46 protein-coding genes and 1 tRNA gene (1 of these 47 running past the window's edge) are annotated in these 57,671 nt (G+C 57.2%); 27 read left to right on the top strand and 20 right to left on the bottom strand.

Annotated elements, in window-relative coordinates:
- The 6 genes from gyrB to GKG34_RS08315 form a co-directional block, all read left to right on the top strand.
- Positions 1-1,799, top strand: the 3' portion of a protein-coding gene (gyrB, locus tag GKG34_RS08340; RefSeq protein ID WP_097774101.1) for a DNA topoisomerase (ATP-hydrolyzing) subunit B. Its footprint begins 196 nt before the window's first position; the window shows 1,799 of its 1,995 coding nt (coding positions 197-1,995); the start codon falls outside the window, past its left edge; its stop codon occupies positions 1,797-1,799.
- A gap of 160 nt (positions 1,800-1,959) precedes the next feature.
- Positions 1,960-4,542 (top strand): DNA gyrase subunit A, encoded by a 2,583-nt coding sequence (gene gyrA, locus GKG34_RS08335; protein ID WP_154255979.1) that lies wholly within the window; start codon positions 1,960-1,962, stop codon positions 4,540-4,542.
- Between the two features lie 143 nt (positions 4,543-4,685).
- The gene (locus tag GKG34_RS08330) at positions 4,686-5,681 is read left to right on the top strand and encodes a glycosyltransferase family 2 protein (protein ID WP_120020806.1); all 996 of its coding nucleotides are present in this window, start codon (positions 4,686-4,688) and stop codon (positions 5,679-5,681) included.
- On the top strand, positions 5,678-6,685 hold the full coding sequence (locus tag GKG34_RS08325; protein WP_154255978.1) for a glycosyltransferase family 2 protein: 1,008 nt from the start codon (positions 5,678-5,680) through the stop codon (positions 6,683-6,685). Before GKG34_RS08330 ends, GKG34_RS08325 begins: the two co-directional genes overlap by 4 nt.
- A gap of 18 nt (positions 6,686-6,703) precedes the next feature.
- Positions 6,704-7,681, top strand: coding sequence for a glycosyltransferase family 2 protein (locus GKG34_RS08320; RefSeq protein WP_154255977.1), 978 nt, complete (start codon positions 6,704-6,706; stop codon positions 7,679-7,681).
- A gap of 296 nt (positions 7,682-7,977) precedes the next feature.
- Entirely contained in the window at positions 7,978-8,559 is a 582-nt protein-coding gene (locus GKG34_RS08315; RefSeq protein ID WP_154255976.1) for a manganese efflux pump, read from the top strand.
- Positions 8,560-8,899: 340 nt separating this feature from the next.
- Here GKG34_RS08315 and GKG34_RS08310 read toward each other — a convergent pair whose 3' ends face one another.
- From GKG34_RS08310 to GKG34_RS08300, 3 genes are read right to left on the bottom strand one after another with little or no spacing between them, the layout of a single operon-like run.
- Entirely contained in the window at positions 8,900-9,577 is a 678-nt protein-coding gene (locus GKG34_RS08310; protein WP_097781064.1) for a GntR family transcriptional regulator, read from the bottom strand.
- A gap of 23 nt (positions 9,578-9,600) precedes the next feature.
- Positions 9,601-10,290, bottom strand: a complete 690-nt coding sequence (locus GKG34_RS08305) for an RluA family pseudouridine synthase (protein WP_207698871.1) — start codon at positions 10,288-10,290, stop codon at positions 9,601-9,603.
- Positions 10,287-10,841, bottom strand: a complete 555-nt coding sequence (locus tag GKG34_RS08300) for an NUDIX hydrolase (protein ID WP_005940449.1) — start codon at positions 10,839-10,841, stop codon at positions 10,287-10,289. Before GKG34_RS08300 ends, GKG34_RS08305 begins: the two co-directional genes overlap by 4 nt.
- A 672-nt stretch (positions 10,842-11,513) precedes the next feature.
- Between GKG34_RS08300 and nifJ the strand changes: the two genes are divergently transcribed.
- From nifJ to GKG34_RS08280, 4 genes are all read left to right on the top strand, one after another.
- The gene (gene nifJ / locus GKG34_RS08295) at positions 11,514-15,059 is read left to right on the top strand and encodes a pyruvate:ferredoxin (flavodoxin) oxidoreductase (RefSeq protein WP_005939143.1); all 3,546 of its coding nucleotides are present in this window, start codon (positions 11,514-11,516) and stop codon (positions 15,057-15,059) included.
- A gap of 1,116 nt (positions 15,060-16,175) precedes the next feature.
- Entirely contained in the window at positions 16,176-17,753 is a 1,578-nt protein-coding gene (mgtE, locus tag GKG34_RS08290; protein WP_154255975.1) for a magnesium transporter, read from the top strand.
- A gap of 610 nt (positions 17,754-18,363) precedes the next feature.
- Entirely contained in the window at positions 18,364-19,008 is a 645-nt protein-coding gene (locus GKG34_RS08285) for a rhomboid family intramembrane serine protease (protein ID WP_154255974.1), read from the top strand.
- Between the two features lie 11 nt (positions 19,009-19,019).
- Positions 19,020-19,985, top strand: coding sequence for a hypothetical protein (locus GKG34_RS08280; protein WP_154255973.1), 966 nt, complete (start codon positions 19,020-19,022; stop codon positions 19,983-19,985).
- A 57-nt stretch (positions 19,986-20,042) separates the two neighbouring features.
- On the opposite strand, the gene GKG34_RS08275 is transcribed toward GKG34_RS08280, so the two are convergent.
- Both GKG34_RS08275 and GKG34_RS08270 read right to left on the bottom strand, forming a co-directional pair.
- Positions 20,043-20,636, bottom strand: a complete 594-nt coding sequence (locus tag GKG34_RS08275) for a twin-arginine translocation signal domain-containing protein (RefSeq protein WP_154255972.1) — start codon at positions 20,634-20,636, stop codon at positions 20,043-20,045.
- Positions 20,637-21,055: 419 nt separating this feature from the next.
- Positions 21,056-21,574, bottom strand: a complete 519-nt coding sequence (locus tag GKG34_RS08270; RefSeq protein ID WP_120081293.1) for a gamma carbonic anhydrase family protein — start codon at positions 21,572-21,574, stop codon at positions 21,056-21,058.
- Positions 21,575-21,727: 153 nt separating this feature from the next.
- Between GKG34_RS08270 and GKG34_RS08265 the strand changes: the two genes are divergently transcribed.
- Positions 21,728-23,011 carry a serine hydrolase gene (locus tag GKG34_RS08265; protein WP_154255971.1) on the top strand — a complete coding sequence of 428 codons (1,284 nt, stop codon included), beginning with the start codon at positions 21,728-21,730 and terminating at the stop codon, positions 23,009-23,011.
- A gap of 102 nt (positions 23,012-23,113) precedes the next feature.
- On the opposite strand, the gene GKG34_RS08260 is transcribed toward GKG34_RS08265, so the two are convergent.
- The 8 genes from GKG34_RS08260 to GKG34_RS08225 form a co-directional block, all read right to left on the bottom strand.
- Positions 23,114-23,467, bottom strand: a complete 354-nt coding sequence (locus GKG34_RS08260; RefSeq protein ID WP_154255970.1) for a PqqD family protein — start codon at positions 23,465-23,467, stop codon at positions 23,114-23,116.
- Positions 23,467-25,356, bottom strand: a complete 1,890-nt coding sequence (locus tag GKG34_RS08255) for an oligopeptide transporter, OPT family (RefSeq protein WP_154255969.1) — start codon at positions 25,354-25,356, stop codon at positions 23,467-23,469. The genes GKG34_RS08260 and GKG34_RS08255 overlap by 1 nt, the downstream gene beginning before the upstream one ends.
- Positions 25,357-25,641: 285 nt before the next feature.
- Positions 25,642-26,409 (bottom strand): biotin--[acetyl-CoA-carboxylase] ligase, encoded by a 768-nt coding sequence (locus tag GKG34_RS08250; RefSeq protein WP_097774116.1) that lies wholly within the window; start codon positions 26,407-26,409, stop codon positions 25,642-25,644.
- On the bottom strand, positions 26,406-26,897 hold the full coding sequence (locus GKG34_RS08245; protein ID WP_347563443.1) for a metallophosphoesterase: 492 nt from the start codon (positions 26,895-26,897) through the stop codon (positions 26,406-26,408). Before GKG34_RS08245 ends, GKG34_RS08250 begins: the two co-directional genes overlap by 4 nt.
- 40 nt (positions 26,898-26,937) lie before the next feature.
- Positions 26,938-27,795 carry a 16S rRNA (cytidine(1402)-2'-O)-methyltransferase gene (rsmI, locus tag GKG34_RS08240; RefSeq protein ID WP_120081296.1) on the bottom strand — a complete coding sequence of 286 codons (858 nt, stop codon included), beginning with the start codon at positions 27,793-27,795 and terminating at the stop codon, positions 26,938-26,940.
- A gap of 3 nt (positions 27,796-27,798) precedes the next feature.
- The gene (locus GKG34_RS08235) at positions 27,799-28,473 is read right to left on the bottom strand and encodes a methyltransferase domain-containing protein (RefSeq protein ID WP_223388446.1); all 675 of its coding nucleotides are present in this window, start codon (positions 28,471-28,473) and stop codon (positions 27,799-27,801) included.
- A 141-nt stretch (positions 28,474-28,614) separates the two neighbouring features.
- Positions 28,615-28,782 (bottom strand): 4Fe-4S binding protein, encoded by a 168-nt coding sequence (locus GKG34_RS08230; protein WP_005937576.1) that lies wholly within the window; start codon positions 28,780-28,782, stop codon positions 28,615-28,617.
- A gap of 286 nt (positions 28,783-29,068) precedes the next feature.
- Positions 29,069-30,022, bottom strand: a complete 954-nt coding sequence (locus GKG34_RS08225; RefSeq protein WP_154255968.1) for a stage 0 sporulation family protein — start codon at positions 30,020-30,022, stop codon at positions 29,069-29,071.
- Between the two features lie 413 nt (positions 30,023-30,435).
- Between GKG34_RS08225 and GKG34_RS08220 the strand changes: the two genes are divergently transcribed.
- The 6 genes from GKG34_RS08220 (at position 30,436) to GKG34_RS08195 (ending at position 41,599) form a co-directional block, all read left to right on the top strand.
- On the top strand, positions 30,436-34,380 hold the full coding sequence (locus tag GKG34_RS08220; RefSeq protein WP_154255967.1) for an efflux RND transporter permease subunit: 3,945 nt from the start codon (positions 30,436-30,438) through the stop codon (positions 34,378-34,380).
- Between the two features lie 612 nt (positions 34,381-34,992).
- Positions 34,993-36,066, top strand: coding sequence for an aldose epimerase family protein (locus GKG34_RS08215; RefSeq protein ID WP_005938695.1), 1,074 nt, complete (start codon positions 34,993-34,995; stop codon positions 36,064-36,066).
- A gap of 395 nt (positions 36,067-36,461) precedes the next feature.
- Positions 36,462-37,487 (top strand): UDP-glucose 4-epimerase GalE, encoded by a 1,026-nt coding sequence (gene galE / locus GKG34_RS08210; protein ID WP_005937424.1) that lies wholly within the window; start codon positions 36,462-36,464, stop codon positions 37,485-37,487.
- A gap of 420 nt (positions 37,488-37,907) precedes the next feature.
- Positions 37,908-40,253 carry a ferrous iron transport protein B gene (gene feoB, locus GKG34_RS08205; protein WP_154255966.1) on the top strand — a complete coding sequence of 782 codons (2,346 nt, stop codon included), beginning with the start codon at positions 37,908-37,910 and terminating at the stop codon, positions 40,251-40,253.
- A gap of 133 nt (positions 40,254-40,386) precedes the next feature.
- Positions 40,387-40,821 (top strand): MarR family transcriptional regulator, encoded by a 435-nt coding sequence (locus GKG34_RS08200; RefSeq protein ID WP_347563442.1) that lies wholly within the window; start codon positions 40,387-40,389, stop codon positions 40,819-40,821.
- A gap of 1 nt (position 40,822) precedes the next feature.
- Positions 40,823-41,599: a sulfite exporter TauE/SafE family protein gene (locus GKG34_RS08195; protein ID WP_154255965.1), complete on the top strand. Its 777-nt coding sequence runs from the start codon at positions 40,823-40,825 to the stop codon at positions 41,597-41,599.
- A 74-nt stretch (positions 41,600-41,673) separates the two neighbouring features.
- On the opposite strand, the gene tig is transcribed toward GKG34_RS08195, so the two are convergent.
- Positions 41,674-42,969 carry a trigger factor gene (gene tig, locus GKG34_RS08190; RefSeq protein WP_154255964.1) on the bottom strand — a complete coding sequence of 432 codons (1,296 nt, stop codon included), beginning with the start codon at positions 42,967-42,969 and terminating at the stop codon, positions 41,674-41,676.
- A gap of 265 nt (positions 42,970-43,234) precedes the next feature.
- Here tig and GKG34_RS08185 point away from each other — a divergent pair.
- A tRNA-Arg gene (locus GKG34_RS08185) sits at positions 43,235-43,311 on the top strand.
- A 150-nt stretch (positions 43,312-43,461) separates the two neighbouring features.
- Here GKG34_RS08185 and GKG34_RS08180 read toward each other — a convergent pair.
- The 3 genes from GKG34_RS08180 to mobV are packed head-to-tail and all read right to left on the bottom strand — an operon-like array spanning position 43,462 to position 46,158.
- The gene (locus GKG34_RS08180; protein ID WP_154252756.1) at positions 43,462-44,850 is read right to left on the bottom strand and encodes a site-specific integrase; all 1,389 of its coding nucleotides are present in this window, start codon (positions 44,848-44,850) and stop codon (positions 43,462-43,464) included.
- 15 nt (positions 44,851-44,865) lie between these two features.
- Entirely contained in the window at positions 44,866-45,159 is a 294-nt protein-coding gene (locus GKG34_RS08175) for a helix-turn-helix domain-containing protein (protein ID WP_097777000.1), read from the bottom strand.
- A 24-nt stretch (positions 45,160-45,183) separates the two neighbouring features.
- The gene (mobV, locus tag GKG34_RS08170) at positions 45,184-46,158 is read right to left on the bottom strand and encodes a MobV family relaxase (protein ID WP_154252757.1); all 975 of its coding nucleotides are present in this window, start codon (positions 46,156-46,158) and stop codon (positions 45,184-45,186) included.
- Between the two features lie 635 nt (positions 46,159-46,793).
- On the opposite strand from mobV, the gene GKG34_RS08165 reads away from it, so the two are divergent.
- From GKG34_RS08165 to GKG34_RS08125, 9 genes are all read left to right on the top strand, one after another.
- Entirely contained in the window at positions 46,794-47,609 is an 816-nt protein-coding gene (locus GKG34_RS08165; RefSeq protein WP_154255963.1) for a helix-turn-helix transcriptional regulator, read from the top strand.
- 438 nt (positions 47,610-48,047) lie between these two features.
- Positions 48,048-48,776: a GntR family transcriptional regulator gene (locus GKG34_RS08160; protein ID WP_154252858.1), complete on the top strand. Its 729-nt coding sequence runs from the start codon at positions 48,048-48,050 to the stop codon at positions 48,774-48,776.
- A gap of 260 nt (positions 48,777-49,036) precedes the next feature.
- Positions 49,037-49,465, top strand: coding sequence for a PTS fructose transporter subunit IIA (locus GKG34_RS08155; RefSeq protein WP_173015238.1), 429 nt, complete (start codon positions 49,037-49,039; stop codon positions 49,463-49,465).
- A complete protein-coding gene (locus tag GKG34_RS08150; protein ID WP_113991723.1) occupies positions 49,462-49,929 on the top strand; it encodes a PTS sugar transporter subunit IIB in 468 nt (155 codons plus the stop codon). The genes GKG34_RS08155 and GKG34_RS08150 overlap by 4 nt, the downstream gene beginning before the upstream one ends.
- A gap of 31 nt (positions 49,930-49,960) precedes the next feature.
- Complete coding sequence (locus tag GKG34_RS08145; RefSeq protein WP_154252860.1) at positions 49,961-50,767, top strand: PTS sugar transporter subunit IIC; 807 nt, start codon at positions 49,961-49,963, stop codon at positions 50,765-50,767.
- Positions 50,768-50,782: 15 nt separating this feature from the next.
- Positions 50,783-51,619, top strand: coding sequence for a PTS system mannose/fructose/sorbose family transporter subunit IID (locus GKG34_RS08140; RefSeq protein WP_055186627.1), 837 nt, complete (start codon positions 50,783-50,785; stop codon positions 51,617-51,619).
- An 87-nt stretch (positions 51,620-51,706) separates the two neighbouring features.
- The gene (locus GKG34_RS08135; RefSeq protein WP_055186628.1) at positions 51,707-52,690 is read left to right on the top strand and encodes an SIS domain-containing protein; all 984 of its coding nucleotides are present in this window, start codon (positions 51,707-51,709) and stop codon (positions 52,688-52,690) included.
- Positions 52,691-52,770: 80 nt separating this feature from the next.
- Positions 52,771-53,397 carry an HAD family phosphatase gene (locus tag GKG34_RS08130; protein ID WP_154252861.1) on the top strand — a complete coding sequence of 209 codons (627 nt, stop codon included), beginning with the start codon at positions 52,771-52,773 and terminating at the stop codon, positions 53,395-53,397.
- A gap of 1 nt (position 53,398) precedes the next feature.
- Positions 53,399-54,292, top strand: coding sequence for a YitT family protein (locus GKG34_RS08125; RefSeq protein WP_154252862.1), 894 nt, complete (start codon positions 53,399-53,401; stop codon positions 54,290-54,292).
- A 408-nt stretch (positions 54,293-54,700) separates the two neighbouring features.
- On the opposite strand, the gene GKG34_RS08120 is transcribed toward GKG34_RS08125, so the two are convergent.
- The 3 genes from GKG34_RS08120 to GKG34_RS08110 all read right to left on the bottom strand — a co-directional run bounded on the left by GKG34_RS08120 (position 54,701) and on the right by GKG34_RS08110 (position 57,128).
- Positions 54,701-54,949 carry a DUF6061 family protein gene (locus GKG34_RS08120; protein ID WP_015565010.1) on the bottom strand — a complete coding sequence of 83 codons (249 nt, stop codon included), beginning with the start codon at positions 54,947-54,949 and terminating at the stop codon, positions 54,701-54,703.
- Between the two features lie 458 nt (positions 54,950-55,407).
- Positions 55,408-56,808: a site-specific integrase gene (locus GKG34_RS08115; protein ID WP_154255962.1), complete on the bottom strand. Its 1,401-nt coding sequence runs from the start codon at positions 56,806-56,808 to the stop codon at positions 55,408-55,410.
- A gap of 14 nt (positions 56,809-56,822) precedes the next feature.
- Entirely contained in the window at positions 56,823-57,128 is a 306-nt protein-coding gene (locus GKG34_RS08110) for a helix-turn-helix domain-containing protein (protein WP_006735272.1), read from the bottom strand.
- Positions 57,129-57,671 lie beyond the last annotated feature (543 nt).

Raw genomic sequence — 57,671 nt, 5'->3', positions numbered from 1 at the left:
CCGGCTACTGCGACCACATCGAGGTCAAGATCCTGAAAGACAACATCATTCAGGTCACGGATAACGGCCGCGGCATCCCTGTGGACATTCAGGCCGACACCGGCCTGCCCGCCGTCACCGTCGTTTACACCATCCTGCACGCCGGCGGCAAGTTCGGCGGCGAGAACTCCGGCTACAAGGTGGCCGGCGGCCTGCACGGCGTGGGCGCTTCGGTGGTCAACGCCTGCTCCGAGTGGCTCACCGTCAACGTGCGCCGCGACGGCCACGAGTACGAGCAGACCTTCCGCCGCGGCGACCCGGACGGCCCGCTCAAGTGCATCGGCACCGTAGCCGACGGCGTTACCGGCACCCGGGTCACCTTCAAGCCGGACCCGGAGATGTTCCGGGATACCACCGTGTACGACTTCGACACGCTGGAAAAGCGCCTGCGGGAAGAAAGCTTCCTGAACGCCGGTGTCAAGATCACTCTGACCGACGAGCGTGAGATGTACACTCCCGTACTGGAGGACGGCAAGGAGGGTGAACCCTGCTACCGCACCGAGGTCATGTGCTACGAGGGCGGCATCAAGAGCTTTGTCACCTATCTGGGCGAGAAGCGCAAGCTGGACGTGCTGCACCCCAATGTGATCTACCTCAAGGGCCAGACCGACCGCGGCATGGCAGAAATCGCACTGCAGTACAATTCCAGCTACAACGAGCTGTTGCTGAGCTTTGCCAACAACGTCAACACCCCGGACGGCGGCACCCACGAGGAGGGCTTCAAGAACAGCCTGACCCGCGTGTTCAATGATTACGGCCGCAGCCACGGCCTGCTGAAGGATAAGGACGAGAACCTGTCCGGTGCAGACGTGCGCGAGGGCCTGATCTGCGTGATCTCGGTCAAGCTGCAGGAGGCGGAGTTTGAGGGCCAGACCAAGGCAAAGCTGGGCAATACCGAGATCCGCACCCTTGTTTCCAACATGGTCTATTCCAAGCTGATGGAATTCTTTGAGGAGAACCCCGGCGTGGCAAAGGCCATCTTTGAAAAGGCCACTCAGGCCGCCCGCGCCCGCGCCGCTGCCAAAAAGGCCCGCGAACTGGTGCGCCGCAAGAGCGCATTGGAGACCAGCCGGATGCCCGGCAAGCTGGCAGACTGCCGCGAAAAAGACCCCAGCCGCACCGAAATCTTCATCGTCGAGGGCGATTCTGCAGGCGGTTCCGCCAAGATGGGCCGTGATTCTGCCATTCAGGCCATCCTGCCGCTGTGGGGCAAGATGCTGAACGTGGAAAAGGCCCGCGCCGATAAAATTTACGGCAACGACAAGTTGATGCCCGTTGTGCTGGCACTGGGCTGCGGCATTGGTGACGAGTTCGATATCTCCAAGCTGCGCTACGATAAAGTGTTCATCATGGCCGATGCCGATGTGGATGGTTCCCATATCTGCACCCTGATGCTCACCTTCTTCTTCCGCTATATGCGCCCGCTCATTGAGCAGGGCCATGTGTATGTGGCCCAGCCGCCTCTGTTCAAGGTGCAGAAGGGCAACACCATCAAGTACGCCTACAACGATGCCGAAATGGCCGTGCTTTCGCAGGAAATGCCCGGCGCAAAGGTGAACCGCTATAAGGGCCTTGGTGAGATGAACCCCGAACAGCTGTGGGAGACCACCATGAACCCCGATAACCGCGTGATCGTACAGATCACCATTGACGATGCCGAGAAGGCCGATGAAGCCTTTACCATCCTGATGGGCGATCAGGTGGAGCCACGCCGCCGCTTTATCGAGACCAACGCCCAGTACGCAAAGCTGGACGTGTAAGAAAACCCTCTCAGGCGCTGACGCGCCAGCTTCCCCGAGGGGGGAGCTTTAGGCAAAAAGATAAACTTTTCCTTCTCACGCAAAAAAGCTCCCCCTTTTCGGGGGAGCTGGCAATGCCGACAGGCATTGACTGAGAGGGTATGATCCTACGGAGGAAACAATGGAAGAAGATTATGTGATGATACCGGGCAGCGGAACCAAAAAGATCATCCGCGATGTGAAAAAGGAGATCGAGACCGCATTTCTGGACTACTCCATGTCGGTCATCGTGTCCCGCGCCCTGCCCGATGTGCGCGACGGTTTGAAGCCTGTTCACCGCCGCATTCTGTACACCATGCACGAGCGCGGCAACGACCCCAGCCATCCCTACCGCAAATCCGCCGACACCGTTGGTGCGGTGCTGGGCTCCTACCATCCCCACGGCGACGCATCGGTCTACGATGCCATGGTCCGTCTGGCACAGGATTTCTCTCTGCGCTATCCGCTGGTGGATGGTCAGGGTAACTTTGGTTCTGTGGATGGCGACCCCCCGGCTGCCTACCGTTACACCGAGGCCCGCATGAGCCGCATGGCGGTGGAGATGCTGACCGATATCGAGAAGGACACCATCGACTGGGACCCCAACTTTGACGAGACCAAGAAGGAACCCAGCGTGCTGCCCTGCCGCTTCCCCAACCTGCTGGTCAACGGCAGTCAGGGCATTGCGGTCGGCATGGCCACCAACATCCCGCCCCACAACCTGAGCGAGGTCATTGACGGCTGCATCGCCTATATCGACAACCCGGACATCGACCTGCCCGGCCTGATGGAATACATCAAGGGCCCGGACTTCCCCACTGCCGGCATCATCATGGGCCGCAGCGGCATCCGCGCCGCCTACGCCACCGGCCGGGGCAAGATCACCCTGCGGGGCCGCGCCACCATCGAGGAGACCAAGAACGGCCGCACCCAGATCATCATTACCGAGATCCCGTATATGGTCAACAAGGCCCGCCTCATCGAGAACATGGCCGACCTTGTCAAGGAGAAGCGCATTGAGGGCATCACTGGCCTGAACGATGAGACCAACCGCAAGGGCATGCGCATCGTGGTGGACATCCGCAAGGATGCCAATGCACAGGTCATCCTGAACCAGCTGTACCAGTACACCCAGCTGCAGGATACCGTGGGCGTTATCATGCTGGCCATCGACCACAAGGTGCCGAAAGTGCTCACCCTGAAGCAGATGCTGCAGAAGTACGTGGAATTTCAGGACGAGGTGGTGCGCCGCCGCACCCAGTACGACCTGAAAAAGGCCAAGGAGCGCGCCCACATTCTGGAAGGCCTGAAGAAGGCCACCGACATCGTGGACGAGCTGATCGCCACCATCCGCGCCTGCAAGGGCGGCATGGCAGAGGCCAAGGCTGCCATCATGGAGCAGTTCGGCTTTGACGACCCGCAGGCAGATGCCATCGTCAAGCTGCAGCTGGGCCGTCTGGCAGGCCTTGAGATCCTGAAGATCGAGGAAGAGCTTGCCAGCCTGCAGGCCAAGATCGAGAACTGGGAGGCCATTCTGGCCGACGATGCCCGTGTGCTTGCCATCGTCAAGGACGAGCTGCTGGAAATGAAGAAGCGCTTCGGCGACGAGCGCCGCACCGAGATCCAGTCCGTGACCGGTGAGGTGGATATCGAGGATCTGATCGCCGAGGAGCAGTGCGTCTACACCCTGACCGAGGCCGGCTATATCAAGCGCCAGCTCAAGGCCACCTATCAGGCACAGCGCCGCGGCGGACGCGGCATCTCCGGCATGACCCGCAAGGAAGAGGACATCGTGCAGGAGATGTTCGTAGGCTCCACCCACGACTATGTGCTCTTTGTTACCGACCGGGGCCGTCTGTTCCGCATCAAGGGCTACACCATTGCCGAGGGCAGCCGCACCAGCAAGGGCAGCAACATCGTCAACCTGCTGCAGCTGGCCGAGGGCGAAAAGGTCACCAACATGATCTGCCAGTCGAAGGAAGCCGACACCGAGGGCGGCTTTGTGACCATGGTCACGAAGCAGGGCCTCATCAAGCGCACCCCGCTGGAACAGTATGCCAATATCCGTAAGTCCGGCCTGATCGGCATTGCCCTGAACGAGGGCGACGCTCTGGCATGGACCCGCCTGACCTCCGGCCACGATATGCTCATCGTTGCCACCCGCAACGGTCAGGCTATCCGCTTCAACGAAGAGGATGCACGTCCCATGGGCCGCAGCGGCCACGGCGTGCGCGCCATCCGTCTGGCCGAGGGCGATGAAGTTGTGGGCGTGTGCATCTGCCGCGAGGGCGGCACGGTGCTCACCGTCACCGAGAACGGCAAGGGCCGCCGGTCGGACATCGACACCTACCGCATCACCGCACGCGGCGGCAAGGGCATCCGCAACTACGATGCCGCCAAGGATAAGGTGGCCGCGGTCAAGATCGTGGACGACGTGGACGACGTGCTGCTGAGCAGTCAGGAGGGCATCATCATCCGCCTGCACGCCAACGAGATCCCGCTGCAGAGCCGCTACGGTTCCGGCGTGCGGGTGATGCGCTTGGGTGAGAACGATAAGGTGATGGTACTTGCCCGCACCGACCACGACGACGAGGCCCAGACCGAGCAGATCGACACCTCCGATGCTGATGCAGAGCCGACTGCCGAGCAGCTTGCCGCCATGGAAGCTGCAGATGCTGCCGCCGCTGCAGAAGCCCCGGAAGCAGACGATAAGGGCGAAGAGTAAACCTTGAAAACACAATAAGATTTGAAAGAAGCCGCCGCGCAAGGATTTCTGCACGGCGGCTTCTTTTCAAATCCATCCAAACCATGTATAATAGAAATAGCGTGTGAAGAATAAAAATAAACACAGAAAGTGGTTTAAGGAACATGACAAAGCAAAAAAAATCCCCGGAGATCAGCATCATCGTGCCGGTGTATAAGGTGGAAAAATACCTGAACGAATGCATTGATTCCATTCTGGCACAGACCTTTACGGATTTTGAGCTGATCCTGGTGGACGATGGCTCCCCGGACAACTGCCCTGCCCTGTGTGATGCAGCGGCGGAAAAAGACAGCCGCGTGCGGGTGATCCACCAGCAGAATAAGGGGCTGAGCGGGGCGAGAAATGCCGGAATCGATGTTGCACGGGGAAATTGGCTCTCCTTCATTGATTCGGACGACACCGTGGAAAAGACCTTCTGCGAGAAGCTCTACCGTGCGGCGACGGAGTCCGGCGCAGAGCTTGCGGCCTGCAACATGCTGTTTCTGGAAGTGGACGGCTCCCTGAGCGGCTATCAGGAGCACCCGCTGCGGGACGAAGTAATCTCGCAGGACGAAGCGTTCCACCGCATTCGTCTCGCGCCGCTCATTCAGGCGGCAACGCGGCTGCACCGCCGGGAACTGTTCGAGACGCTGCGCTTCCCGATGGGCAAAAACTACGAGGATGCCTTTACCACACCCACCGTCTACGAGCAGGTCACCAAGGTGGCCTGCGTGGGCGAAACGCTCTACCACTACCGGCTGAACCCGCAGGGCATCATGCGCGGAAAAAAAACTCTGAAAAGTCTGGAGGAGGTCGAGGCAAACTATAAACTTCTGCAATGCACCCTGAAGCACGGCAAAAAGGACGCCGCTTTTTTACAATATGCGCTGATGAAAAAATATTTCCGGGGCATTAAAAAGCGGCTCCCGCCGGAGCTGCGGCAGGATGCCAAGGTAAAGCAGACCGAAGCCTGCATTGCACAAGCAAAAGCGGAGATCCGGCAGGGCGGGGCCTATACCCTGCGCAACGTGCTGGAAACGGCGCTCAATTTTGTAGCGCCACAGCGCTACTATGACTATAAGTACCACCGCAAACCGGTCCGAAAGGAGAACGCGCTGTGAGTGGGCGGAATGCAAAGAATCCGCAGAAATATCCGGAGATCAGCATCATCGTGCCAGTGTATCAGGTGGAAAAATATCTGAATGAGTGCATTGATTCCATCCTCGCTCAGACCTTTACAGATTTTGAACTGATCCTTGTGGACGATGGCTCACCGGACAACTGCCCTGCCCTGTGCGATGCAGCAGCAAAAAGGGACAGCCGCGTGCGGGTGATCCATAAGCAAAACGGCGGTGTAAGTACAGCCCGCAATGCGGGTCTGGATGCAGCACAGGGAAATTGGATCGCGTTTGTGGATTCGGATGATACGGTGGAACCGGAGTATCTGGAAAAAATGCATAAGGCAGTGCTGGAAACGGGTGCAGATTTTGCAATCTGCAGCAGTCAGTGCATTGATGAAACGGGCAAAACGCTTGCAGGCGGAGAACATCGCCTTTTGAACGAGTTTTTGCCGCAGGAGGAAGTTCTGCGCCGGATGGTGGTGTCGGATTTTCAGGTTCCGTGGAATAAGCTTTATCGCCGAAAACTGCTGGAAAATCTGCGCTATCCAGAAAACAAGGCGTTTGAAGATACCTGTCTCATGCCGGTCATTTACGCAAGAGCGGTTTCTGCCTGCGGTATATGGGATTTTTTATACAATTACCGCATCGTTACCGGCAGTGCCATGCACCGCAAGACTACCTTGAAAACACTGGACTGGGTGGAAGCATGGTACCGCCTGTTTGATGTGCTGTACCAAAACGGCATCCGGGATGCTTTGTGTGCAGCCTATCGCCCGATTTTGACTGCCGTGTGGGACATCTGGCTGCATCTGACACCGGAAGAGCGCAAAAGCCCCCGGATGAAGGAAGCCTTTGCGTATGAGCGTACAGCCCGCCATCGGCTGATGCAAGCCCGCGGCGTAACACTAAAAAATTTGTGGGCGGCAGTGGTCTGCGCTGCATCGGCCTGCAGTTATCTGGATCTATGCCGCAAAAGGGCGGAAAGACGGCAGAAAACGACCTGAAGCAATGAGGAGTTTATTGTGCAGGAACAACATAAAAAACAGCCGGAGATCAGCATCATCGTGCCGGTATATAAGACAGAGCGTTTTCTGAGCGCCTGCATCTCTTCCATCCTTGCCCAGACCTTCACGGATTTTGAGCTGATCCTGGTGGACGATGGCTCTCCGGACAGATGCCCTGCTTTGTGCGATGCCGCAGCGGCAAAGGACAGCCGCATCCGGGTCATCCACCAGAAGAATCGTGGCCTGAGCGTGGCACGCAATGCCGGGCTGGACGCGGCAGAGGGCGAATGGATCGCCTTTGTGGATTCAGACGACACCATCACGCCGGACTTCTGCGCAAAGCTTTACCATGCGGCGCAGGAGGCCGGTGCACAGATGGCCGTGTGCAATTACCGGCAGGTGGACGAAGCCCTGACCCCCATCCGGGAGCAGTATCTGCATGTGCGGCGGGAGGTGCTGACCCCGGAGCAGGCGTTGGAGCACAGCACCCTTCTGCCCTACATGGTGGTGTGGAACAAGCTGTACCACCGCAGCATTTTTGCGCAGCTGCGCTTTGCAGAGGGCAAGCTGAACGAGGACACCCTGCTGATCGCCTACGCCTACGAAAAAGCGGACAGAATCGCGAATATCCCGGATGCGCTGTACCTTTACCGCAAGGTGGCGGGCAGCATCGTCAACAGCAAAGTCACCCTGCGCAATCTCGACCGTGTGGAAGCAAACTATACCGTGTTTGAGTGCGTCCGCCGCCATGGCATCACAGGTTCGCTGTGTGAGCTGTACTGGGCACTGCTGCACTCCCTGATCGATGTGGGAATGCACCTGACCGCCGAAGAGCGCCGGAGTGCCCGGATGCAGCAGGCGCGGGAGTACGAGCGCTGCGCCCGCCGGGCCTTGCGTCAGGAACATGCTGTTACCCTGAGGGCACTGGGCAACACCCTGTGTTTTATTATTTCACAGGACTGGTATTTTGCCCGCCGATGGAAAAATACCGTGTAACCGTGCAGGTTTGTCTGGACTTCCCTGCAAAGATATGCTACAATGGCAAAACAATCACAAATACCCGTGGGGGAGTAGCAGGCGCTTTTGCAGAGCGCAGCAAGTCAACATGATGACCGTTGGTTCCGGTCTGGCTTGCTTTCATTTGCGAGACTCATGTGTTTTTGGCGCATAGAACAGCGCCCGTGCACATGGAGTTGGTTTCAAAAAAATCACCCGGTCCCGGACGTACATGTGCGCCCGAGACCGGGTTTTGTATTGCCCGATATTCTGGTCAGATTCAGGAGGCAGACAATATGGAATGGAGCTTTGTATTTTTCCTCAACAGTGCCCTGCTGGGCGTGGGCCTTGCAATGGATGCGTTCTCGGTGTCCATGGCAAACGGCCTGCACGACCCCCGCATGAGCAGGGGAACCATGTGCAGGATCGCGGGCACCTTTGCCCTTTTTCAGGCCGTGATGCCCATGACAGGCTGGGTGTGCGTGCACACCATTGTGGAGCTGTTCTCTTCGTTTGAAAAGTTCATCCCGTGGATCGCGCTGGCTCTGCTGGGCTATATTGGCGGCAAAATGCTGGTGGATGGCATCAAGGGCGAAGAGGCCGAAGAAGCAGCAGAGCTGAGTGCGGGTGCACTGCTCATGCAGGGCATCGCCACCAGTATCGATGCGCTTTCGGTGGGCTTCACCATTTCGGAATACGGCTGGCTGATGGCACTTGCGGCATCGCTCATCATTGCGGTGGTCACCTTCTTTATCTGCATGGCGGGCCTGCGCATCGGCAAAAAGTTTGGCACCAAGCTCTCCGGCAAGGCATCCATTCTGGGCGGCATCATCCTCATTGGCATTGGTCTGGAAATTTTTATTTCCGGGGTACTGTGAGAAGATCATTTTAAGAGCAGCATCCTAGCCCTCTCAGTCAAGCCCTGTCGGGCTTGCCAACTCTCCCAAAGGGAGAGCCTTTGGCAGCCCCCGCAAACTTCATCTTTTTGCCAAGGCCTCTCCCTTTGGGAGAGCTGGATTTGCGAAGCAAAGACGGAGAGGGCGAGGTCGCTTGCCTGAGAACGAACCCTCTCAGGCTCACTGCGTTCGCCAGCTCCCCCGAAGGGGGAGCTTTATTTGTGTTGACCGGAAGATGCAAAAAAGCTCTCCCTTTGGGAGAGCTGGCTGCGACCATCGGGAGCAGACTGAGAGGGTTCAACCATTGTTCCACATAGAACAATTACTTTTCCGGCTCAAAATAATCGGCATATTCCTCGGTCAGCTTGGAGCCAAGCCGCCGGATGCCGCCGTACAGGTGCCGTTCCACCAGTGGCTCAAAGGCAGCAAGGTCGCACCGCTCGATGGCGTTCATCAGGTTGCGGTGGTCTGCGATCACCTCGGCAAGACCGCCGGTGGTCATGGTGTCCAGCATCCGGAAGCGGCTGTAGTCGGCGTGGGCATTCTGCAGGGTGCTCCACAGGTACATTTTATCCATGGCGGCAAACCATGTCCCGTGCAGGGCACGGTCGGCTTCGTACAGCTTGTTGTAATCCGGGCTCTCCATGGCTGCAAGGGCCTCGTAGGCTTCCACCCGCCTGCGGATCAACGCCCGCTGCTCCGGGGTGCACCGGGGCGAAAAATCCCGCAATACGCGGGCTTCCACGGCGGTGCGCTCGTAGATCAGCTCGTCCACGATGCGGCGGTTCAGCCGGGTAACGGTGGTGCCCTTGTAAGGCACGATCTTTACCAGCCCGTTTTCCTGCAGCTTCTGCAGCACCACCCGGATCAGGGTGCGCGGTGCGCCAAAGCGGGCACAGAGCGGATTTTCGCTCAGCGAAGAGCCGGGGCGGATGGTCAGGTCAATGATTTCCCGCTCCAGCACAGCATAGATCTCAGCATCAGTTTTGTATTGTTCCATACCTCTCACCTAATGGAAATGCATTATTCTTCAAACGGTTTCCAGAACGCACCCTCCGGCAGCGGCAGCGTGAATGCCATGGGCTTTCCGGTCTCCGGGTGCAAAAACTGCAGGCCACAGCTCTGCAGGGCAATGCTGCCTTTTACGCGGCTTCCGTATTTGCCGTCTCCGGCCAGCGGATGCTTCCGGGATGCAAACTGCACCCGGATCTGATGGGTGCGGCCGGTGTGCAGCGTGATCTCAGCAAGGCTCATCTCTCCTGCCGTTTTCACGATGCGGTATTCCAGCACGGCTTCCCGTACGCCCTTGCGGGGGCGGCTGACCGGGAACACCCGGCCCCGGCGGCTGTCCTTGAACAGCCAGTCCCGCAGGGTGCCTTCGGCGGACAGTGCTTCGTCCGGCCCGCCTGCAATGACGGCACGGTACTGCTTGATGAACTGCGGCACTTCCGGCTTCCCTTCGGCCCTGCCATCCTGCACAGCGTAGGCGTTCTGGCTCTGGGTGATCTGACGGCTGAGTGCGGCTGCAGCCCCGGGCGTTCTGGCAAACACCATCAGGCCGGACACACCCGTGTCCAACCGGTGCACCACCCCTACAAAGGCATCCGGCTGGCCCCACAGCTGCCGCAGGGCTGCGGGCACGCCCTCTTCGCTGGAAAGTCCGGCGGGCTTGTCCAGCACCACAAGGGCGGCATCTTCGTACAGGATGTTCACAGCCTGCCCTCGGCGATCAGGGCCTTGAGCTTCAGGATACCGGCAATGGTCTTGCCGTCCCGGATCTCGCCGCTCATGACCATCTCATAAGCTTTATCCAGCGGCACACGGTCAGGGGTCAGGAATTCATCGGCATCCAGATGCATCTGGGTCTTGTGCAGGCCGGTGGCGACCCATGTATAGATCACTTCGGTGTCATAGCCCACGGTGGGGAAAAACTGGCCCAGAGAGATATAATTGTCCGCGGTCAGGCCGCACTCCTCGCCCAGCTCCCGCTTGGCGGCTTCAAAGGGGTCCTCACCCTTTTCCAGCTTGCCGGCAGGCAGCTCCCACAGCTCCTGCTGCATGGCGTAGCGGAACTGGCGCACCATGCAGATGGTGCCGTCCTCAAAATAGGGCAGGATGCACGCACCGCCGTGGTGATGCACCACTTCGCGTTCGGCGGTCTTGCCGTTTTCCAGCAGAGCAGTGTCTTTTGTCAGGGTGATCACCCGGCCCTCGAAGAGCACCTCGCTGGTGAGTGTTTTTTCGTAATGCACGGTCTTCTCCATTTTATTACCCTCTTTGCCCGGCACAGCGCCGGTTTTCTATGGCTTCAGTTTACGGCAAAATGAGGTTTGTTGTCAATAAAGATGTGATAAATATAAGAGGATGGGACGATTTGAAATGCGCGCCGCATTTGCTTTGCGCATAATCAGCGGAAAGAATATTTATAATTTCGCAATTCTGGAAAATCTGCGGAGCTTGTCGGGGCAAAGCCCCTCCATCTGCTAACGCAGACCGCTCTGCCGCTTGAAAGCCCCACTGGGGCTTTCATTGCTACACAAACGCGGATTTTCCAGAATTGCCTTTTCACGGGAGGGGGCGTAACGGAAAGCAGCATTTGCAGCGCCGCTTTCTGAGAAAGCGCGGCGCTGCGCAAGCCGTGACTGAGAGGGTTCCCTCCCCTTTTTGCGAAAAAAATTACAGGATCTGGCAAAGCAGGCAGGCCAAAACCGGAAAATCCGCGCCATTGCTCACTTTAACGAACTAAAGACGTACAAAAGCGCTAAAAAAATTTCTTTATTTTTGGTGCGTTTGTTGAGCGGTTTGCGTTTACTTTATGGGCGGAATTTGCTATTATAGTATACAAGCAATAGTGCCTTTATGGGGTTCTCCGGTCCCATGTGGGGCATATTGCCCCGCGCAAAAGGTACCAAATTCTGAATAATGGAGGAAGAAAAATGCCTAGAGCAAAGCAAACTATGGATGGCAATACCGCTGCCGCCCATGTAGCGTATGCCTACACGGACGTGGCTGCCATCTACCCCATTACCCCGTCTTCTCCGATGGCTGACTCTGTGGACCAGTGGTCCGCAGCTGGCCAGAAGAACATCTTCGGCAATCAGGTCAAGGTCGTCGAGATGGAATCTGAGGCCGGCGCTGCTGGCGCTGTGCACGGCTCTCTGGGTGCAGGTGCTGTTACCACCACCTTCACCGCTTCTCAGGGCCTGCTGCTGATGATCCCCAACATGTACAAGATCGCTGCTGAGCAGCTGCCCTGCGTGTTCGATGTTTCTGCACGTACCGTTGCTACTCAGTCCCTGAACATCTTTGGTGATCACAGCGACGTTATGGCATGCCGTCAGACCGGCTTTGCAATGCTGGTCGAGAGCAGCGTGCAGGAAGTCATGGATCTGTCCCCTGTCGCACATCTGTGCGCCATCGAGGGCAAGGTTCCCTTCCTGAACTTCTTCGATGGCTTCCGTACTTCTCATGAGTACCAGAAGATCGAGAAGTGGGATTACGCCGATCTGAAGGAAATGTGCAACATGGAGGCTGTGGAGGAGTTCCGTAAGAAGGCTCTGAACCCCGAGCACCCCAAGATGCGCGGCTCCCACGAGAACGGCGACGTGTTCTTCCAGCATCGTGAGGCATGCAACAGCGTTTACAACGCTCTGCCTGCTGTTGTTGAGAAGTACATGGCCAAGATCAACGCAAAGCTGGGTACCAACTACGATCTGTTCAACTACTACGGCGCACCCGATGCTGACCGTGTGATCGTGGCTATGGGCTCCATCTGCGACGTTGCTGATGAGGTCATCGACTACCTGAACGCCAAGGGCGAGAAGGTCGGTATCGTCAAGGTCCGCCTGTACCGTCCCTGGGTCTCCGCTTCCCTGCTGAAGGTCCTGCCCAAGACCGCCAAGAAGGTGGCTGTGCTGGACCGCACCAAGGAGCCCGGCTCTCTGGGCGAGCCCCTGTACCTGGATGTTGCCGCTACCCTGCGTGAGGCTGGCCTGAACGATGTCGTTCTGACCGGCGGCCGTTACGGTCTGGGCAGCAAGGATACCCCGCCGTCCTCCATCTTTGCTCTGTTCAAGGAGCTGGAGAAGGATCAGCCCAAGGAGCGCTTCACTCTGGGTATCACCGATGATGTCACCTTCCTGTCTCTGCCGGAAGTCAAGCCCGCTCCCATCACCGCAGCTGCTGGCACCAAGGAGTGCAAGTTCTGGGGTCTGGGCGGCGACGGTACTGTCGGTGCTAACAAGAACTCCGTCAAGATCATCGGCGACCATACCGACAAGTATGTTCAGGCATACTTCCAGTATGACTCCAAGAAGACCGGCGGCGTGACCATCAGCCATCTGCGTTTCGGCGACAAGCCCATCCGCAGCCCCTACTACATCAACCAGGCTGACTTCGTGGCCTGCCACAACCCCGCTTACATCCACATGGGCATGAAGATGGTCCAGGATGTCAAGCCCGGCGGCGTGTTCATGATCAACTGCCAGTGGTCCGATGAGGAGCTGGGCCAGCACCTGAACGCCGAGGCAAAGAAGTATATCGCTGACAACAACATCCAGCTGTATACCATCAATGCAATCGATAAGGCTATCGAGATCGGCATGGGCAAGCGCACCAACACCATCCTGCAGTCTGCATTCTTCAAGCTGGCTGACGTCATGCCCATCGAGGATGCCGTCAACTTCATGAAGCAGGCAGCTCAGAAGAGCTACGGCAAGAAGGGCCAGGACGTCGTTGAGATGAACTGGAAGGCTATCGATGCAGGCGTTGATGCCATCCACAAGGTGGACGTGCCCGCATCCTGGTCCAACCCCGAGGCTGATCCCGCACCCAAGGCTCTCACCGGCCGTCCGGAGCTGGTCAAGCAGATCCGCGATGTCATGGAGCCCATTGCCCGTATGGACGGCGACAGCCTGCCTGTCTCTTCCTTCGTGGCAAATGCAAACGGCGAGTGGGAGCAGGGCGCTTCTGCATACGAGAAGCGCGGCACCGCTGTCAACGTCCCCGAGTGGGATGCTGCAAAGTGCGTTGGCTGTAACCAGTGTGCATTCGTCTGCTCTCATGCTACCATCCGTCCCTTCCAGCTGACCGCCGACGAGCTGGCAGCTGCTCCTGCACAGACCAAGAGCCGCGACAACAAGCCCGCAAACGAGTACAAGTTTGTTATGGCTGTGTCTCCTCTGGACTGCATGGGCTGCGGCGAGTGCGTCACCGTCTGCCCCACCAAGGCTATCACCATGGTGCCGCAGGACAGCCAGGCCGATCAGCAGGCAGTGTTCGACTACTGCGTGGCCAACATCTCCAAGAAGCCTTCCAAGTTTGCTGACGATACCGTCATCGGTTCTCAGTTCAACCAGCCGCTGCTGGAGTTCTCTGGCTCCTGCGCAGGCTGTGCCGAGACTTCTTACGCTCGCCTGATCACTCAGCTGTTCGGCGAGAAGATGTACATCTCCAACGCTACCGGCTGCTCCTCCATCTGGGGCGGCACCGCTTCCATCTCTCCGTACACCGTCAACAAGGACAGCGGCCATGGTCCTGCATGGTGCAACTCCCTGTTCGAGGATAACGCAGAGCATGGTCTGGGCCTGTACATCGGCCAGAAGACCGTCCGCGAGAACCTGATCAAGGAGATCGCAGAGGTTGCTGGTTCCGACAAGGCTTCTGCTGAGCTGAAGGCTGCCTTTGAGAAGTTCCTGGAGACCAAGAACAACACCAAGGCCAACGACGAGCCCGCAAAGGCCCTGATCGCTGAGCTGGAGAAGGCTGCTGCTGCCGGCTGCGAGAAGTCTGCAGAGATCCTGAAGAGCAAGCAGTTCATCGCCAAGAAGTCCGTCTGGATCTTCGGTGGTGACGGCTGGGCATACGACATCGGCTTCGGTGGTCTGGACCACGTTCTGGCTTCCGGCGAGGATGTCAACGTGATGGTCTTCGATACTGAGATGTACTCCAACACCGGTGGACAGGCATCCAAGGCTTCCAACATTGGTGAAGTCTGCCAGTTCGCTGCTGCTGGTAAGGAAATCAGCAAGAAGAGCCTGTCCGAGATCGCTATGACCTACGGTTACATCTATGTTGCTCAGATCGCACTGGGTGCTAACCCGGCTCAGGCTGTCAAGGCCATCGCTGAGGCTGAGGCTTACCCCGGCCCGTCTCTGATCATCGGCTACGCTCCCTGCGAGCTGCACGGTGTCAAGGGCGGCATGACCAACTGCCAGAACGAGATGAAGAAGGCAGTTGAGGCCGGTTACTGGAACCTGTTCACCTTCAACCCGGCAAACAAGGCTCAGGGCAAGAATCCGTTCACCCTGACCTCCAAGGCTGTGGATAACGAGAAGTATCAGGCACTGCTGGCTAACGAGACCCGTTACAGCCGCCTGACTCGTGCATTCCCCGACCGTGCTAAGGAGCTGTTCGCACGCAACCAGGAAGTTGCAAACGACCGCTACGAGCACCTGACCCGTCTGGTCGACCTGTACAAGTAAGCATTTTTCTGCGCTTTGGATGCAGATATTTGCGGCACCTTAGCCCCACAATGCAAGAGGGCGGCTGCCCCGTACCGGCGGTTACTGCGCAATGCAGCGGTACGAAGCGGAGAAACGCATCCATCCATGCAGGTGATGTGCTGAAGTACAGCATTCGCCATACGAGTTCTATCTGATTTCACTTCCCGGGCGGTGCTTTGTTCCGTGCGGAGCACCGCAGCGGGATATGAGATACCAAAGCGCCCGCGAGGGTCCTTGAAAGCACACCCCGCGTGTGTCAGGAGCATAAGGTCTGCTTGCAGATACCTTGCTCCGCCTGCTGCATAAGACCTGCTTTGCAGGGATCTTGCCGCAGTAAAAAACGAGCTTCGTTTTAGCGCCCCGTTCACCGCAAGGTGACCGGGGCGTATTTTTTGTGTAAAAGAGAAGCGGCTGCTGTGATCTGGCATCACAACAGCCGCTTTTACAGTTCCATTTTAGCATGTGAAAAAACGAAGGTCAATCAAAAAATGTTATCACAAAATCTTCCAAAAGATACCATTCCCTTTTTACAGTTTCTTCATAGCTTCTTAACGAATTCAATTGTGAAAGCTGTTATACTTTTGCCATGGGAAGCGGGGCCGCAACCGCTTACCCAAGTAACATGATTCCTCCTCACACCAAGGCAATATCCAAGCAAAACACCCTTTTTCGTGTGCCGCAACACGGAAGAGGGTGTTTTGTTTTGCAAAATTCTGGTAAATCGGTGGTTTAGGGTTGACCCCGTTTTTTTGCGGCGCTATAATAAAAATGAATATGAAAACTTGGAGGTGAACGCAGGAAAATGGACCCGGATCATAGTCGAAGTAGAACCACCGGCGCGGTGGATCAGAAAACAAAAACAACTGCGTTTTCCCCAACCGTTCGCCTCCTTCGCTGAGTCCTGCGGAAAAGCACCGCTTCAACGGTGCATCTTTCCGCAAAACAGAGCAGAGGAAGGCGCGGCTTTGTGTGCGCAGAATGCGGCGTTTGCGGCATTCCGGCAGGCAAGGCGGCGCGTTTTTTGTTTCCCGATCTGCTGCGTCCTCCGGATACAGGAGCTGCTCCTGTTCCGTAAAAACTGAGGAGGTACGCCCAATGGATATGGAAGAAAAGAAGCTGACGGCTGATGCTGCGGAACAGGCGCTGCCGGTGCAGGAGCTGCCTGCTGATATCCCCGCCGAGGTCCGCCAGAAGCTGGCTGAAGATCTGAACGAGGAAGCTACTGAAGACCTCAAGCAGGACATGCGCGAGGCCGAAAAAGAGGAAGCCAACGACGAAGAGGTCAAGGCCAACCCTGAGATGCTCACCAAGAGCCGCCTGCTCAAGCTGCTCATCAAGAAGCAGTACGTCAAGCTGCGCGAAGTCACCGAGGAAGAGCAGCCCGCCGACCTTGCCGAGCTGCTGGAAGAGCTGGACGAAAACAACCGCCTTGTGGTGTTCCGCCTGCTCAAAAAGGAAGTGGCCACCGAGGCCTTTGCCTATATGTCCGACGAAGCCCGCGACGATCTGGTGAACGCCTTCTCAGATGTGGAGCTGGTGGGCGCTATTGAAGAGATGAGTCTGGACGATGCCGCCGACCTGCTGGAGGATATGCCTGCAGGCGTGGTGAAGCGGGTGCTGGAAAAATCCTCCAAGCAGACCCGTGAGAGCCTGAACAAGCTGCTGAACTACCCCGAAAGCTCTGCCGGCAGCCTGATGACCCCCGAATATGTCCGTCTGCGCGAGGAGATGACCGTGGCGCAGGCCTTTGAAGCCATCCGCAAGCAGGGCGAAAACGCAGAGACCGTGTACACCTGCTACGTGGTGGAGCGCAACCGCCTGAAGGGCGTTGTTTCTGCCCGAAGCCTGCTGCTGTCAGAGCCGCATACTCCCATCACTGAGATCATGGATGATAACGTGGTCACTGTGAAAGTGACCGACGATCAGGAGTACGTGGCCCGTGAGATGCAGCGCTACGACTTTACCGCCATGCCTGTTCTGGACAACGAGGGCATGTTCGTGGGTATCATCACCATCGACGATGCAATCGACGTTCTGACCGACGAGAGCACCGAGGATATGCAGAAGATGGCTGCTATTCTGCCGGACGACGATGCCACCACCTACTTCGGCACCAGCGTCTGGACCCACGCGAAGCAGCGCATTCCATGGCTGCTGATCCTGATGCTGTCTGCCACCTTTACCGGCATGGTCACCACCCACTATGAAGAGGCCTTTGTCAGCCTGCCGCTGCTGGTCTCCTTCATGCCCATGCTGATGGATACCGCCGGCAACTGCGGCAACCAGATCAGCACCCTGATGGTGCGCGGTCTGGCTCTGGGCGAGGTAGAGCCCGCCGACTTTATGCGGGTGCTGGGCAAGGAGCTGCGGGTGTCTGCCATCGTGGGCGCGGTGCTGGGCATCGTGAACGGCCTGCGCATCTACCTGATGTACACCTTCCTGTTCCCCGGCCAGTACGCTAACGTGATGGGCTATGCCATCGTGGTCAGCGTTTCGCTGTTCTTCAGCGTCATTCTGGCAAAGCTGGTGGGCGGTATGCTGCCGCTGGCTGCCAAGAAGCTGGGTGCAGACCCGGCCATCATGGCTACCCCCTTCATCACCACCATCGTGGATGCCTGCAGCCTGATCCTGTATTTCCAGATCGCACAGCTGGTGTTCCACAATATGATGTAAATAATAGAGCAATGCCGGACGGTCTTGAAGTGACTGCCCGGCATTGCTTTTTCCGGTGTGGAAAACTGCATGTTTCCCCGCCTTTTCCACACGGAAAAACGGCAGCGGCCCGGTGTTGAAAACTTGTGACCGGTTCATTCCAGATTGGAGAAAAATAAATCACCGCTCGGGAACGGTTTGTAGAATGCAAAGAAAATCCTTCGACTTTCTTTTTTATAAAAGGCAGAATGCCCGCATTTTTGCCCAAAACTTACCAGAAAGCTGCGGCCTGAATTACGGTGTGTATAGGGCTGATGCCCTTTTGTTGTGGAAAACCCGGTGGAAAAAGTGGAAAACCTCATGGAAAACTTGCCCTTTTCTTCACAAAAACGGTGGAAAACCCGGTGGAAAAAGTGAAAAGTTCATTCCAGACAGGAAACTCCATACACTTTCCGGTTGTGTTTTTGTGCCGCAAGATCCGCTTGACAGCTGTATTTTTGGGCGGAAGATGCGGCAGTTTTCCACACTGTGGCATTGCCTTGAATGCCCCGGCCAATCATGGTACAATAACAGCAGAAAAATGCGGCAAAACTCACCGATATCGGAATACAATGCGTTGGAGGCACCCTATATGAACAATTGGCTCAACCAGCTGGAGCGCAAATACGGCCGCTTCGGCATCCCGAATCTGACCAACATTCTGGTGGGCGGGCAGATCCTTGTGCTGGCCATCGAGCTGTTTGTCAACCAGACCGTCAGTGTCTGGCTGGCACTCAGCCGCTATTTTCTGCTGCGCGGCCAGATCTGGCGCATCATCACCTTTGCGTTCATCCCCTCTTACGGCGGCAGCATCCTCAGCGCGGTGCTGGGCATCTATTTCACATGGTTCATCGGCACGGCGCTGGAACAGGAGTGGGGCGATTTCCGCTATACGGTGTATCTGCTCTCCGGGATGCTGGGCACTGTGCTGGCCTGCCTGCTCACCGGCGTGACCGGCAGCACCTACTGCCTGTCCCTTTCGCTGCTGCTGGCCTTTGCCATGCTGTACCCGGAGGTACAGGTGCTGCTGTTCTTTGTCATCCCCATCCGGGTGAAATACTTTGGTTTTTTTGCGGCAGCACTGTGGGTGCTCAGCTTTCTGGGCGCGCCGCTGCCGCAAAAGCTGAGCCTGCTGCTCAGCATGGCGAACGTCTGGCTGTTCTTTGGCTCGATGGCCTATCGTTCCGTCCGCGCGTGGGTACGCCGTGAGCAGTGGAAGCGGAGAAACAGAAGGTAAGGAGAAACACCATGATGCTGGACCGCATGGAGGGCAATGCAGAACTGAAAAGCAGCGTGCAGCTGATGCTGGCAGCCCGCCGCCTGACCCACAGCGTGCTGCTGGTGGGAGAAGAGGGCCTTGGAGCCGGTTTTGCGGCCCGCTGCATTGCGGCAGATTATCTTTACCCTGCAGGCGGAGCGCCCGCTGAGGCCCTTCTGCGGGGCGAATGCTGCCGTGCTGTGGGTAAGCCTGGCGACCGCGACAGCGGCCATGTGGAGACCGGCATCGTGCGTGAAGCGATCAGCGTTGCCGGTATGGGCGCAGGCGGCAAATATCTGGTCAGTCAGGTCAAGGCTATGCGCAGCGAGATCTTCAACACCAGCCTTTCGGCCGAGGGCCGTGCCGTGCTGCTCTACCATGTGGAAAAGATGAACGAGGAATCCGCCAATGCCCTGCTGAAGGTGATGGAAGAGCCGCCGGAGGGGGCGCTGTTCCTGCTTACGGCGGATTCGCTGGCAGGCGTGCTGCCCACCATCCGCAGCCGCTGCGTCAGCTTTGCAGTGGCTCCTGTCTCGCCGGAGCAGTGCGCCCGCTACTGCGCCGCACAGGGGGTGGACAAAAAGACGGCCGCGCTGTACAGCGAACTGTTCGACGGTCACATTGGCACGGTGCTTGCCGCCGCACAGGACGAAGCCCGCACCGCGCAGGTGGAAAAGGCCCTGCAGCTGGCAAAGGCCGCTGCCGACCGTGACAGCTATGCCGCAGCCTGCCTGCTGGCCGCCTACGAAAAGGACAAGGCCGGTGCCGCCGCCCTGCTGACGGACTTCCGCGCGGTGGCGGCAGCGGGCCTGCGGCAAAGCCCCCACGCACCGGTGCAGGGCATTGCCGCCCAGCGTGCCCTGCGTCTGGCCGAAGCCGCCATCCAGCGCCTTGGCGCGCAGGTGAACCCTAAAATCGTGCTCAGCGTGTTTGCGGCAAAGTTCCGCGCGCTGTAATGCAAAAAGAAAAACCGGAAGAGCATTGTGCCCTTCCGGTTTTTAGCATCATGATTTTTATTCAATAGTGGGGTCATCGTAGATGGGCTGATATTTAAAGGTGGCCGTTTTTCCGCCCAGTTTCAGCTCAACCGTAAAAACGCCTCTGACATTAAGGGTAGTCGTATTCACCGGGCCAAGGTCAATATAGATAGGAACAGTTTTACGCTCACCTTTGGCAACGGTTACGGAAGAAATATACTGGAAACCGGTTCCGGCGCTGTTCAGGCCAAAATTGCCCAGACTGCACACTTTCAGACCAGATTCGGTAGTACCATTATGTTTGCAGGTAAAATTACTGGTAGAAATCGTAACGGAAGAATCTGTGTTATAGGAGTTATCAATAGAAAGACCGGTGTAAAGATAATTATGCCGCCATCCGTCCGATTCGTAAGTAGTACGGGAGACCCAAGTGCCAGTCAGCGGCCCCATATCCACATAGGTGCTGCCCAATGTAGCAAAAGTACCGGTGTCAATGGTGGGCAGGGTCGGGTTGCCGGGGGTTGCACCATAACCTTCGCCGCAGCCAACCAGCATACTGCCGGCGGCAGCGACCAGTGCGGCGGCACCAGTGGCCTTTAAAAAGGTACGGCGGGTGATCAGTTCAGACATAAAAATCTCTCCTTTGATTGCAGGAAATCATAAAATACAAAAGCTGATGCAAACAGAAACTCCCTCCGGCGCTTGCGGTACACCGGAGGGAGTTTCTGTTTGGGGTATTGCTTTGGTGTGAGGAGGAATCATGTGCGGAAAGACGGTTGCGGCCCCGTCTCCCCGCAAGGTATAGTATACCCGATTTTAAGTGAAAAGTCATTACATTTCTGTGAAAAAACATCCCGCAATGAACTTTTTACAAAATTCCCCCAATGATAAAAACCAAACAGCGCGGTGTACAAAAATTCTGGTATTCCAGAATGACATAAACTGCCAATTTCACTATAGCAGACAAGACCGCAGGTGTCAATTAAAATGTCGGCTTTTTGGCGGAAAGACGAAAAAATATGGTAAAAAACTGTAAAATCGGCACAGGGTCAGCCCTTGGCAAGCTCGGCGGCGTGAAGCTTGCCGTGCTCTACGTAGTGGGCGGCGTTGTGCAGGTTGGCCTCGATCTGGGCCGCGCTTACCTGCTTGATGACCCTTGCGGGCACGCCCACAGCCACCGAGTTATCCGGGATCACCATGCCCTCCGGCACCAGCGCACCCGCGCCGATGATGCAGTTTTTGCCCACGACACAGTGGTTGAGCAGGGTGGCGTGCATTCCGATGAGGCTGCCGTCCCCTACTGTGCACCCGTGCACAAGGGCACCGTGGCCCACGGTGACGCTTTTGCCCAGCATTACAGCACCGCCCACATCACAGTGCAGCACGGCGTTATCCTGCACGTTGGAGTTTTCGCCAATGGTCAAAGTGCCGTCGTCGCCGCGCAGCACGGCCCCGTACCACACCGTGGAACCGGCTTTCAGGATCACATCTCCCTGCACGGTGGCGTTGGGCGCTACAAAAGCGGCCCCCTCGTCGCGGGGAACTTTTCCACAAAAGGACAGAAACATTGTTAAAAACCGCCTTTCTCTCTTTCTCTTTTGGCTGGTTTATGGTATTCTTTAAAGTAGTATAGCAAGCCAGAGCCTTTCCGGCAAGTAGGAGCTGTTTCAAAACAAAAATTTTTGCCGTGCGTCGGCAAGCAGATACAAGGGGGCACGCTCATGTTCAAAAACACCATCTTCCGCCGCATGACGGCGCTGGTGCTCACGCTGGCACTGGCCGCTGCTGCTGCACTGCCGGGCCTTGCGGTATATCCCATGCCCATCCAGACCGCCAGCGAGACCGAGGCGGTGTACCTGTTCAACGCCGACACCGGCAAGACCATCCTGAACCAGAATGCTGACCAGCAGCAGTATGTTGCCAGCCTGACCAAGCTCATGACGGCCCTGCTGCTGCTGGAAAGCGGCAAGGATCTGAACGGTGAAGTGACCGTGCCCACCGCGCTGACCCAGGAGTTCCGGGATATCCAGAACGCTAACGGCACCACTATGGGCCTGCGCATCGGCGAGACGGTGCGCCGCATCGACCTGCTGAACGCCATGCTCATCGTCAGCGCCAACGACGCCGCCAGCGTCATTGCCTACGATGTGGGCGGCAGCGTGCTGGATTTCGTCAAGCAGATGAACGCCCGTGCCCAGGAGCTGGGCTGCACCGGCACGAACTTTACCTGTGCCCACGGCCTGTTTGACTACGGCAACGTGTCCACCGCGCAGGATCTGGCAAAGATCGCCGCCGCCTGTGCGGCAAACCAGACCTTTGCACAGGTGGCGGGCACCGCCAGCTATGTCCTGCCGGCCACGAACCTCCGCAAGGCTGAGCACACCATCAGCAGCTCCAACAGCCTGATGAACAGCGAGAGCGCCAACTACCGGGAGTATGTCCGGTGGGTCAAGGGCGGCTTTACCACGCTGGCAGGCCGCTGCATCGTGGCCTTTGCGGAAAAGGACGGCCACACCTACGGGCTGGTGATCCTTGGCTGCGATACGCCGGACCACCTCTTTGCCGAGTGCGATGATCTGTTCGACTGGGCCTTTGCCAGCTTTGCCGACCGCCCGCTGGTGGACACCCAGACCGTGCTGACCACCGTAGACCTGACCAAGTGCCGCACTGAACCGGCAGTGGAGCTGTATGCTGCCGCACCGGTGAGCGGCTACGGCCACGCGGATGATATCGTCACCTACTCCTTCGACCTACCGGAGAGCATTGCGGCCACCGTCAAGAGCGGCAGTGTGGTGGGTACAGCCACCGTGTATCTGGACGGCGATGAAGTGGGCACGGTGGACCTTGTGACCCACCGAGAGTACGTCTCCGACTTCCGCACTGACACCAAAGCCACAGCGCTTCTGCTGTGTGCACTGCTGTTCATCCTCATTGCATTAACGGCGGTCACTCTTGCCGCGGGCGGCGGATCGCTGAGCCTCAAAAAGAGAAGGCGCAGAAGATAAAATGCCATGGCCGCAGATGCGGTAGATTGGAGCGGCAAAAAAGAATAAGAAAAGCGGCGCTCAGTGCCTTGCAACAGGCTCTGAGCGCCGCTTCTTTTGTGCTTATTGGTTGAGGAACTTGATAAAGTGGTAAGATTCCACGATCTGGAAGTACTTGATGATGCGCGGGTACAGCGGTTCGGCCTTTTCGCCAAACTGCTGCTTCATGCATTCAGCAAGGTCTGCAACGGTCTTCTGGCCGTCGATCAGCGGCCAGAGATAGCTGCCGGTCTCGTCCAGATGCACCTGTGTGGTGCGCGGTTTATGAAACACTTTTTGCGCGATCGTGTTGAACACACCGGTGTTCTCCACCTCAAGGGTGATAAGGCCGGTGGCTTCGTCTGTGTGCCAGCGCAGGGTTTCCGCCCGCTGCGGAATGAGGTCCAGATAGTTGATGGACTGCTTTTTCTTACTCATCAGTTCTTCTTTTTCTTCATGGAGAAGGCCAGCAGGCATGCGATCATCACGATCATCAGAACCACGCCGCCAATGTTGCCCAGATCAATGCTCAGGGCAGTGCTGATGCCGAACACGGCAAACACAGCCAGCAGGATGCCCACAAGGCCCTCGCCTGCGATCATACCGGCACAGAACAGGGTGCCATTGGTGGTCTGCTCTTCCTTGAGCTTCGCGTCAACATTCTTGCGGCTGTCCATGAACCAGCGCACAGCACCACCGATCATGATGGAGGTGTTCAGGTAGATGGGCAGATACAGGCCGATGGCGAACGGCATCACAGGGATGCGCAGGACCTCCAGAGCAATGGCAAGGAACACACCGGTGAACACCAGGTTCCAGGGCAGGTTGCCGCCCATGATGCCCTCAACGATCATCTTCATCAGGGTAGCCTGCGGTGCGGGGACCTCGGCACCGCCGTAGCCCCATGCGCTGTCCAGCAGGTACAGCACACCGCCGATGGCCAGACCGGCGGCGATCACGCCGATCAGCTCGCCGATCTGCTGCTTGACCGGGGTCGCACCCAGCAGGTAGCCGGTCTTCAGGTCCTGAGAGGTATCAGCAGCAATGGCAGCACAGATGCAGATGACAGAGGCGATGGCCATGGAGCCGATCATGCCCTCGATGCCAACGTTGCCGGTGGCCTTCAGGATCATGGTAGCGATCAGCAGGGTGGCAATGGTCATGCCGGAGACCGGGTTGTTGGAACTGCCGATCATGCCGACCATACGTGCAGAGACGGTGGAGAAGAAGAAGCCGAAGATGACGATCAGCAGAGCACCCAGCGGGCTGACGGGAATTGCCGGAGCCAGCCAGATGATGAGGATGATGAGCAGGATGCCGCCCAGAATAAAGGGCATGGGCAGGTCCTTCTCGGTACGGGAGGTGCCGGAAGCACTGCCGCCCTTCATGCTCTTCATGGCATCACGGAAGGTGGATGCGATCAGAGGCAGGCTCTTGATCAGCGAAATGATACCGCCGGTAGCAATGGCACCTGCGCCGATATACTTGACGTAGTTGGACCAGATAGCGTCTGCACCGCCTGCTGCATACAGATCAGCAATGGTGGTGCCGGCTGCTGCCGGGTACAGGGAGATGTTTGCGCCGAACAGGCAGATCAGCGGGATAATGACCATCCAGCCCACCAGAGAACCGGTGAACATGTAGGAAGCGGTCTTGGGGCCGACGATGTAGCCCACGCCCAGCAGAGCGGGATACACTTCCATGCCCAGAGCACCCTTGAAGGAGCTGAAGGCCACGGCAATGTCGGCGGGGATCATCTTCAGGCCATCGACGATGAACTTGAAGATGGCTGCCAGACCCATGCCGGAGAACACGGTGGAGGCGTTTGCACCGCCTTCTTCACCGGCCAGCAGAACGTCTGCACAGGCGGTGCCTTCCGGGTACAGCAGGGTGGCGTGTTCCTTGACGATCAGGGCGTTGCGCAGGGGCACCATGAACAGAACGCCCAGAATGCCGCCGCACAGGGCGATCAGGGTGATCTCCAGGATGCTGGGCTTGTCGCACAGACCCTCTTTTGCCCACAGGAACAGTGCGGGCATGGTGAAGATGGCACCGGCGGCCAGGCTCTCGCCTGCGGAACCGATGGTCTGCACCATGTTGCTCTCCAGAATGGAGTTCTTCTTGAGCAGGACGCGGATCACGCCCATAGAAATGACTGCTGCCGGGATGGAGGCAGAAACAGTCATGCCGACGCGCAGACCCAGATAGGCGTTTGCAGCGCCGAAGACCACGGACAGGATGATGCCCATGATCACAGAGGTCGCCGTCATTTCTGCGGTGATCTTTTCCGCAGGAATATACGGCTTGAAGGATTCTTGATCTTTCATGTTTGCTCTCCTTGCGACAGCACAAGCGCCTTGTCTTTGGGGCAGGGCGCTTGTGCTGTCTGTTTTCCTATTTCCTAAAACACGCGCATCCTATCCAACAAAGGATACGCTGGCACATACTCCATTATACTAAAGTGTGACTGAATTGACAACTGGAAATGTACACAACAAATTCACAAAAAGTTCGTGAATTCAAGCGTTTTGCGGAAAAATCGAGCAAAAATGTGCAAAAAAACTCCATGCAGGCTTAAAACTGTCCGCGTGGAGCATACAGCTCTATAAAACTCAGACGGCACCGTAGATGCCGTGCACCGACACTTCGCCGGTAAAAACGTGCACTTCGCCGCTGTCGGTGCGCACCACCAGACGGCCCTCTTCGTCCACATCAACGGCTTCGCCTGCACCCTGCCCGCCGTCCGGCAGGTCGAAGGTGACCCGGCGGCCCAGATTGACGCAGGCGGCCTTGTATTCCTCCCGGAAGGGTGCAAAGCCATCGCGGGCAAACACATACATGTTGCGGTCAAAGCCAAAGTCGGTCAGGCCCTCGGCCAGCCATGCGGGGTCGGTGGAAAGATCCACCTTTGCGCCCTGCAGCGCCAGCGAGGTGCCGTTGGGCAGACCGGCGGCATCAAAGTAGCTCTGCGGCTGGGCCAGATTGATGCCGATGCCGCACAAAATGCCCCGGCCCTGCTGCTGGTAGCCGTAGCTCACGCCCTCGCACAGGATGCCCACGATCTTTTTGCCGTTGAGCAGAAGGTCGTTGGGCCACTTGATCTGGCAGTCCACGCCGTAGCGCAGCTTGAGCTGGGTGCGCACGGCAAGGCTTGCCAGCAGCGGCAGGGTGGCAGGCTGGGCCAGCGGTTCCCGGATGGCTGCCGTATAATACAGGGCCTTGCCCTCGGCGTTCACCCAGCTGCGGCCAAGGCGGCCGCGGCCTGCGGTCTGGTTCTCGGTATACACCGCACCCACCGGGCCGAACTCCTCAAAATGTTCCTTCACGTAAGCGTTGGTGCTGCCGCATTCCGGCAGATAACGCACCTCATTGATGCTCATTGTTTGGGTACCTCTTTATGTTCATAGGCGGTCACTTTGCCTTCGTCCAGCGTCAGGATGCCGTAGGTGTCCGGCCCGGTGTAACACCGGCCGCAGGAGCCGGGGTTGAACAAAAACACCTTGTTGCGGGTCTCTGCATGGGGGATGTGGGTGTGGCCGAACAGCGCCACCTCGGCACCCCGGGCAGATGCGGCATCTGCCAGCGTATCCAGATCGTATTTCACACCGTACATATGACCGTGAGTGTAAAAGATCACCACGCCGTCAAAGGCGGCAAGGCCGTCGGTGGGTTCCAGTGCACCGTAATCGCAGTTGCCCGCCACCGAGTAGGCCCGCAGCTTGGGGTACAGCGTCAGAGCCAGTTCCAGATCCCGCAGGCCATCGCCCAGAAAGATCAGGGCATCGATGCTTTTGCTCTCTTTCATCAGCACGCGCTCAATGGCGGCACGTCCGCCGTGGCTGTCGCTCAAAACCAGAAGCTTTGTCACAAAAGGGGTCCTCCTCTATTACCATTTACCTGAGATGCTGTCATTCACCAGCCTGCTGGCCCTGTTGCAATACCAGCAGCTGCTTGTACACTTCGCTTTTAGAATAAGGTGTGCCCTGTGCCGCCGCCTTGGCTGCGGCGGTGGGGCCAAAGCCCTGCCCGGTCAGCTCCAGCGCCCGATGCGCTGCCTGCTCCAGCGTCAGCTCCTGCTCCGGGTCGGCGGTCTCCGGCGCACCGGCCATCACCAGCACATACTCGCCGCGCGGCTCGTTGGTCTTGTAGTGCTCCACCGCCTCGCCGAGGGTAGTCTTCCAGATATCCTCGTGCAGCTTTGTCAGCTCCCGGCACAGAGTGATGCTGCGGTCTGCGCCAAAGGCATTGGCCAGATCGTCCAGCGTGGTGCGCAGCTTGTGGGGCGCTTCGTAAAAGATGGTGGTGCGCTTTTCCTGCAAAAGCGCAGCCAGCCGCTCTTTTTTCTGCTTGCGGTTCACGGGCAGAAAGCCCTCGAACACCCAGCGGGAGGTGTCCTGCCCGGACACGGCCAGCGCTGTGACGCAGGCGGAAGCCGCCGGCACAGGCACCACTTTGATGCCCCGGGCCAGTGCGTCCCGCACGATCACCTCGCCCGGGTCGGAGACGCAGGGCATGCCCGCATCACTGCACAGGGCACAGCTCTCGCCTGCTTCAATGCGGCGCAGGATGCCCTCACCCTTCTGCAGGGCGTGCTCATAGTAGCTGACCATGGGCTTTTTCAGGCCCAGAAAGTTCAGCAGCTTCATGGTCACACGGGTGTCCTCGGCGGCAATAAAGTCTGCCGCGCCAAAGGTGGCCGCTACGCGCGGCGGCATATCGTCCAGATTGCCGATGGGCGTTGCCACGATATAAAGAGTTCCTGCCATAGTTTACCTCCCATATAACGCCGCACCGGCGCTGATCAACACATCCGGCTCCACCCGCAGGCCGGTCTTGCGGTTCTTCTGCGCTTCCACAAGGAAGAGCCATGGCGCGCCGTCCGCCTTGTTCTTTACAAAGGCCAGCCGCTTCGGCTCCAGCCGGTTGGCCCGCAGCACCGCCAGCACCTCCGCCAGTCGTTCCGGCCGGTGGCACAGCGCAAAGCGCCCGCCGTCCTTCAAAAGGCGGAACGCACACTGGCACACATCGTCCAGTGTGCAGGTGTTCTCGTGCCGAGCAAGGGCGTGGGCTGCGTTTTGGCTTTGGGGCCCATCCGTGAAATAGGGCGGATTGCACGCACACACGTCAAAACTGCCCTCGCCCTGCCGGAAAGCGCGCAGGTCGGCACAGACAGGCTCAATGTGCCCGATGTCCTGCTCCTGCACCGCAGCGGAAAGCAGAGCGCTGCCCTCGGGCTGCAGCTCCAGCCCCATGCAGGGGCCGCGGTGGCCGCGGTCGTGCCATTCCAGCGCCACGATGCCGCAGCCGGAGCACAGGTCTGCGGCCTTCTGGGCGCGCTTTGGCTCACAGAAACGGGCCAGCAGCAGCGCGTCGGAGCCAAAACGATGCTCCGGCGAGCAATAAACCATAGTTCTATTATACAAGACTTCGGTAGAATGTTCCATAGATAAGTGTGCCGTACCCTCTCAAAAAAATGCGTGGAATTGCTCGGGGAATTTGTGCGAATTACTGCAAAACAAAAAAGCAGCAGACCTGCTTTGGACAGGCCTGCTGCTTTTGATGCGTTTTTTGTGCAGCTGCTAAAATTATTCAGCAGTGATAGCACCGGTGGGGCAAGCACCCTCGCAAGCGCCGCAGTCGATGCAAGCGTCTGCGTTCACAGAAGCAACACCATCAACGGTGATAGCGCCAACCGGGCAAGCGCCCTCGCAAGCGCCGCAGCCAACACATGCGTCAGAAACCTTGTGTGCCATAATAAACTCTCCTTTTTATCTCCGTGCCCGAAGTATTGTATGAAGAGTCATGTATGGCACGGCTGTGCATGTCTCTCCGGAAATCATATCCTTGCCTGCATTTTAACAAAGCAGGTGAGAAAAGGCAAGACTAACCGTGACCCGAAAAACACAAAAGTCTGTTTTTTGTTGGGTTGCACAAAAGCACAGGCTAACTTATGGCCAAATTTGCAGGAGTTTTTTGGCAAAAATCACGAAGAACAGTTAGTTTTAGCAGACTAACCCCTCAGAACTTCCGGCGCGTCCCTCACTCCTTTTCGGCAGCGCGCTTCCGGGCGCAGCCGCCGCCCGCGCAGCGCTTTTCGCCATCGTCGGAGGAAGCCACCACCGGGGCCGGGTTGCGCACGCCGGAGTAATCGTCGTCCGGGTCCGGGCGGCGGGGCGCACGCTTGCCGCCGCTGATATATTCGCACACGCCCACCTTATAGTAACGGGGCGAAAGGCTCTCGGTGCCGCAGCGCACCCGCAGATAGCCGGAAACCGGGTTCACCTCCAGCACGGTGCCAAGACCGTCCGGCGTGCGCACGGTGCTGCCCACCATGGGCATGATGCTGTTCAGGTACTCGTAGGCGCTTTCCTCGTAGGCAAGGCAGCACATCAGCCGGCCGCAGGCACCGCTGATCTTGGTGGGGTTCAGCGAAAGGCCCTGCTCCTTGGCCATCTTGATGGAGACGGGCTGGAAGTCCTTTAAAAAGCGGCTGCAGCAGAAGGGCTGGCCGCAGATGCCAAGGCCGCCGATCATCTTGCTCTCGTCCCGCACGCCGATCTGGCGCAGCTCGATGCGGGTGTGGAAGATACCGGCCAGATCCTTGACCAGCTCGCGGAAGTCCACGCGGCCATCGGCGGTAAAGTAGAACATGATCTTGGAGCGGTCTAGGGTATACTCGGCCTCCACAAGCTTCATTTCCAGGCCATGGCGGGAAATGCACTCCTGACAGGTGCGGTAGGCGCGCTTTTCGTCCTCACGGTTCTGGCGCATCCGGCGGATATCCACGCTGTCGGCCATGCGGGTAATGGGCTTGAGGGCCTTGGGCACTGCCGCATCGGCGATCTCCCTCACGCCCTGCACCACCTCGCCGCACTCAATGCCGCGGGCGGTCTCCACGATCACATATTCGCCGGTTTTGATGTCGGCCCCGGCGGGATCAAAATAATAGCTTTTGCCGTTCTCTTTGAAACGGACGGAAATGACTTTTTTCATAGTGTTCCTCGTTTTTATCGGTCGAATCTATAGGATAAGGCCCGAAAAAGAGCCTGCTGATCCATTCTGTACTCTAGTATAACATATTCAAATGCACATTTCCACGCAAAAAACAAAAAGCGGCTCTGGCGCTTTGGCAGAAAAATTTTAAAAAGGTGCAACAATCTGCCCTGCTGCCGCGTATCCATAAAGGAAGACTGACCGAATTTGGTCGCACCCGCAGCCGGAAAATGGAAAAACGGAACGGCAAATGTTAAAATCTTGCGAAAGTATCCAAAGAATCGCAAAAGAATCCCACCCCGCTCTTGCAAGGCGGGGGCTTGCGTGTATAATAAAAATGTTGAAGTGTAGCCTTTCCCGCAGGGAAAGCAGCTGTCCTGCTTTGCGGCAAGGCAGAGAAACGGTAGGAGAAAATGGAAAAATTCAGTGTCAAAAAGCCGTTTACGGTGCTGGTTGCAGTGGTCATGATCCTGATCCTGGGCTTTGTGGCGGTCACAAAGATGGATACGAACCTGCTGCCCAACGTGAACACACCGTATCTGATGGTGGTCACCGTGTATCCTGGTGCAAGCCCGGAGCGCGTGGAGAGCGAGGTCTCGGATGTGCTGCAGAACTCGCTCACAGTGCCGGGCGTGTCCAAGATCACCGCAACATCGGCAGAAAACTACAGCCTGCTGCTGATGGAGTTTACCGAGGATACGGATATGAACAGCGCGCTGGTCAAGGTGTCCAACAAGCTGGATCAGGCCAAAAGCGACCTGCCCAGCACCTGCCTGACCCCCTCCATCATTGAGTACAGCCTGAACATGAACGCTTTCATGACGGTGGCTGTCAGCCGCGAAGGTGCCGACCAGTACGAGCTTTCTGAGTTTATCCAGAACACCCTTGTGCCGGAAGTGCAGCGCAAGGGCGGTGTGTCCAGCGTTTCGTCCAGCGGTCTGGTGGAAAAGCTGGTGCAGGTGCAGCTCAATCAGGATAAGATCGACGAGATCAACGCAAAGCTGCTGGAACTGATCGATACCCAGCTGGCTGCAGCCCGCTCCCAGCTGGAAAGCGCCGAGGCACAGATCACCGCCGGACGCAAGGAATACGAAAAGCAGCTGAAAAACTTTGGCAATACGGTGTCCAACTCGGTCATGAGCCAGATGAGCACCGAGGTGGGCGCCGCAGTGGAAACGGTGCGCGCGCAGGCGCAGGCTCTTCTGGAGAGCGTGAACAGCCTGATCGCTGTGGTCAAGGAGCCTGAGATCCAGCAGGCCCTGATCGAGGTGCGCGACGGTCTGCAGAAGGTCATGGACAAGTTCAACGAGACCGGTATGCGGGATATCGACTCTCTGATCGATATTGTGGCTGAGCTGCGCACCATTGCCGATAAGCTCACTACCGCCCTGCAGAAACTGCAGGAGCGCGTGAACACCGAGACCGGCTCCGAAGGCAGCACCGCAGAGGATCTTGCCAATGAGATGCAGCTGCAGGAAAGCCTGAATGTGGTCTATAACACGCTGGAAAGCACCATCAAGGCCATGGACAATGTGCCCCAGCTGATGACCGAGTTCTCCGGCGCACTGGGCAGCTTCTCCCAGCAGCAGCTCAACGCCTATATGCAGTTCACCGAAGCGCGTGAAATGCTGAACGAGTACGAAAAGCAGCTGGAGGCTGCCAAGGCAGAGTACGAGACGGCCAAGACCAACGCTCTGGCACAGGCCGATGTGACAAAGCAGCTGGACATTGAAACGCTGGCGCAGCTCATCTATGCCCAGAACTTCTCCATGCCGGCCGGTTACGTGCAGGATCAGGACGGCGAGTCCTGGCTGCTGAAAGTCGGCGAAGAGTACAACAGTGTGAAGGATATCAGCGGTGCCCTGCTGCTGCATGTGGAGGGCTACGGCGACGTGCGCCTTTCTGATGTGGCGGATGTGGAGGTCATTGATAACTCCGCCGACAGCTACACCCGCCTGAACGGCGAAAAGGCATCCATCCTCAAAATCTATAAGAATGCGACTTCCAGTGCAGGCGAGGTCTCCGACAACTGCCTGACCGCATTTAAAGAGCTGGAAAAACAATACGACGGCCTGCACATGGTGGTGCTGTCCAATCAGGGCAACTACATCACCATCGTCATCAACAGCATCCTCACCAGCATGGTGGTGGGCGCTGCACTGGCCATCATCGTGCTGGCCATCTTCCTGAAGGATATCAAGCCCACCCTCGTGGTCGGCATCAGCATCCCGCTGTCCGTTCTGTTCGCGGTGGTGCTCATGTACTTTACGGGGCTGGACCTGAACGTGATGACCCTGGCCGGCCTTTCCCTCGGCATTGGTATGCTGGTGGATAACTCGGTGGTCGTCATTGAGAACGTCTACCGTCTGCGCAGCCGCGGCGTGCCTGCGGCCCGCGCTGCCGTGCAGGGCACAAAACAGGTGGGCATGTCGGTGGTGGCCTCCACCCTTACCTCGGTGTGCGTGTTCCTGCCGGTGGTGTTCTCGGCCAGCATTGTGCGCAGTCTGATGATGCCCATGTCCCTGTGCATCGGTTACTGCCTGATGGCCTCCCTCATCGTGGCGCTCACGGTGGTCCCGGCGGCGTCCTCTACTGTGCTGAAAAAAGCTGAACCCAAGCGCCTTGCCTGGTTTGAAAAGGTGCAGGAAAAGTATGCCCATAGTCTGGAATGGTGCCTGCAGCACCGTGCCCTGCCCCTGATCGCGGCGGTGGTGCTGCTGGTGTTCAGCGGCTGGCAGGTGCTGAACATGGGCGTGGAGCTGCTGCCCAGCATCACCAGCAACGAGGCGCAGATCACCCTGTCCACCGCCGACGGCCTGACCAAGGAGGAATCCTATGCCATTGCGGGTCAGGTGGCAGAGGCGGCCCTGAATGTAGAAAACGTGGAAGAGGTGGGCATCACCCTCGACACCAGCATGGCCGGTCTGGATATCAGCCAGCTGGGCCTGCCCACCGCCATTACCGATATCCTGAACTCCGCCAATGCCTACGGCAGATACAAGATCAACGTTATGATGAGCAAGAGCCTTTCCTCCCGTGAGGTGGAAAAGACCCGGCAGGCCATGGAGGATGCAGTGTCCCAGATCGAGAATTGCACCGCTGAGGTCAAGCTGTACGGCATGACCGATGATCTGACCAGCCAGCTGGCCACCGGCCTGTCGGTCAAGGTCTACGGCAAGGATCCGGAAACGCTGACCACCGTTTCCGAGAAGGTAATGGAGATCGTCAACGATACCGAGGGCTTTGCCAATGCGGACAACGGCCTTGGCAGCGGCGATGCCACCATCATCCTGAAGGTGGACCGCGACAAGGTGCGCGCCTACGGCCTGACCGTTGCGCAGGTGTACCAGCAGATCGCGGCAAAGCTCACCACCACCGCCACCGCCCAGACCCCCGTCACGGTGAACGGCACCACCATGGATGTCCAGATCACGGACAATCTGGACCCCGTCACCAAGGAAAACATGATGGAGCTTACCTTTGAGACCACCGAAATGTCGGCAGACGGCACAGTGACCAATGGTACCTGCACCCTGAACGATATCGCCAGCTGGACCACCGGCACCGCACCGGATGCCATTACCAGCGAGAACCAGACCGAGTTTGTCACCGTTACGGCGGATACGCTGGATGGCTACAACACCATGGTGCAGTCCCGCGTGCTGCAGAAGAAGCTGGATGAGTACGCGGCCAGCGGTGAGATGCCGGAGGGCTGCAGCACCACGCTGGGCGGCGAGACCGAGGGCACCGACTACATGGTGAACGAAATGGTGCAGTGGATGGCTCTGGCCCTGCCCTTTGTATATCTGGTCATGGTGGCACAGTTCCAGAGCCTGCTGTCCCCCTTCATCGTGCTGTTCACGGTGCCGCTGGCCTTTACCGGCGGCCTGCTGGGCCTGCTGGTCACCGGCCAGCAGCTCACCATGATCTCCCTGATGGGCTTCATCGTGCTGATGGGCACTGTTGTCAACAACGGCATCGTGTTCGTGGACTATGCAAACCAGCTGCGCATTGGCGGCATGGAGCGCCGCGCTGCGCTGGTGGCTACCGGCAAGACCCGTATGCGCCCCATCCTCATGACCACCCTGACCACTGTGCTGGCCATGCTGCAGCTGGTGTTCAGCGGCGATATGGCAAGCCAGCTGATGAGCGGCATGGCCATCGTCATCATCTGCGGCCTGAGCTACGCCACCCTGATGACCCTGTATATCGTTCCGGTGCTGTACGATATCCTGTTCAAGAAGCCGCCGCTCAACGTGGATGTTGGCAGCGACGATGATCTGGACGACATTCCGGACGATGCAGCCGAGTTCATTGCGGCGCAGAAGTCTGCGGGCACGGCACAGCCGGAAGCCTGACGACAGCATGACGATTTAGAATGCGCGCCGCTTTGCTTTGCGTATCATCAGCGGAAGAATTATTTATATATAATAGAGCAATGCCGGGCGGTCTGCGGACCGCCCGGCATTGCGTTTTCACGGGAAAGGTCGTAACGGGAAGCGGCATGTGCTGCTGTCGGCGTACCGCCGTCGCGCAGCGACTCAAAATCGGCGCAACACAAAAAATCCTCTAGCGGAGCGACTTGGATTTTTTGTATGGAGCCTTTCTGCTTTGGGGTTACTAGGGGCGTGCAGCCCCTAGTTCGTGCCTCCCGCGCCTCGAAAGTAGCGGGTGCTTTTCTGGTTCTCTTTTGGCACGCAAAAGAGAACGTACCCGGCGGCAACGCTTTTTGCAAAAGGTGTGAAACTCAATCCACGCGAAAACGCTCTGCGCGGGAAGCTCCTCTTTCCGGTTACATGCCCCGCCAACTGAATAATTTCAACAAAAAATAGCTGGAAAAATTGGATGCAAATTCTAAAATCCGTTCCCCACAAAGATAGAAAACTGTGATATAATCATAAATAAGATAGAATACAGTGGAAGTCTGCCTGACTGTATGTCCGAGTAAAATCTGAGGAGGCGAATGCCCAATGGCACAGATCCGCTCCAAGCCCTTCGGTGTGACCAAACAGGGCGCAAATGTTACAGAGTACATCCTTTCCAACCCCGGCGGCCTGACGGTGAGCGTTCTGGACTACGGATGCATCATTAAAAACATCATCGTTCCGGCCAAGAACGGCCCGGTGGATGTCGTGCTGGGCCACGACACCATGGCAGATTATGAGGATGACTTCACGTCCTCCGGCAGCACCTGCTGCGGCGCGTTCGTGGGCCGCTATGCAAACCGCATCGAGAATGCCACCTTCAGCGTGGGCGGCAAGACCTACCAGCTGGAAGCAAACAACGGCCCCAACCATCTGCACGGCTGCTTCTCCCGTAAGCTGTACCGGGTGAAAGCCTTTGGCGACACCCTGCTCATGGAGGCTGAAAGCCCGGACGGCGAGGACGGCTTCCCCGGCAACCTGAAGCTGGCGGTGCGCTATACCCTCACCGAGGACAATACCTTCCGCATGGATTACCGCGTCTCTTCGGATGCGGATACCATCGTGAACCTGACCAACCACAGCTACTTCAACCTGAACGGTGAGGGCGATATTCTGGGCCAGAAGCTGCGCATCTATGCCTCCAACTATCTGGAAGGCAACAATCAGACCTGCCCCACCGGTGCCATTCTGCCGGTGGCAAACACCCCCATGGATTTTACCGAGGGAAAGCTCATTGGCCGGGATATCGATACCGGCTTTGCCCAGACCACCATGGTGGGCGGTGGCTACGACCACTGCTTTGTGATCGACCGCGCCCGCGGCTCCAGCCAGAGCATCTGCGCATGGGTCACCAGTGAAAAGACCGGCATCAGCATGAAGCTGTACACCACCCAGCCGGGCATCCAGTTGTACACCGGAAACTTTTTGCAGGACTGCCCCACCCCCGGCAAGGGCGGCGTGCCCATGCAGAAGTACGGCGGCTTTGCGCTGGAGACCCAGCACTACCCCTGCAGCCCTTCCCACCCGGAGTTCCCCACCACGGTGCTGCGGGCAGGCAAGGTGTTCCGCGCCACCACCACCCTGCGCTTTTTCACCGGCAAGCAGTGCGGAAAATTGTAAAAAATGATGCACCACACAAAAACGTCTGCTCCGGCAGACGTTTTTTGCGTGGCAGGAGGAGAACTCCCCCAGTCGCCTACGGCGACAACCCTCTCAGTCTGCTCCCGATGGTCGCAGCCAGCTCCCCCTTCGGGGGAGCTGGCACGGCGTAAGCCGTGACTGAGAGGGTTCTCCCGTCCCCATTTCTATGTTTTGCACAAACCGTGCCTTTTATCCATGACAAAATGCCAAAAAACGTTTTTAAATCAAAACCTCGAAAACAAAGATGCAACAAAAATTCATCTAAATAGAAGACGCATCCCTTGATTCTGAGCCATAAAAGCGGTATTCTTTAGGCAAGGCCGGGGAATGCCGGCATCAACTGTAATGTAAATGAGTGAGAGAGGTACTAGGCTATGGCAATTTTGGTTTCCGGCGGCGCCGGTTATATCGGCAGCCACACCTGCATCGAACTGCTGAACGCTGGCTACGACGTTGTTGTGGCAGATAACTATTATAATGCATCTCCGGTGGTGCTGGACCGCATCAAGCAGATCACCGGCAAGGACTTCCGCTTTTACAAGGCAGATATGACCAAGCACGAGGATGTGGAGCACATCTTCTCTGAGTGCCCGGACATTACTGCTGTGATCCAGTTTGCAGCCTACAAGGCCGTGGGCGAGAGTGTTTCCAAGCCCATTGAATACTATTACAACAACCTCAACTGCACGCTGGTCATTCTGGACGTGATGCGCCATCACAACTGCCACAACTTCGTGTTCAGCTCTTCCGCAACCGTCTATGGCGACCCCGCCAGCGTGCCCATCACCGAGGACTTCCCCACCGGTGCCACCACCAACCCCTACGGCACGACCAAGGTGTTCACCGAGCGCATCCTGCAGGATGTGTGCAAGGCAGACCCCAGCCTGAACGTGGCTCTGCTGCGCTACTTCAACCCCATTGGTGCGCACAAGTCCGGCCTCATCGGCGAGGATCCCAACGGCATCCCCAATAACCTCATGCCCTATATCGCCAAGGTGGCCGTGGGCAAGCTGGAAAAGGTGCATGTCTTTGGCAACGACTATCCCACCCCGGACGGCACCGGCGTGCGCGACTACATCCACGTGGTGGATCTGGCCCGCGGCCATGTGTGCGCCATCAAGAAGCTGGAAACGAACTGCGGCCTGTTCATCTGCAATCTGGGCACTGGCAAGGGCTACAGCGTGCTGGATGTGATCCACGCCTTCTCCAAGGCCTGCGGTAAGGAGATCCCCTATGTGATCGACCCGCGCCGCCCCGGCGACATTGCCGAGTGCTATGCAGACCCCACCAAGGCAAAGAACGAGCTTGGCTGGGTGGCGGAATACGGCATCGAGGAAATGTGTGCCGACAGCTGGAACTGGCAGAAGAACAATCCTGATGGCTACCACACTGTGAAGTAACGTATCAAAACGGAGCACCGCATCTTCCCGCCTGAGAGGATGCGGTGCTTTTTTGTGTGCAAACTCCTTCCGTCAAAACCTGACGGTTTTGCCGGCTCCCTCGGGGAGGGAGCCTCTGGTGAAACCGTGCACTTCGCAATTCAACCGGAAACTGTGCCGCCATGCCAAAAGCCGAACCCTCTCAGTCATCGCTGCGCGATGCCAGCTCCCCCGAGGGGGGAGCTTCTTGGCTTCTTCCGGTCAGCACAAATAAAGCTCCCCCTTCGGGGGAGCTGGCGAACAAAGTGAGTCTGAGAGGGTTCGATTTGCAGGCATCTCCCCCATATTATCTATTGACAACCGCGCAAAGTTAGCCTATATTACTATTGTTAACACAAACTAACACACGTTGACAGTGGATAAAATGAGAAGGTCGATCTTATGACATTAAAAGAATTGCAGATCGGAAAAAGCGCTGTTGTGGATACCGTCGGCGGCAGCGGCGCACTGCGCCAGCATTTTCTGGATATGGGCCTGATCCCGGGGGTGGAGGTCACGCTGGTCAAGCTGGCTCCTATGGGCGACCCCATGGAGCTGCGCATCCATGGCTATGAGCTGACCCTCCGGCTGGACGATGCCGCGCAGATCGGCATCACCCCCACCGAAAAGGCCCCGGCAATGTCGGCGGCTCCGGCAGATGATAAAATGGTGGATCACCCCGGCCTTGGCGAGGGCGGCAAATACCACATCAAAAAGGGGGAGAATCCCCTGCCCGAGGACAGGACCCTCACCTTTGCGCTGGCGGGCAATCAGAACTGCGGTAAGACCACCCTGTTCAACCAGCTCACCGGTTCCAACCAGCATGTGGGCAATTTCCCGGGCGTGACGGTGGACCGCAAGAGCGGTGCCATCAAGGGCCACCCGGAGACCGAGGTCACCGACCTGCCGGGCATCTACTCCATGTCCCCCTATTCCAGCGAGGAGATCGTCACCCGGCAGTTCATCATCGGTGAAAAGCCCACCGGCATCATCAACATCGTGGATGCCACCAACATCGAGCGCAACCTGTACCTGACGATGCAGCTCATGGAGCTGGACACCCCCATGGTGCTGGCGCTGAACATGATGGACGAGGTGCGCGGCAACGGCGGCACGGTGCGCATCAACAAGATGGAGGCCATGCTGGGCATCCCGGTCATTCCCATCTCTGCTGCCAAGAATGAGGGCGTGGATGAGCTGGTAGACCACGCCCTTCATGTGGCAAAGTATCAGGAGCGGCCCGGCCGCATGGATTTCTGCAGTGAGGACGACCACGGCGGCGCGGTGCACCGCTGCATCCACGGCATCATCCATCTGATCGAGGACCACGCTAAGGCGGCGGGCATCCCGGTGCGGTTTGCCGCCACCAAGCTGGTGGAGGGCGACCAGCGCATTGAGGAAGCCCTGAAGCTGGATCAGAACGAAAAAGAGATGATTGAGCATATCATCGTGCAGATGGAGCAGGAGCGCGGGCTGGACCGCGCCGCCGCCATTGCGGATATGCGGTTCTCCTTCATTCAGGAGCTGGTAGCCAAGACGGTGGTCAAGCCCCACGAAAGCAAAGAGCAGCTGCGCTCCAACCGCATCGACAAATTCCTCACCGGCAAGTACACCGCCATCCCGGCCTTTATCGCCATCATGGGTCTGGTGTTCTTCCTTACCTTCAACGTCATCGGCCTGTTCTTCCAGAACCTGATGGAAACGGGCATCGACGCGTTGACCGGCATCGTGGACACGGCGCTTACCAACTGGAACGTCAATGCGGCGGTGCACTCCTTGCTCATCGACGGCATCTTTACCGGCGTGGGCAGCGTGCTGAGCTTTCTGCCCATCATCGTGGTGCTGTTCTTCTTCCTCTCCATGCTGGAGGATACCGGTTACATGGCCCGCGTGGCCTTTGTGATGGATAAGCTGCTGCGCCGCATCGGCCTTTCGGGCCGCAGCATCGTGCCCATGCTCATCGGCTTTGGCTGCACCGTGCCCGGTGTCATGGCAAGCCGCACCCTGCCCTCGGAGCGCGACCGCAAAATGACCATCCTGCTCACCCCGTTCATGAGCTGCTCGGCAAAGCTGCCCATCTACAGCCTGTTTGCGGCGGCGTTCTTCCCGCAGTATGCGGGCCTTGTGATGGTGCTGCTGTACTTTACCGGCATCGCGGTGGGCGTGCTGGCGGCACTGCTGCTCAAGAGCACGGTGTTCAAGGGCGAGGCGGTGCCCTTTGTCATGGAGCTGCCCAACTACCGCCTGCCCGGCCTGAAGAACGTGGCACAGCTGCTGTGGGAAAAGGCCCGGGACTTCTTGCAGAAGGCCTTCACGGTGATCTTTGCGGCCACCATCGTCATCTGGTTTTTGCAGAACTTTGACCTGCAGCTGCGGCTGACCGCCGACCCGCAGGCCAGCATCCTTGCCCGCATTGCGGGCGACATCGCCCCGCTGTTCGGGCCTTTGGGCTTTGCGGACTGGCGCATCTCCACCGCCCTCATCACCGGCTTTATGGCAAAGGAGAGCGTGGTGTCCTCGCTGCTCATCCTCTTTGGCTCCGAAGCTGCGCTGTCGGCGGCCCTCACCCCGGCGCAGGCGGCTCCCCTGCTGGTGTTCTGCCTGCTGTACACCCCCTGCATCGCGGCAGTGGCATCGGTCAAGCGGGAGCTGGGCAACAAGTGGGCGGTCATCATGGTGGTGAACCAGTGCACCGTGGCATGGCTGTGTGCTTTGCTGGTGCGTCTGGCGGCTGTGGTGCTGTTCTGAAATATTCGTTTGGTTTTGAGGTCCTGAAAAGCCTGTGGGCTTTTCAGGACCTCTTTTTCTCTTGACATCTCTCCTCTTCTGCACTATAATACTTCAAAAATGAATCATTCAAAGATGAAAGGACGGACCTGCTGTGAACCCGAATATCGAATTTTCCATCAAGACCGCGCAGGCGTACAATGCCGTCTGCAAGCCGCTGTGTCAGGAGCTTGGCCTGTCGCAGACGGCGCTGGACATCCTGCTGTTCCTCGCCAACAACCCGGATTACAAAACCGCCCGCGATATCGTGGAGGTGCGCCATATCAAGGCAAATCTCGTCTCCATGAATGTGGACAAGCTGGTGCAGGAGGGCTATCTGGAACGCTATGCCGTGGCCAGCGACCGCCGCAAAACAAAGCTGCTCTGCACCGGCAAGGCAGACCCGATCATCCGCCGGGGCCGTGCCGTGCAGAACGCCTTTTTCAAGCGCCTGCTGGATCATGTGGAGCCGGCCGATCAGGAGGTCTTTTTCCGGACCATGGAGCTGATCGGGAAAAATCTGGACGAAATTATAAAGGAGAACGCATAAAATGAACGTGTTGTTTACGGTTCTTGTCACCTTTTTTGCCGGCATGGGGGCCGGCCTTGGCACCGGCTTTGCCGGTATGAGCGCGGCGGCGGTCATCAGCCCCATGCTCATCACCTTCCTGCACATGGACCCCTATATGGCGGTGGGCATCGCCCTTTCTTCGGATGTGCTGGCCAGCGCCGTTTCGGCCTATACCTACCACAAAAACAAGAACCTGGATATCAAAAACGGCCTGATCATGATGGCCAGCGTGCTGGTGTTCACGGTGGTGGGCAGCTGGGTGGCCAGCAGAATGCCCTCGGCCACCATGGGCGGCTTCTCGGTGTTCATGACCTTCCTGCTGGGCGTCAAGTTCATTGTGCGCCCGGTCATGACGACCAAGGAAGCTATGCAGGGTGTCAGCGCCAAAAAGCGTGCCATCCAGTCCATCGTGTGCGGTGTGCTCATCGGTTTCATCTGCGGCTTCATCGGCGCAGGCGGCGGCATGATGATGCTGCTCATCCTCACCAGTGTGCTGGGCTACGAGCTGAAGACCGCCGTGGGCACCAGCGTGTTCATTATGGCCTTCACCGCCCTGACCGGTGCTGTCTCCCACTTTATGATCGGCGGTGCGCCCAATTGGTTCGTCTGGGCGCTGTGCGTGGTGTTCACCCTGCTGTGGGCGCGCATTGCCGCTGTGTTTGCCAATAAGGCAGACCCCAAGACCCTGAACCGTGCCACCGGTATTGTGCTGGTGGTGCTGGGCGTGGTCATCATGGGCTTCAACCTTCTGAGCTGATATCCCCTGCCCTTCAAATAAAAAAAGAAAGCCCGTGCAGCCGGAAACTGCACGGGCTTTCTCTGTATCAGAACTTACTTTTCTTCAATGGTGGAGTGCTCGATCACCCAGTCGGCAGCCTTGCGGATGCCCTCGTTGCGGCGCATGGCGGGAATATCGGATTTTTCCTTGATCTCTTCCAGCGTCTTTTTGGCGCGCTCTGCACGAGCGGCCAGAGCCTTATCGATATCTTCCTCGGTGGGCACCAGATTTTCCTGCTGTGCGATCTGCAGCAGAGCCATGTGCACACGGGCGGTCTTCTCGGCAGAAGAGCGCACCTTGGCGGTAAAGCTCTCGCGGGTCTCGTGGATCTGGCTCAGGTAGCGATCCAGGCTCAGGCGCTGCATCTGCAGCTGCTGCTGGATCTGCTCCATCTGCTGCTGGTAGGTGGTCTCCACCAGCACACTGGGCAGTTCACCCTCAGAAGCATCGGCCAGCTGGGTCAGGATCTGATCCTTGGCACGGTTCAGCGCACCGGCATGCTTGCCGTCGTGCAGCTGCTGCTTGACCTGTGCACGCAGCTCGTCCATGGTGTCCAGATTGGCAACCTTCTTGGCAAAGTCGCTGTTCAGAGCAGGGATCTGGCGCACACATACGTCGATCAGCTTGATCTTGAACACGACGGGTTTACCGGCCAGATCCTTTGCGTGGTAACGGTTCGGGAAGGTGACGAAGATCTCGAATTCCTCGCCTGCCTTGTGGCCCAGAATGCCCTCTTCAAAGCCGGGGATCATGCGGCCGCTGCCCAGCTGGACGGCCTGGTTCTTTGCGGTGCCGCCCTGGAAGGGCTTGCCCTCCAGCAGACCTTCGTAATCGATATGTACGATGTTGCCCTTTACGGCCGGACCCTTGTGCGGCACCAGCTCAGCGGCAGCAGCGCGGCGGCGCTCCAGCACATTGTCGATCTCCTTGTCGGTCACTTCCGGGGTGACGCACTCGGCGGTAAAGCCGGTGGTCTTGGTCAGGTTCAGCTCAGGCTGCAGGGCAACAGTGGCAGTGGCCACAAAGCCCTCGTCCTTTTTTACGCTCACAAGATCGTACACAGGATTGTCAACAGCCACAAAGCCGTGCTCTGCCATGGCGGCATCATACAGCGCGGGCACGTCCTTGTCCATCAGATCGTTGATGGCATCGTACCAGAAGGTGTGCTCGCCGCGGTCAGCCTCGATCTGTGCGCGGTCCGCTTCGCCCTTCTTGAAGCCGCGGATCGTATAGGAGGCGCGGGTGCGTTCGTAAACGGCGTTGGATGCAGCTTCCAGCTCTTCGGGGCTGGCGCTGAAGGTCATTTTGCAGACACTCTTTTCGGGAGTTTCCACGCTTACCAGTTTCATAGGATCTACCCTCCGTGGTGTCTCGCTGCAGAGAAAACCCGGCGGCGCAGCCTCCACGCGGTGCTGCCCGCAAAGCTCCTGTACCCCTGCACGGACACAGATTAAAAACATATGGTAAAGCTATTATAGCACAAGAACGACAAAAACGATACAAGAAAAATCATAAAAAATGCTGCTTTTTGAAAAAGATAAAAATATTTGCAAAAAACGGTTGACAAAACCCAGTCTGAGTGATAAAATACATCATGTTCCGAGCGGAACGTATGCGTTGGTAGCTCAGCTGGATAGAGTGACTGACTACGAATCAGTAGGCCGGGGGTTCGAGTCCCTTCCATCGCACCAGAAAATGCCGTGAAATCGAAAGATTTCATGGCTTTTTTGTTTTGTAAGCCATGAGTGCACGGTTTCTGCACGGTTTTTGCACGGTCGGTGTTATCCATGTCCGATTATGTAGGGCGCTGTATTGCATTGCAATCAGTGCCCTTTTTTGCATCAGGTGAGCAGTGCCAGGCGGAGCTTTGCCTTCATTTCCGGGTCGGCATCCTTGAGCAACTCCAAAAGAGCCGTCATGGAGATGGTGGGTTCGCCTGCGGCGGGTACAGCCTGCGGGCTGGGAGCGTCGGGCTTGGCATAGAAGCCGCTTTCAAACTTCTTGCCCAGCTCCACACGGGAGGACTGCTGGATATGGGCGTAGGTGTTCACCAGCATATCCGCACTGGCGTGTCCTGTGGTCCCCTGCACCGCCTTGATGTCACCGCCGGAGATCATCAGCTGATAGGTGGCACTGGAATGCCGCAGACCGTGGAACACGATACGCGGGAACTCCGGATGTGCGTCCTGCCATTTCAGGAACTTTTTGCGGATGAGCACCGGCTCCACCGCCAGACCATTGGGCAGTCGCAGCAGCATCCCACTGTTGCGGTAGCGCTCCGGGTCGAGGGCTTCTTCCCGTTTCAAGCGTTCCAGCCACTGCTTCAGCTCCTCCCGCAGGGCAGCGGTCATGAAGATGGTGCGGCAGGAGGCCTCGGTCTTGGTGTCTTTCAGGATGAGGGAGGTCTTGCTGCCCTCCAGCTTGTCCGGGAAGATGCGGAGGATGCAGCCCTTGTCCACCTGTGCCAGCGTGTCCTTCTGCACTCGCTGCATGGAACGGTTGACGGTGAAGGTGCCCATGCCGTTGGCGGCATCAAAGTCGATGTCCTCCGGGGTCAGACCTGCCACCTCCCCTTCCCGCAGCGCACCCACCAGCGTCAGGTGCACCGCCAAATGCAGGATGGGGTCCTCCATGCTGTCCAGCGCTGCCCGCATCTCGTCCACCTCCCAGATGCTGCGCTCTTGGGTGGTCTTTTTGGGTGCTTCCACCGGGACGGGGCTTTTGATGAGGATGCCCCACTCCACCGCCAGCAGAAAGGAATGGTGCAGCAGTTGGTGGACCTCATGAAGGGTAGTGCCGGAAAGGGTGCGCTTTTGTTGCTTGGGCGAGAGGTCTCGCCGCTTGCCGCCCACATACTGCCCGCAGGGGGTCTTGCTCAGGGTGTCGTACAGGGCTTCGATGTGGTAGGGCCGCAGCTTCTGCATCTGCATCTCCCCGATATAGGGGATGATGAGATTCTGGATGAGGGCCAGATTGGACTGGTAGGTCTTGGGTGCCCACTTGTGCTTGCTGCACTGCTTGGGCAGCCAGTCCATCAGGAACTCTGCTACCGTCACCGTGGACGGGATCAGGAAATTGCCGGTCGCCAGCTCATGCTCGATCTGCTTCTGGCGTTTCACCGCCTCCTCTTTGGTGGGAAAGCTCTCCCATTTGTCGCAGCTCTTGCCGTGCTCGTCCTGATAGGTGTAGCGGACACTGTAAGAGCTGCCGCGTTTCGTGATATATGCCATAGATTTGCCTCCTTATCAAGCTGCCCGGTAGAGCCACGCATCGAAGCTGTCCTTCGGGATGCGGATGCTTCCGCCTGCCCGCAGGACACGGAACTCGGTGGTGCTGTTGCACAGGTTGTAGGCGGCACGCTGGCTGATGGCCAGCATCTGCGCGACCTCCTTTACCGTGTACACCAGCTTTGTGGTCTCAGGGCTGTTGGTCGGAGACTTGACGGCATTGGTTCGAGTGACCACCTCCATTGTAGCCGGATCCGAGTCCGACTGCAAGGATTTTTTCGTATAATCCAAAGATTTCACATTCTCGTACATTTCATTACACATAGGCATTGCTCCTTACTTATCATGGCGCATCGCAGGCTCCTGCGTGCGGTTCTCATAAAATCGAATGACCTCCGGCGGGATGCTGTCCAGCGTTTTCAGGGCGACTTCATAGTTCTGCCGCAGCTTGGCATCCTCCAGACGCTTCAAGACGCTCCCTTCCGTCGCTTTGTCCAGCGAGGCAGAGAGCGTCTTGTTCTTCTCTTTCAGCTTTTCGTTTTCGGCGGAGGTCTTGGTGAAGGCTACGTTGTACTTTCGCAGCTGGTCCTTCATCCGTGCCACATTGGGGATATAGCTGTCCAGCACCTTGCTGATCTCCGCCGCTCGGCTCTTGCCGTTGAAGGGATTGATACCCACCAGCAGGGCATCCAACTGCTCCTTCTGCTTGGTCAGCTGGGTCATCTCCTTGAAGATGCGGGGCGGGATGTGCTCCCGCCCGGTCTGGCTGGCGCTTTCACCCCGTTCCAGCTCCGGGTACTGCTTGACCATGTGCTGCCAGAACTCGTCCTGCCACCTCACAAGGTTCTTGCGGTTGCCGATGATCTCCTTGGCGCTCAGCCGTCCGTCAGGGGTCAGTGGCACAAAGCAGAGGTGCAGGTGGGGCGTTTTCTCGTCCATGTGGACAACGGCAGAGAGAAAGGTATCCGGGCGCTGTCTGCCCTCCAAAAATTTCAGGGCGTACGCAAAGTACGCCTTGACTTCGCTGTGCGTCTTGCCTTTGAAAAACTCCGGGCTGGCGGTGACGAGTGCTTCCACCACTCGCACGCTGTCCTTGCGGACACGGCAGTGGGCGGCGGCTATCATGCGGTCAGCTTCCTCCCGGTACCTGCCCTGCGGCTGCACCAAATGGAGGTTGTAGCGGCTCCGGCTCGTGTCGATATCCGGGTTGCTGGCGTACTGCTCCTTGGTGCGCTCGTTGTGGGCTTCGATGGGGCTGATGGCAGGTCCCTTGTACTTTTTAAATCTTAAAATGCCGTATTGGGCTTTCATAGATCACGCTCCTTCTTGGGGTGTACAAAAAATCTGTACGGACTTCAAATAACCCGTACGGTCTGTACGGCGTACAGAAATCCAAAATATAAACGATAACACGTTTTAATTTGTTTCGGCTTGCCGTACAGGTGCGTACAAGTACAGACCGTACAGGTTGTACGAACTTCTTCCGTGAAAAAAATGCACTTTTTACGGGCAGGGCTCACCAAATGGCGATATACACGTTTCATCCTTTGGTTTTGGCACGGATCGTTTTGATCCCTGCCACGTTCAAAGCCGGTCTCCCTTGCTGCCTCCCGACAGGAAATCTTTTTGGACTCTGTGTCGGCCCCATGCAGGGCGCTCGCTCCCCCGATGGGAGGTCTTGGCGGTCTGGGCAGTTCGGACGGTCATTCTGTTCTCAAGGTTCTGTTATGAAAGATATTTCAGAGGGCTTTCGCGGGAAGCCCTTAATATGTTCGCTGCTGGGGAGTTAATATGTTTTCTTTCTGTCTATAGGATAGCACCACGATGGCCGCTGTGCCGTATATCCATAATGTCGGAAAACAGGTGCAGAAACTGCAAAATTCCACGCTTATGGACAGGAACCGCTGGAAGTGGTATACTGTGCAAAAAACATCGGAGGTGCGACCATGAACATCAAGCTGACACTGGGAGAACGGCTCAAAGACCTGCGTGTGGAGCGGAATCTGAAGCTGGAAACGCTGGCAGAGCAGACGGGTCTGTCCAAATCGGCACTGTCGAAATATGAGAGCGACGATGTGACCGATCTCAGCATTTATGCGGTGACAACGCTGGCTGAGTTCTATGACGTGACCACCGACTACCTGCTGGGTGTGACGGAAAACAAAAAACGCCCAGATGCAGTCCTTTCGGACTTGCATCTGAGCGATGGCGCAGTGGACGTATTAAGGAATGGAAGATTCAATCATCGGCTGCTGTGCGAACTGATCGTGCATGAGAATTTCCGGCGGTTCATGACCGATCTGGAAATCTATGTGGATGGATATGTCAGCGCAAACATTCAAAACCTCAATGCTGGTCTGGAAGCGACCCGGCAAATGCTGAAAAAGAAGTATGCAGCAGATGAAAACGATCTATACATGAGCACCTTGAAGCTGGGGCAGATCGATGAAGATGAGTACTTTGGTCGGGTCTTGTATGACGAGTTGGTGGCTATCCTGAAGAACATCAAGACGGAACACCGCAAGGACAAGACCACTTCGGATGGTGCAATGATCGACAACCTGATGAAGGAACTGGAGGATGCACAGAAACTTGAAGGGTCTGCGGATGAAAAGAAAATCCGAACGGCATTGAAGACAATCGGCATCAACTACGATAAGCTGACAGAAGATGAAAGAAAGCTGATAAAGAAGATTCTTTATAAAACGGCAATGCTAAAACCGGGGACACTTGCAGGCAACCGGGGAAAGCACAGACGTTGATCATTTGCCTTGCGCCTTATAGGGGAAAAACGCTGCTGCGGCAGGAAGGAGAACGTACACCATTGGTTCCTCTGCAAGCCTGCGCTGGGTGGGCAAAGACCGTCAACTGCCACGCCCATCCGCGCATCCTTCTGCCGCAGAACAGGTGCTTGCCGGAGCCGCTCGCAGCCCCTTTTCCGCATCAGCCGGAACCAAGGTGTAACACACTAGACTTTGCAAGCAAAGTCGTGTGCCAACGAGCGTTCCGCCGCTCTTTGGATTCTTCCCGGCAGGGCACTGGAAAATGGGGTGCCCTGCGCAGAACGGGGCGCATCCGTTACCTCGCACAAAAAATTGACTGCAAGTTTTACTTGACAATTCGCGGAATATGCACTATCATAGCCATAAGATGAATATAATGTTTATAACGATATGCTCAATTTGAGGGGGAGGTATTTCATGGCGATCAATGATAGTGCTGTCGTCCCGCTTTACCAGCAGGTAAAGGATGACATTCGTGCCGCGATCGAGAGCGGCAAGTACAAAACCAATGAGAAGATCCCCCCGGAGCCGGAACTGAGCGCGGAGTATTCGGTCAGCCGCATCACGGTGCGCCGTGCCGTGGAAGAACTGTGCGCCGAAGGGTATCTGGTCAAAATGCAGGGGCGCGGCACCTTTGTCAGTAAGCCCCGCATCCATCGCAAGTTTACCAGCGGCAGAAATGCTGCCAGTTTTACGGAGACCTGCAAAGAAAACGGTATGGTGCCGGGTGCCCGGCTGCTGAACCGTCAGATCGTGCCGGTGCGTAAGGATGAGGAAGCCTTCTTCCATGTAGGCCCGGAAGCCTTGCTCATCTATATCCAGCGTCTGCGCACCGCCGATGGTCAGCCGGTTTTTCTGGAGAACCTGTTCCTGCCCTACGAGCCTTATAAGAACCTGATGAGCGAGAACCTCAATGATGTTTCCATGTTTGACGCCATTGAGCACATCTCCGGGCTGCGTCCTGCGACGACCGGCCGTCAGCGTATAGAGGCAGTTCGCGCCACAGCAGAACAGGCACAGCTGCTCAACCTTTCGCTGGGCGAGCCGCTGCTGTATCTGAACGCCTACTTCCATGACCAATATGACCACCCGCTGTGCATCGGGCGGCAGTATTATATTGGAAGTCGGTATATGTTTGAGTTTTAAGCGCAGATCCATTCCCTCAAAAGAGCGTCTCTTCCGTGCGGAAGAGACGCTCTTTTTGTCGTTCTACGGAGGGTTATTGGTGAAACTGCAAAAATGTGACGGCTCGGCTTTGTGCACGTTACCAAAGCTGAGATTATTTTAACAAAACCTCTTGACGTCTGTGCAAAATGTGGTACTATGTACATGACGATTATGACGTCTATAACGAATAGGATGACACGGACGTCGAAGAGATGAAGGAAACACAAGAAAGGTCGTGGATGCGTATGAACCGAATCATTCTTGCTTCGCACGGAGGGCTGTCCGCCGGAATGAAGGACACCGTGCAGATGATCCTTGGTGAGTTGCCGAACCTTTATGCCCTTGCTACCCTGCGGGATGAGACCGAGCCTATCACGGTAGCGGCACGCCGGCTGCTGGAGGGCTTTGCAGCAGAGGATGCTGTGTACATCGTGACCGATGTGATGGGCGGCAGCGTGAACAACGAGATGCTGACCCTTCTGCCGGAGTATCCGGCGGTGCACCTGATCTGCGGCATGAACGCTTCTCTGGTGCTGACCCTTGCTTCCAACGACGAAGCCCTGACACAGGACGAACTGGCCGAGTGCATTGCAGATGCCAAGGCGCAGATCATTGATTGCAACCTGCTGCTGAAAAACGCAGCCCAAGATGAGGAGGATGACCTATGATCAAATTAGTACGTCTGGACTACCGCCTGCTGCACGGTCAGGTGGTATTCTCGTGGACCGGCCATGTGGGCGCACAGCGCATCATCGTGGTGGACGATGACGCTGCCAGCGACGAGATGAAAAAGTCCGCCCTGCTGCTAAGCAAGCCTGCCGGTGTCCGGGTGAACATCTTTACGGTGGACAAGGCCATCGCCAAGATGCCAAAGGTGGAGCAGCTGGACGAGAAGATCATGATGATCTTCGGCAACACCGCTGCGCTGCTCAAGTTCTGCCAGGCATACCCCAAGATCAAAGAGATCAACTACGGCGCTGTGGCAAATAAGCCCGGCTCCAAGGCCTTTGACCAGTCGGTATTCCTGACCCCGGAGGAGCAGGCAGACACCCAGAAGCTGCTGGATATGGGCATTAAGATCTACAGCCAGCAGACCCCCACCTTTAAGGTAGTACCCATCGATCACACCTGATCGTAAGGAGATAAGAAGGAGGATTTGACCCATGTTTGTTACCGCATTGCTTCTGGGTCTGGTTGGCGTGTTCTGTATTCTGGACTCGCGCATTCTGGGCCGCATGAACTTCGAGCGTCCGCTCATCACCTGCACCATCGTCGGTGCGCTGCTGGGTGATCTGCAGACCGGCCTGACCCTTGGCGCATCCATCGAGCTGATGAGCCTTGGCATCGTGAACATCGGCGCAGCCGCACCCCCGGACATGAACATGGCTGCCATCATCTGCGCAGCTTTTGCCATCCTGACCGATGCTTCTGCCGAGACTGCACTGGCGCTGGCCATCCCCATCGCTGTTCTGGGCCAGATGCTGGGCGTGCTGATGCGCACCATCCTGTCCAACTTGACCCACGTTGCCGACCACGCCATTGCAGAAGGCAAGTTCCGCAAGGCATGGAGTATGCACATCGTCTGGGGCACAGTGCTGTACAGCCTGATGTACTTCATCCCCATTTTCCTGTCCGTCTACTTCGGCACAGATCTGGTGCAGAAGATCGTGGCTTTCATCCCCGCATGGCTGACCGATGGCCTGAACCTCGGCAGTAAGTTCCTTACCGCTTACGGTATTGCCCTGCTGCTGTCCACCATGCTCAACCGCGACCTGACCGTCTACTTCCTGTTGGGCTTCTTCTTTGTGGGTTATCTGGGTCTGGATGTTACCGCTGTGGCAATCTTCGCCGCAATTCTGGCTGTGATCCTGACCGGTCTGAAGTATGGCAAGGGCGCACCCGCCGCAGCCGCTGCCGGTGCAGCTGCTGCCAACCCGGATTACGACCCGCTGGAAGATGACGATCTTTGATAGGAGGAAGCTGAAATGAGCAACGCAACCAAGACTGCAAAGCGCAGCGACTTCAAGAAATACTTCCAGTTTATGTGGCGTTCCCTGAACATTCAGGCCTCCTGGAACTACGAACGTCAGATGAACATGGGCTTTTTGTACGGCATCGCTCCCACGCTGGACGAGCTGTACCCCAACGAGAACGACCCCGAGCAGCTGGCGCACAAAAAGGAAGCCTACGAGCGTGAGATGGCGTTCTACAACTGCACCCCCCAGACCAGTGCCTTTACGCTGGGTCTGGCTGCTTCCATGGAGGAGCAGTACGCCGCCGACCGTGAGAACTTCAACCCGGAGACCATCAACGCCGTCAAGACCTCGCTGATGGGCCCCCTGTCCGGCGTGGGCGACTCCTTCTTCCAGGGCACTGTCCGCCTGATCGCTTTTGGTCTGGGCATCTCTCTGGCACAGCAGGGCAGCGTTCTGGGCCCCATTCTGGCTATGATCATCTCCATCGTCCCCTCTGTGCTGGTCACATGGTTTGCCGGTAAGCTGGGCTACACCATGGGCAGCAAGTACCTGACCAAGCTCAACGGCGGCATGATGGACAAGTTGATGTACGTCTGCGGCATCGTAGGCCTGATGGTCATTGGTGCCATGGTGGCAAGCATGGTGGGTTTGACTACCCCCATTACCTTCGCAAGCACCGGTCTGGTGCTGCAGGATGTGCTGAACAGCATTCTGCCGAACCTTCTGAACCTTGGCATCGTGATGCTGATGTACACCCTGATCCGCAAAAAGGTCAAGACCGGCTGGCTGCTGGGCATCTGCATCGTGGGCGGTGTTGCCATCAACGCCCTTGGTCTGTTGGTGTAACCGGGTTTCCGGCTTACATAGATATCCGTACGCCTGTAATTTGTGATTCATCAGAACAAAAAGAAAAATAATTTGGAGGATTGCATTATGTATAACATTGATCTGGCAAACGTCAAGTCCATCGTGGCAGACATCGTGGCAAAGCACAACGTGGAGAACGTGGCCTTTGTTGGCTGCGGTGCTTCCAAGGCAGAGCTGTACCCCGCAAAGTACTTCCTGGCAAACTGCAGCAAGAAGCTGCGTGTGGCACACTACACCGCCAACGAGTTCAACTACGATACCCCCGATTGGCTGGGCGACACCACCGTGGTCATCACCGCTTCTCTGGGCGGCAGCACCCCTGAGACCGTCAAGGCCAACAGCGTGGCAAAGGCTGCCGGTGCAACCGTTGTCAGCGTTACCCACGCTGCCGGTTCTGCCCTGACCAAGGAAGCTGACTACACCATCGTTCACGGCTTTGAGGCAAACTACGCTGCCAAGCTGGAGAAGATGGGCTACGTTCTGGCACTGGCTGTGGAGATCCTGCAGCAGGTGGAAGGCTTCGACAAGTACGACAAGATGATCGAGGGCCTGACCAACGTGTTCGAGGCTGCCGAGAACGCTGCCAACTCTGCCCGCAAGTCTGCCAAGGAGTTCGCTGAGAAGTACAAGGACGCTCCCGTTGTCTACGTCATGTCCAGCGGCGCTTCCATGGAGGTCGCTTACTCCACCTCCATCTGCCTGATGATGGAGATGCAGTGGGTCAACTCCGGCTCCTTCCACAGCGGCGAGTTCTTCCACGGCCCCTTCGAGATCGTGGACAAGGACGTGCCCTTCATCCTGCTGATGAACGACGGCAAGACCCGTCCCGTGGATGCCCGCGCACTGACCTTCCTGCACCGCTTCGATGCTCTGACCACTGTTGTGGATGCAAAGGATTACGGTCTGGGCAATGCTGTGGACAGCAGCGTCATCACCTACTTCAACCCGATGATGCACACCGCCGTGTTCCGCGTCTATGCTGAGGAGCTGTCCTACGTCCGTCAGCATCCGCTGACCCTGCGCCGCTATATGTGGAAGCTGGAGTACTAAGCGATCGACTGGGATCAATAGACCCATGCTTGGGGGAGGGGCTTGCCCCTCCCCTTTTTTGATGAAGAGGGAAATGAAGAATGATTGAAGCAGTGATTTTTGATATGGATGGGGTGCTGGCAGATACGGAATATTACTACGAGAACCGCCGTAAAAACTTTCTGCTGGAAAACGGCATCCCCATCCCGGAGGGCAACTTCATCGGCTCCAACGAAAAAGCCATCTGGGAAGCCATTGTCCCCAACGACCCTGTGCGCCGTCAGGAGATGCTGATGGCTTACCGGGAGTACCGCAAGGCTCGCCCCACCCCCTACGGCAAGCTTACCGACCCGCAGGCAGAGCCCCTGATGAATGCGCTCCGCAGCCGTGGACTGAAGGTGGCGGTGGCGTCCTCCAGCGCAGCACCGGATATCATGAAGATGCTCACGGAGGGCGGCTTGAAAGCCATGGTGGATTTTGCTTTCAGCGGCGAGGACTGCGCCGCCCATAAGCCTGCGCCGGACATCTATCTCAAGGCACTGAACGCTCTGGGGCTGACGGCAGACAAGGCCATTGCGGTGGAGGATTCTCCCACAGGCATTGCCTCCGCAAAGGCGGCAGGGCTGAAGGTGCTGGCACTGAAGCCCCGCCACGGCGAGCCGCTGGACCAGTCCGCCGCAGACTGCATCATCACCCGGCTGATGGATGTAAAGGAGCATCTGGACTGAGATGGAAGCGATCAAGAACGGTCTGCGCAAAAACCTGACTCCGGCACAGCTGTGGAGCGGCGCACGCTTTTTTCTACTGCTGAATCTGGGACTTATCATCTATGCAGTAGCACTGAACTTTTACTGTGCGCCCAACCACTTTGTATTTGGCGGCACCACCGGTCTTTCCATCGTTCTGGCCACCTGCTTTCCGGCTCTGAGCGTCAGCACCTTTATGTGGATCACCAATGCGGTGCTGGATGTGCTGGGCTGCGTCTTTCTGGGCATAAAGACCATGGGTTGGACACTGTACTCCTCCTTCATGCTCAGCTTTTATTCCAGTATGTGCGAAAAGCTGTTTCCTATGACCCAGCCTTTGACGGATGATACCCTGCTGGAGCTGTGCTTTGCGGTGGCGCTGCCTGCCATTGCCAGCGGCATCGTATTCAACATCGGGGCATCCACCGGCGGCACCGAGATCGTGGCGATGATCCTGCACAAGTACATCAAGGTGGAGATCGGCAGGGCTCTGCTGCTCAGCGATATCGGCACGGTGCTGTTTGCGGCTTACCTCTACGGCCCGCAGACCGGGATGTACTGCGTGCTGGGACTCATCGGGCGCAGCACCATCGTTGATACAGCCATCGAGAGCCTGAATCTCCGCAAGGTGTGTACGGTCATCACCTCAAGGCCGGAGCCCATCCGGCATTTCGTTACGGAAACACTGGGACGCACAGCGACCCAGCAGAACGCCACCGGCGTGTACACCGGCGAGCCCCGCACCATGATCATGGTGGCGCTGACCCGGCGGCAGGCAGGGCTGCTGCGGGATTTCCTGCGCCGGGAGGACCCGGAGGCCTTTCTGACCATTGTCAACTCCAGCGAGATCATCGGCAAAGGGTTCCAGTCCATCTGAAAACGCAGAATGCCCGCCCACTGTGGCTTTCCACAGGTGGGCGGGCATTATTATATATGGTAAATGGTTATTTACGCTGACTTCCCGGGATTTACGCTGAAAATACGCTGACTTGGCATGGTTTACGCTGAATTTACGCTGAAAACGCGCAATCGCGCGAACAAAGCGCGAATAAATCCGGCTGACCGCGAATAAACCGCGAACAAAGATCGCACGGGCGTGCATTCTTCATGCGTGGGAAGGTGCGACGTGAAAGTGAGAACCTGTAAAAATAAACTGTAATACGATTGAATTTCGGAAAAGTGGAATCGCACGCTGGAATGCACGCGTGCAATGTTGCCTGAATAAAAGTCAGCGATAAAAACGCGCGCCGCGCGATTAGCATTTTTGCCGCGCGTTTTCTAAGGCTCAATCTTCCAGCCTGCCGTGGTCACAGCCGAGGGAAAGATAATGCTCCATCTCCCCTCTCAGCACCATCTGTGCGTACTCCAAGGGCTTATTATACAGCAGCCAGTCCAGTTCTGCCCGCTGTGCCGGGGTGTTGCCGTACTCGTCCTCCACGGTAATGCAGTCGATGACAACGGTGGTGCCATCCGCGAACAGGGCTTCCACCCGGTTGGTGTCCATGTTGTAGCGGCAGGAAAGCAATTTTGTCATAGTCATATCCTCCAAGACTTGATTTTTGGTGTGCGGTCACTCGAACCAATGCCGTCAAGTCGTTGTCGGATGAAGTGGTTTTTAGTTTGTCCGGGAGTGAGTGCACGGTTTTTGCACGGTTTCAAAACGTGCAAAGGGTGCAAATCGTTGCAAAATCGGACAAAGGGTGCAGAAACTCGAAGTTCAAAACCTGCGATGTATCGCAAAGAAATGACGTTAAAACGTAACTTCCAAAAATTGAGGGAATCGCCCGGCGTGCGCTACGAATCAGTAGGCCGGGGGTTCGAGTCCCTTCCATCGCACCAGAAAATGCCGTGAGATCGAAAGATTTCATGGCTTTTTTGTTTTTCTGGCAGGGGCTGCACATTTTTGCACATCTCCTGCACACTTTACAAAAAAGCCATGAAATCTTTACATCGCTTGCACAGCGTGTATTTCGCTGCACAAAAAAGAATCTTTTACGCGAAGAGTACCCGCGTCAGCTCGCGGCGCTCCTCTGCGTCCATCTGCCGGATGGCTTCAAGGATCATTTTACCCGTGATTTTTGTTGCCACCGGCGTTTTGTTTTCCGGGGGTTCCTGCGGCTTTGCACCTGCTACGTCCTGCGAGTAGAAGTCGGCTTCGATCTTCTCGGTCAACTCCAACCGGGGCTTGTCCTGCGTGTGAGCGTAGGTGTCCATCAGGACGGTGGCGGTTGCATGGCCGGTGTTGCCCTGCACCGATTTGAAGTCACCGCCAGATTGCAGCAGCTGGTAGGTGGCACTGGAGTGGCGCAGACCGTGGAACACGATCTTCTCAAACTCCGGGTGCTCTGCCCGCCACATACGGTACCACTTGGTCAGAACGTCCGGGGCAATGGGTAAGCCGTCTGGTAAGCGGAACAGCTGACCGCAGTTGCTGTACTTTTCCGGGGCGCTCTGCTCGTCCTGCTTCATCTTTTCCAGCCATGCCAGAAGCTCCTCTTTCAAGGGCTTGGTCATGTACAGGATGCGGTTGGACTTTTTGGTCTTAGTCCGCTTAAGGATCAGCGAGGACTTACTCCCCTCCCGTCTGTCCGGGAAGGTGTGGTAGATCTGGGTGGGGTCGATCTTGGACAAGGCAACCTTGTCGGCACGCTGCAGAGCTTTGTTCACCGAGATGGTTCCCCGTCCGTCTGCTGCATCAAAGTCGAGGTCTTCCGGCTGCAAGCCGAGGATCTCGCCCTCACGGAGCGAGAGGATCATGCTCATGTGCACCGCCAGATGCAGAGCGGGGTTCTCGATGGTCTGCAGCGCCGCCAACATGGTGCGCTCATCCCAGATGGTGCGTTCTTCGGTGTTGATCTTGGGGGCTTCACGGGGAGTAGGCGATTTGTGAATCAGATCCCAGTCAACGGCATACGAAAAGGCGGTCTTCAGGAGCGTGTGGACTTCGTGAATGGACGTGCTGGATAACAGCCGTTTCTTCTGATTTTCCGTCAGCTCCTGCTTTTCGCCGTGAACGTACTGGCCGCAAGGGGTCTGGCTCAGGGTGGCGTAGAACTGCTCAATGTCGTAGGTGCGGAGGTCTTGCACCTTCCGCTTTCCGATATACGGCACGATGAGGTTCTGCACCATCGCCACAGATTGGGTGTAGGTCTTGGGAGACCACTTGTGTTTGCTGGACTGAATGGGGATCCACTTGTACAGCATCTCCTCGACCGTCATGGTGTCGGGCACGAGGAAGGTGCCGTCCAGCAGTTCCTTCTCCACCGTGATCTTGCGCTCCTGCGCTTCGGCCTTGGTCTTGAAGGTTTCCCAGCCCTTGCAGGGCTTGCCAGCATGATCTTTGTAGTTGTATCGGACGGAATACGTGTTGCCACGTTTCATAATAGATGCCATAGATGTTCCCTCCCTCAGACCGCTGCAAACCAATCGTCAAAGCTCTGCTTGCTTACCCGGATGCTGGTACCGAGGCGGATCACCTTGAAGTCTTTCGTGGTGTTGCACAGATTGTACGCAGCACGGTTGGAAATCGCCAACAGTTGGGCAATCTCCTCCACCCGGTAAACGAGCGGGGCGTGTCGGACGGTTTTGCTGGTCTGGTCAGAAGGTTCTACGGCAGGGGTTTCGGACAATTTCATTGTAGGGGATTCGGGCGCGATTTTCAAGTCCTCACGGGTCAGTTTGGCGGAATTTTTGCGGACATTCGTCATAGGCATGTCTCCTTTGCACTTCTCCAGACCCGGTGCAGCTCCGGTTGAGCGGCAACCTTATGGGCCGGTAAATATGTAAGGGTCTGCCGCTCCTGACCCGAAGCAGCAGCCTAAAAAAGTGCGAGAACTTGAATTTACGCGCCCCATGCGCCCCAAACTACACAAAAGTACCTTTCTATGTTGGTTTTACAGGGCGCATGACTGGATTGTACGCGCCCTTTTGGGGCGCATCTTAGTTTCTTTCCCGCCCCGAAGGGCGTGTTGCCGCCCCGCATCCGCCCGGAAAGGGTAGATACGCGCCCTAAGAAAACAGCGATAACAAGTCGAAACCACTGATTTGGGGCGCGTGGGGCGGGAGAATTTCACTTTTCGTGTGTTTTATGCCGCAGCAAAGGCGGGGTGGACGCATACGCCCCGGAAGCCGCGGTATTTTCCCTCGATGTGCTTGGAAAAGGTCAGGCCATACTTCCCGGCATTTTTCAGCAGGAACTGGCTGAACTTCTTTTGCGGAACAGGCGATTCCAGATTATCCTCGCACCACTTGGTGTA

Origin of the sequence: Faecalibacterium sp. BIOML-A4 (assembly GCF_009679665.1) — a bacterium.
Lineage (GTDB): Bacteria > Bacillota > Clostridia > Oscillospirales > Ruminococcaceae > Faecalibacterium > Faecalibacterium taiwanense.
Note: the sequence above shows the minus strand (reverse complement) of the source record. Positions and strands in the feature narration are given on the sequence as shown.

Excerpts from the sequence above, each read along its gene's own strand:
- GKG34_RS08285 (WP_154255974.1), top strand. The coding sequence starts at position 18,364 with ATGAACAATTGGCTCAACCAGCTGGAGCGCAAATACGGCCGCTTCGGC.
- gyrA (WP_154255979.1), top strand. The coding sequence starts at position 1,960 with ATGGAAGAAGATTATGTGATGATACCGGGCAGCGGAACCAAAAAGATC.
- GKG34_RS08120 (WP_015565010.1), bottom strand. The coding sequence starts at position 54,949 with ATGACAAAATTGCTTTCCTGCCGCTACAACATGGACACCAACCGGGTG.
- GKG34_RS08140 (WP_055186627.1), top strand. The coding sequence starts at position 50,783 with ATGAGCAACGCAACCAAGACTGCAAAGCGCAGCGACTTCAAGAAATAC.
- GKG34_RS08235 (WP_223388446.1), bottom strand. The coding sequence starts at position 28,473 with ATGGAACATTCTACCGAAGTCTTGTATAATAGAACTATGGTTTATTGC.
- GKG34_RS08175 (WP_097777000.1), bottom strand. The coding sequence starts at position 45,159 with ATGTACGAGAATGTGAAATCTTTGGATTATACGAAAAAATCCTTGCAG.
- galE (WP_005937424.1), top strand. The coding sequence starts at position 36,462 with ATGGCAATTTTGGTTTCCGGCGGCGCCGGTTATATCGGCAGCCACACC.
- GKG34_RS08250 (WP_097774116.1), bottom strand. The coding sequence starts at position 26,409 with ATGAGCATCAATGAGGTGCGTTATCTGCCGGAATGCGGCAGCACCAAC.
- GKG34_RS08115 (WP_154255962.1), bottom strand. The coding sequence starts at position 56,808 with ATGGCATCTATTATGAAACGTGGCAACACGTATTCCGTCCGATACAAC.
- GKG34_RS08275 (WP_154255972.1), bottom strand. The coding sequence starts at position 20,636 with ATGTCTGAACTGATCACCCGCCGTACCTTTTTAAAGGCCACTGGTGCC.
- GKG34_RS08155 (WP_173015238.1), top strand. The coding sequence starts at position 49,037 with ATGCGTATGAACCGAATCATTCTTGCTTCGCACGGAGGGCTGTCCGCC.
- nifJ (WP_005939143.1), top strand. The coding sequence starts at position 11,514 with ATGCCTAGAGCAAAGCAAACTATGGATGGCAATACCGCTGCCGCCCAT.
- GKG34_RS08225 (WP_154255968.1), bottom strand. The coding sequence starts at position 30,022 with ATGAAAAAAGTCATTTCCGTCCGTTTCAAAGAGAACGGCAAAAGCTAT.
- GKG34_RS08125 (WP_154252862.1), top strand. The coding sequence starts at position 53,399 with ATGGAAGCGATCAAGAACGGTCTGCGCAAAAACCTGACTCCGGCACAG.
- GKG34_RS08255 (WP_154255969.1), bottom strand. The coding sequence starts at position 25,356 with ATGAAAGATCAAGAATCCTTCAAGCCGTATATTCCTGCGGAAAAGATC.
- GKG34_RS08150 (WP_113991723.1), top strand. The coding sequence starts at position 49,462 with ATGATCAAATTAGTACGTCTGGACTACCGCCTGCTGCACGGTCAGGTG.
- GKG34_RS08300 (WP_005940449.1), bottom strand. The coding sequence starts at position 10,841 with ATGGAGAAGACCGTGCATTACGAAAAAACACTCACCAGCGAGGTGCTC.
- GKG34_RS08220 (WP_154255967.1), top strand. The coding sequence starts at position 30,436 with ATGGAAAAATTCAGTGTCAAAAAGCCGTTTACGGTGCTGGTTGCAGTG.
- mgtE (WP_154255975.1), top strand. The coding sequence starts at position 16,176 with ATGGATATGGAAGAAAAGAAGCTGACGGCTGATGCTGCGGAACAGGCG.
- GKG34_RS08215 (WP_005938695.1), top strand. The coding sequence starts at position 34,993 with ATGGCACAGATCCGCTCCAAGCCCTTCGGTGTGACCAAACAGGGCGCA.
- GKG34_RS08110 (WP_006735272.1), bottom strand. The coding sequence starts at position 57,128 with ATGCCTATGACGAATGTCCGCAAAAATTCCGCCAAACTGACCCGTGAG.
- GKG34_RS08130 (WP_154252861.1), top strand. The coding sequence starts at position 52,771 with ATGATTGAAGCAGTGATTTTTGATATGGATGGGGTGCTGGCAGATACG.
- GKG34_RS08310 (WP_097781064.1), bottom strand. The coding sequence starts at position 9,577 with ATGGAACAATACAAAACTGATGCTGAGATCTATGCTGTGCTGGAGCGG.
- GKG34_RS08280 (WP_154255973.1), top strand. The coding sequence starts at position 19,020 with ATGATGCTGGACCGCATGGAGGGCAATGCAGAACTGAAAAGCAGCGTG.
- GKG34_RS08270 (WP_120081293.1), bottom strand. The coding sequence starts at position 21,574 with ATGTTTCTGTCCTTTTGTGGAAAAGTTCCCCGCGACGAGGGGGCCGCT.
- GKG34_RS08195 (WP_154255965.1), top strand. The coding sequence starts at position 40,823 with ATGAACGTGTTGTTTACGGTTCTTGTCACCTTTTTTGCCGGCATGGGG.
- rsmI (WP_120081296.1), bottom strand. The coding sequence starts at position 27,795 with ATGGCAGGAACTCTTTATATCGTGGCAACGCCCATCGGCAATCTGGAC.
- GKG34_RS08230 (WP_005937576.1), bottom strand. The coding sequence starts at position 28,782 with ATGGCACACAAGGTTTCTGACGCATGTGTTGGCTGCGGCGCTTGCGAG.
- GKG34_RS08145 (WP_154252860.1), top strand. The coding sequence starts at position 49,961 with ATGTTTGTTACCGCATTGCTTCTGGGTCTGGTTGGCGTGTTCTGTATT.
- GKG34_RS08260 (WP_154255970.1), bottom strand. The coding sequence starts at position 23,467 with ATGAGTAAGAAAAAGCAGTCCATCAACTATCTGGACCTCATTCCGCAG.
- GKG34_RS08165 (WP_154255963.1), top strand. The coding sequence starts at position 46,794 with ATGAACATCAAGCTGACACTGGGAGAACGGCTCAAAGACCTGCGTGTG.
- GKG34_RS08330 (WP_120020806.1), top strand. The coding sequence starts at position 4,686 with ATGACAAAGCAAAAAAAATCCCCGGAGATCAGCATCATCGTGCCGGTG.
- feoB (WP_154255966.1), top strand. The coding sequence starts at position 37,908 with ATGACATTAAAAGAATTGCAGATCGGAAAAAGCGCTGTTGTGGATACC.
- GKG34_RS08180 (WP_154252756.1), bottom strand. The coding sequence starts at position 44,850 with ATGGCATATATCACGAAACGCGGCAGCTCTTACAGTGTCCGCTACACC.
- GKG34_RS08315 (WP_154255976.1), top strand. The coding sequence starts at position 7,978 with ATGGAATGGAGCTTTGTATTTTTCCTCAACAGTGCCCTGCTGGGCGTG.
- GKG34_RS08265 (WP_154255971.1), top strand. The coding sequence starts at position 21,728 with ATGTTCAAAAACACCATCTTCCGCCGCATGACGGCGCTGGTGCTCACG.
- tig (WP_154255964.1), bottom strand. The coding sequence starts at position 42,969 with ATGAAACTGGTAAGCGTGGAAACTCCCGAAAAGAGTGTCTGCAAAATG.
- GKG34_RS08160 (WP_154252858.1), top strand. The coding sequence starts at position 48,048 with ATGGCGATCAATGATAGTGCTGTCGTCCCGCTTTACCAGCAGGTAAAG.
- mobV (WP_154252757.1), bottom strand. The coding sequence starts at position 46,158 with ATGAAAGCCCAATACGGCATTTTAAGATTTAAAAAGTACAAGGGACCT.
- GKG34_RS08135 (WP_055186628.1), top strand. The coding sequence starts at position 51,707 with ATGTATAACATTGATCTGGCAAACGTCAAGTCCATCGTGGCAGACATC.